The sequence below is a fragment of the Chryseobacterium sp. Bi04 genome (assembly GCF_918698085.1).
In the GTDB taxonomy this organism is placed as follows: Bacteria; Bacteroidota; Bacteroidia; order Flavobacteriales; family Weeksellaceae; genus Chryseobacterium.
In genome coordinates this window covers 865,073-921,954 of record NZ_CAKKLP010000001.1, presented here as the reverse complement: position 1 = coordinate 921,954, position 56,882 = coordinate 865,073, and the positions used below count along the sequence as shown (strand labels likewise).

63 protein-coding genes and 1 pseudogene (2 of these 64 running past the window's edge) are annotated in these 56,882 nt (G+C 36.7%); 19 read left to right on the top strand and 45 right to left on the bottom strand.

Annotation, left to right across the window (positions count from 1 at the left end; all coding sequences use genetic code 11):
• The 25 genes from rpsM to LQV47_RS03960 form a co-directional block, all read right to left on the bottom strand.
• On the bottom strand, window positions 1-95 hold the beginning of the coding sequence (gene rpsM / locus LQV47_RS04080; protein WP_047491452.1) for a 30S ribosomal protein S13. Its footprint begins 283 nt before the window's first position; only the first 95 of its 378 coding nucleotides appear in the window; the start codon lies at window positions 93-95; the stop codon falls past the left edge of the window.
• A 9-nt stretch (window positions 96-104) separates the two neighbouring features.
• Window positions 105-221: a 50S ribosomal protein L36 gene (gene rpmJ, locus LQV47_RS04075; protein WP_007839480.1), complete on the bottom strand. Its 117-nt coding sequence runs from the start codon at window positions 219-221 to the stop codon at window positions 105-107.
• A 63-nt stretch (window positions 222-284) separates the two neighbouring features.
• Entirely contained in the window at window positions 285-500 is a 216-nt protein-coding gene (gene infA / locus LQV47_RS04070) for a translation initiation factor IF-1 (RefSeq protein WP_034684855.1), read from the bottom strand.
• A 3-nt stretch (window positions 501-503) separates the two neighbouring features.
• Window positions 504-1,883 carry a preprotein translocase subunit SecY gene (gene secY, locus LQV47_RS04065; RefSeq protein ID WP_230034093.1) on the bottom strand — a complete coding sequence of 460 codons (1,380 nt, stop codon included), beginning with the start codon at window positions 1,881-1,883 and terminating at the stop codon, window positions 504-506.
• A gap of 9 nt (window positions 1,884-1,892) precedes the next feature.
• Entirely contained in the window at window positions 1,893-2,342 is a 450-nt protein-coding gene (gene rplO / locus LQV47_RS04060) for a 50S ribosomal protein L15 (protein WP_230034091.1), read from the bottom strand.
• A gap of 20 nt (window positions 2,343-2,362) precedes the next feature.
• Entirely contained in the window at window positions 2,363-2,539 is a 177-nt protein-coding gene (gene rpmD / locus LQV47_RS04055) for a 50S ribosomal protein L30 (protein ID WP_029297759.1), read from the bottom strand.
• A gap of 10 nt (window positions 2,540-2,549) precedes the next feature.
• On the bottom strand, window positions 2,550-3,071 hold the full coding sequence (gene rpsE, locus LQV47_RS04050) for a 30S ribosomal protein S5 (protein ID WP_042721505.1): 522 nt from the start codon (window positions 3,069-3,071) through the stop codon (window positions 2,550-2,552).
• A gap of 19 nt (window positions 3,072-3,090) precedes the next feature.
• Window positions 3,091-3,444, bottom strand: coding sequence for a 50S ribosomal protein L18 (gene rplR / locus LQV47_RS04045; protein WP_047491441.1), 354 nt, complete (start codon window positions 3,442-3,444; stop codon window positions 3,091-3,093).
• A 15-nt stretch (window positions 3,445-3,459) separates the two neighbouring features.
• Window positions 3,460-4,005 carry a 50S ribosomal protein L6 gene (gene rplF / locus LQV47_RS04040; protein ID WP_230034089.1) on the bottom strand — a complete coding sequence of 182 codons (546 nt, stop codon included), beginning with the start codon at window positions 4,003-4,005 and terminating at the stop codon, window positions 3,460-3,462.
• Between the two features lie 17 nt (window positions 4,006-4,022).
• Window positions 4,023-4,421: a 30S ribosomal protein S8 gene (rpsH, locus tag LQV47_RS04035; RefSeq protein ID WP_076353268.1), complete on the bottom strand. Its 399-nt coding sequence runs from the start codon at window positions 4,419-4,421 to the stop codon at window positions 4,023-4,025.
• Window positions 4,422-4,566: 145 nt separating this feature from the next.
• Complete coding sequence (gene rpsN / locus LQV47_RS04030; RefSeq protein ID WP_047376574.1) at window positions 4,567-4,836, bottom strand: 30S ribosomal protein S14; 270 nt, start codon at window positions 4,834-4,836, stop codon at window positions 4,567-4,569.
• Between the two features lie 3 nt (window positions 4,837-4,839).
• Window positions 4,840-5,391 (bottom strand): 50S ribosomal protein L5, encoded by a 552-nt coding sequence (rplE, locus tag LQV47_RS04025; protein ID WP_047491435.1) that lies wholly within the window; start codon window positions 5,389-5,391, stop codon window positions 4,840-4,842.
• 13 nt (window positions 5,392-5,404) lie between these two features.
• Window positions 5,405-5,731 carry a 50S ribosomal protein L24 gene (rplX, locus tag LQV47_RS04020; protein WP_047427597.1) on the bottom strand — a complete coding sequence of 109 codons (327 nt, stop codon included), beginning with the start codon at window positions 5,729-5,731 and terminating at the stop codon, window positions 5,405-5,407.
• A 22-nt stretch (window positions 5,732-5,753) separates the two neighbouring features.
• Complete coding sequence (rplN, locus tag LQV47_RS04015; RefSeq protein ID WP_002983226.1) at window positions 5,754-6,122, bottom strand: 50S ribosomal protein L14; 369 nt, start codon at window positions 6,120-6,122, stop codon at window positions 5,754-5,756.
• Between the two features lie 2 nt (window positions 6,123-6,124).
• A complete protein-coding gene (rpsQ, locus tag LQV47_RS04010; RefSeq protein WP_027371715.1) occupies window positions 6,125-6,379 on the bottom strand; it encodes a 30S ribosomal protein S17 in 255 nt (84 codons plus the stop codon).
• Window positions 6,380-6,391: 12 nt separating this feature from the next.
• Window positions 6,392-6,577: a 50S ribosomal protein L29 gene (gene rpmC / locus LQV47_RS04005; protein WP_027371716.1), complete on the bottom strand. Its 186-nt coding sequence runs from the start codon at window positions 6,575-6,577 to the stop codon at window positions 6,392-6,394.
• Window positions 6,578-6,589: 12 nt separating this feature from the next.
• Window positions 6,590-7,015, bottom strand: a complete 426-nt coding sequence (rplP, locus tag LQV47_RS04000) for a 50S ribosomal protein L16 (protein ID WP_047491432.1) — start codon at window positions 7,013-7,015, stop codon at window positions 6,590-6,592.
• A gap of 98 nt (window positions 7,016-7,113) precedes the next feature.
• The gene (gene rpsC / locus LQV47_RS03995) at window positions 7,114-7,866 is read right to left on the bottom strand and encodes a 30S ribosomal protein S3 (RefSeq protein WP_230034087.1); all 753 of its coding nucleotides are present in this window, start codon (window positions 7,864-7,866) and stop codon (window positions 7,114-7,116) included.
• 7 nt (window positions 7,867-7,873) lie between these two features.
• Window positions 7,874-8,272, bottom strand: a complete 399-nt coding sequence (gene rplV, locus LQV47_RS03990; RefSeq protein ID WP_047491422.1) for a 50S ribosomal protein L22 — start codon at window positions 8,270-8,272, stop codon at window positions 7,874-7,876.
• A 2-nt stretch (window positions 8,273-8,274) separates the two neighbouring features.
• Window positions 8,275-8,553 carry a 30S ribosomal protein S19 gene (gene rpsS / locus LQV47_RS03985; RefSeq protein ID WP_002983209.1) on the bottom strand — a complete coding sequence of 93 codons (279 nt, stop codon included), beginning with the start codon at window positions 8,551-8,553 and terminating at the stop codon, window positions 8,275-8,277.
• 2 nt (window positions 8,554-8,555) lie between these two features.
• On the bottom strand, window positions 8,556-9,377 hold the full coding sequence (gene rplB, locus LQV47_RS03980) for a 50S ribosomal protein L2 (protein WP_230034085.1): 822 nt from the start codon (window positions 9,375-9,377) through the stop codon (window positions 8,556-8,558).
• A 22-nt stretch (window positions 9,378-9,399) separates the two neighbouring features.
• Window positions 9,400-9,690 carry a 50S ribosomal protein L23 gene (gene rplW / locus LQV47_RS03975; RefSeq protein ID WP_047491415.1) on the bottom strand — a complete coding sequence of 97 codons (291 nt, stop codon included), beginning with the start codon at window positions 9,688-9,690 and terminating at the stop codon, window positions 9,400-9,402.
• Between the two features lie 3 nt (window positions 9,691-9,693).
• Window positions 9,694-10,323: a 50S ribosomal protein L4 gene (rplD, locus tag LQV47_RS03970; protein WP_047491412.1), complete on the bottom strand. Its 630-nt coding sequence runs from the start codon at window positions 10,321-10,323 to the stop codon at window positions 9,694-9,696.
• Entirely contained in the window at window positions 10,314-10,940 is a 627-nt protein-coding gene (rplC, locus tag LQV47_RS03965; RefSeq protein WP_027371722.1) for a 50S ribosomal protein L3, read from the bottom strand. Before rplC ends, rplD begins: the two co-directional genes overlap by 10 nt.
• Window positions 10,941-11,193: 253 nt before the next feature.
• Window positions 11,194-11,955 (bottom strand): DeoR/GlpR family DNA-binding transcription regulator, encoded by a 762-nt coding sequence (locus tag LQV47_RS03960; RefSeq protein WP_230034083.1) that lies wholly within the window; start codon window positions 11,953-11,955, stop codon window positions 11,194-11,196.
• A gap of 116 nt (window positions 11,956-12,071) precedes the next feature.
• On the opposite strand from LQV47_RS03960, the gene LQV47_RS03955 reads away from it, so the two are divergent.
• From LQV47_RS03955 to LQV47_RS03920, 8 genes are all read left to right on the top strand, one after another.
• Window positions 12,072-13,664, top strand: a complete 1,593-nt coding sequence (locus LQV47_RS03955) for a glycerol-3-phosphate dehydrogenase/oxidase (protein WP_230034081.1) — start codon at window positions 12,072-12,074, stop codon at window positions 13,662-13,664.
• Window positions 13,665-13,677: 13 nt separating this feature from the next.
• Window positions 13,678-15,174: a glycerol kinase GlpK gene (gene glpK / locus LQV47_RS03950; RefSeq protein ID WP_230034079.1), complete on the top strand. Its 1,497-nt coding sequence runs from the start codon at window positions 13,678-13,680 to the stop codon at window positions 15,172-15,174.
• A gap of 24 nt (window positions 15,175-15,198) precedes the next feature.
• The gene (locus tag LQV47_RS03945; RefSeq protein ID WP_230034077.1) at window positions 15,199-15,930 is read left to right on the top strand and encodes an MIP/aquaporin family protein; all 732 of its coding nucleotides are present in this window, start codon (window positions 15,199-15,201) and stop codon (window positions 15,928-15,930) included.
• Between the two features lie 7 nt (window positions 15,931-15,937).
• A complete protein-coding gene (locus LQV47_RS03940) occupies window positions 15,938-16,738 on the top strand; it encodes a hypothetical protein (RefSeq protein ID WP_230034075.1) in 801 nt (266 codons plus the stop codon).
• A 259-nt stretch (window positions 16,739-16,997) separates the two neighbouring features.
• The gene (locus LQV47_RS03935) at window positions 16,998-17,417 is read left to right on the top strand and encodes a hypothetical protein (protein ID WP_230034073.1); all 420 of its coding nucleotides are present in this window, start codon (window positions 16,998-17,000) and stop codon (window positions 17,415-17,417) included.
• 298 nt (window positions 17,418-17,715) lie between these two features.
• Window positions 17,716-18,687, top strand: a complete 972-nt coding sequence (locus LQV47_RS03930; RefSeq protein ID WP_230034071.1) for a hypothetical protein — start codon at window positions 17,716-17,718, stop codon at window positions 18,685-18,687.
• A 90-nt stretch (window positions 18,688-18,777) separates the two neighbouring features.
• Window positions 18,778-21,504, top strand: coding sequence for a hypothetical protein (locus tag LQV47_RS03925; protein ID WP_230034069.1), 2,727 nt, complete (start codon window positions 18,778-18,780; stop codon window positions 21,502-21,504).
• A gap of 201 nt (window positions 21,505-21,705) precedes the next feature.
• Window positions 21,706-22,716, top strand: coding sequence for a terpene synthase (locus tag LQV47_RS03920; RefSeq protein WP_230034067.1), 1,011 nt, complete (start codon window positions 21,706-21,708; stop codon window positions 22,714-22,716).
• A gap of 17 nt (window positions 22,717-22,733) precedes the next feature.
• Here the strand turns inward: LQV47_RS03920 and LQV47_RS03915 are convergent, their stop codons facing one another.
• The 9 genes from LQV47_RS03915 to LQV47_RS03875 form a co-directional block, all read right to left on the bottom strand.
• Window positions 22,734-23,234, bottom strand: a complete 501-nt coding sequence (locus tag LQV47_RS03915; RefSeq protein WP_230034065.1) for a low affinity iron permease family protein — start codon at window positions 23,232-23,234, stop codon at window positions 22,734-22,736.
• Between the two features lie 88 nt (window positions 23,235-23,322).
• Complete coding sequence (locus LQV47_RS03910) at window positions 23,323-24,519, bottom strand: PepSY-associated TM helix domain-containing protein (protein ID WP_230034063.1); 1,197 nt, start codon at window positions 24,517-24,519, stop codon at window positions 23,323-23,325.
• 211 nt (window positions 24,520-24,730) lie between these two features.
• On the bottom strand, window positions 24,731-25,351 hold the full coding sequence (locus tag LQV47_RS03905) for a hypothetical protein (protein ID WP_230034061.1): 621 nt from the start codon (window positions 25,349-25,351) through the stop codon (window positions 24,731-24,733).
• Between the two features lie 29 nt (window positions 25,352-25,380).
• Window positions 25,381-27,387, bottom strand: coding sequence for a TonB-dependent receptor (locus LQV47_RS03900; RefSeq protein WP_230034059.1), 2,007 nt, complete (start codon window positions 27,385-27,387; stop codon window positions 25,381-25,383).
• Window positions 27,388-27,708: 321 nt separating this feature from the next.
• Complete coding sequence (rpsJ, locus tag LQV47_RS03895) at window positions 27,709-28,014, bottom strand: 30S ribosomal protein S10 (protein ID WP_002661363.1); 306 nt, start codon at window positions 28,012-28,014, stop codon at window positions 27,709-27,711.
• Between the two features lie 16 nt (window positions 28,015-28,030).
• Window positions 28,031-30,148 (bottom strand): elongation factor G, encoded by a 2,118-nt coding sequence (gene fusA, locus LQV47_RS03890; protein ID WP_230034057.1) that lies wholly within the window; start codon window positions 30,146-30,148, stop codon window positions 28,031-28,033.
• A 6-nt stretch (window positions 30,149-30,154) separates the two neighbouring features.
• Window positions 30,155-30,631 carry a 30S ribosomal protein S7 gene (rpsG, locus tag LQV47_RS03885; protein ID WP_047491372.1) on the bottom strand — a complete coding sequence of 159 codons (477 nt, stop codon included), beginning with the start codon at window positions 30,629-30,631 and terminating at the stop codon, window positions 30,155-30,157.
• A gap of 23 nt (window positions 30,632-30,654) precedes the next feature.
• A complete protein-coding gene (gene rpsL, locus LQV47_RS03880) occupies window positions 30,655-31,068 on the bottom strand; it encodes a 30S ribosomal protein S12 (RefSeq protein WP_002983146.1) in 414 nt (137 codons plus the stop codon).
• 340 nt (window positions 31,069-31,408) lie between these two features.
• Window positions 31,409-32,995 (bottom strand): hypothetical protein, encoded by a 1,587-nt coding sequence (locus tag LQV47_RS03875; RefSeq protein WP_230034055.1) that lies wholly within the window; start codon window positions 32,993-32,995, stop codon window positions 31,409-31,411.
• 216 nt (window positions 32,996-33,211) lie between these two features.
• Here LQV47_RS03875 and LQV47_RS03870 point away from each other — a divergent pair.
• From LQV47_RS03870 to LQV47_RS03845, 6 genes and pseudogenes are all read left to right on the top strand, one after another.
• Window positions 33,212-33,688 (top strand): annotated as a pseudogene (locus LQV47_RS03870) (Dps family protein).
• Between the two features lie 95 nt (window positions 33,689-33,783).
• Entirely contained in the window at window positions 33,784-34,962 is a 1,179-nt protein-coding gene (gene pncB / locus LQV47_RS03865; RefSeq protein WP_230034054.1) for a nicotinate phosphoribosyltransferase, read from the top strand.
• A gap of 64 nt (window positions 34,963-35,026) precedes the next feature.
• Window positions 35,027-35,497 carry a YciI family protein gene (locus LQV47_RS03860; protein ID WP_230034052.1) on the top strand — a complete coding sequence of 157 codons (471 nt, stop codon included), beginning with the start codon at window positions 35,027-35,029 and terminating at the stop codon, window positions 35,495-35,497.
• Window positions 35,498-35,532: 35 nt separating this feature from the next.
• The gene (locus tag LQV47_RS03855; RefSeq protein ID WP_230034050.1) at window positions 35,533-36,099 is read left to right on the top strand and encodes a cysteine hydrolase family protein; all 567 of its coding nucleotides are present in this window, start codon (window positions 35,533-35,535) and stop codon (window positions 36,097-36,099) included.
• Between the two features lie 172 nt (window positions 36,100-36,271).
• Window positions 36,272-37,246, top strand: a complete 975-nt coding sequence (locus LQV47_RS03850) for a DUF6624 domain-containing protein (protein ID WP_230034048.1) — start codon at window positions 36,272-36,274, stop codon at window positions 37,244-37,246.
• Between the two features lie 235 nt (window positions 37,247-37,481).
• A complete protein-coding gene (locus LQV47_RS03845) occupies window positions 37,482-37,715 on the top strand; it encodes a hypothetical protein (RefSeq protein ID WP_230034046.1) in 234 nt (77 codons plus the stop codon).
• Between the two features lie 250 nt (window positions 37,716-37,965).
• Here LQV47_RS03845 and LQV47_RS03840 read toward each other — a convergent pair whose 3' ends face one another.
• The 5 genes from LQV47_RS03840 to LQV47_RS03820 form a co-directional block, all read right to left on the bottom strand.
• Window positions 37,966-41,064, bottom strand: a complete 3,099-nt coding sequence (locus tag LQV47_RS03840; RefSeq protein ID WP_230034044.1) for a CusA/CzcA family heavy metal efflux RND transporter — start codon at window positions 41,062-41,064, stop codon at window positions 37,966-37,968.
• Window positions 41,064-42,179, bottom strand: coding sequence for an efflux RND transporter periplasmic adaptor subunit (locus LQV47_RS03835; protein ID WP_230034042.1), 1,116 nt, complete (start codon window positions 42,177-42,179; stop codon window positions 41,064-41,066). The genes LQV47_RS03840 and LQV47_RS03835 overlap by 1 nt, the downstream gene beginning before the upstream one ends.
• Window positions 42,180-42,188: 9 nt before the next feature.
• The gene (locus tag LQV47_RS03830) at window positions 42,189-43,472 is read right to left on the bottom strand and encodes a TolC family protein (RefSeq protein ID WP_230034040.1); all 1,284 of its coding nucleotides are present in this window, start codon (window positions 43,470-43,472) and stop codon (window positions 42,189-42,191) included.
• Between the two features lie 137 nt (window positions 43,473-43,609).
• Entirely contained in the window at window positions 43,610-44,971 is a 1,362-nt protein-coding gene (locus LQV47_RS03825; RefSeq protein WP_230034038.1) for a HAMP domain-containing sensor histidine kinase, read from the bottom strand.
• A gap of 2 nt (window positions 44,972-44,973) precedes the next feature.
• On the bottom strand, window positions 44,974-45,648 hold the full coding sequence (locus LQV47_RS03820) for a response regulator transcription factor (RefSeq protein ID WP_230034238.1): 675 nt from the start codon (window positions 45,646-45,648) through the stop codon (window positions 44,974-44,976).
• A gap of 125 nt (window positions 45,649-45,773) precedes the next feature.
• Between LQV47_RS03820 and rmuC the strand changes: the two genes are divergently transcribed.
• Together rmuC and LQV47_RS03810 are read left to right on the top strand one after the other, a co-directional pair.
• Window positions 45,774-47,276 carry a DNA recombination protein RmuC gene (gene rmuC / locus LQV47_RS03815; RefSeq protein ID WP_230034036.1) on the top strand — a complete coding sequence of 501 codons (1,503 nt, stop codon included), beginning with the start codon at window positions 45,774-45,776 and terminating at the stop codon, window positions 47,274-47,276.
• A gap of 91 nt (window positions 47,277-47,367) precedes the next feature.
• Window positions 47,368-48,135: an RNA methyltransferase gene (locus tag LQV47_RS03810; protein WP_230034034.1), complete on the top strand. Its 768-nt coding sequence runs from the start codon at window positions 47,368-47,370 to the stop codon at window positions 48,133-48,135.
• 143 nt (window positions 48,136-48,278) lie between these two features.
• Here LQV47_RS03810 and LQV47_RS03805 read toward each other — a convergent pair whose 3' ends face one another.
• The gene (locus LQV47_RS03805) at window positions 48,279-48,605 is read right to left on the bottom strand and encodes a hypothetical protein (protein ID WP_230034033.1); all 327 of its coding nucleotides are present in this window, start codon (window positions 48,603-48,605) and stop codon (window positions 48,279-48,281) included.
• 183 nt (window positions 48,606-48,788) lie between these two features.
• Here LQV47_RS03805 and LQV47_RS03800 point away from each other — a divergent pair, with 183 nt between their 5' ends.
• Window positions 48,789-49,970: a hypothetical protein gene (locus LQV47_RS03800; protein WP_230034032.1), complete on the top strand. Its 1,182-nt coding sequence runs from the start codon at window positions 48,789-48,791 to the stop codon at window positions 49,968-49,970.
• On the top strand, window positions 49,954-50,535 hold the full coding sequence (locus tag LQV47_RS03795; protein ID WP_230034031.1) for a hypothetical protein: 582 nt from the start codon (window positions 49,954-49,956) through the stop codon (window positions 50,533-50,535). Before LQV47_RS03800 ends, LQV47_RS03795 begins: the two co-directional genes overlap by 17 nt.
• On the opposite strand, the gene LQV47_RS03790 is transcribed toward LQV47_RS03795, so the two are convergent.
• Both LQV47_RS03790 and LQV47_RS03785 read right to left on the bottom strand, forming a co-directional pair.
• Window positions 50,484-51,059, bottom strand: a complete 576-nt coding sequence (locus tag LQV47_RS03790; RefSeq protein WP_230034030.1) for a 5-formyltetrahydrofolate cyclo-ligase — start codon at window positions 51,057-51,059, stop codon at window positions 50,484-50,486. The two genes, LQV47_RS03795 and LQV47_RS03790, sit on opposite strands and share 52 nt — an antisense overlap.
• Before the next feature lie 5 nt (window positions 51,060-51,064).
• Window positions 51,065-52,435 (bottom strand): rhodanese-related sulfurtransferase, encoded by a 1,371-nt coding sequence (locus LQV47_RS03785; protein WP_230034029.1) that lies wholly within the window; start codon window positions 52,433-52,435, stop codon window positions 51,065-51,067.
• A 393-nt stretch (window positions 52,436-52,828) separates the two neighbouring features.
• Here LQV47_RS03785 and LQV47_RS03780 point away from each other — a divergent pair, with 393 nt between their 5' ends.
• The gene (locus LQV47_RS03780) at window positions 52,829-54,361 is read left to right on the top strand and encodes a trypsin-like peptidase domain-containing protein (RefSeq protein ID WP_230034028.1); all 1,533 of its coding nucleotides are present in this window, start codon (window positions 52,829-52,831) and stop codon (window positions 54,359-54,361) included.
• 69 nt (window positions 54,362-54,430) lie between these two features.
• On the opposite strand, the gene LQV47_RS03775 is transcribed toward LQV47_RS03780, so the two are convergent.
• From LQV47_RS03775 to LQV47_RS03765, 3 genes are all read right to left on the bottom strand, one after another.
• The gene (locus LQV47_RS03775) at window positions 54,431-54,886 is read right to left on the bottom strand and encodes a hypothetical protein (protein ID WP_230034026.1); all 456 of its coding nucleotides are present in this window, start codon (window positions 54,884-54,886) and stop codon (window positions 54,431-54,433) included.
• The gene (locus LQV47_RS03770) at window positions 54,886-55,266 is read right to left on the bottom strand and encodes a RidA family protein (protein ID WP_047491629.1); all 381 of its coding nucleotides are present in this window, start codon (window positions 55,264-55,266) and stop codon (window positions 54,886-54,888) included. Before LQV47_RS03770 ends, LQV47_RS03775 begins: the two co-directional genes overlap by 1 nt.
• Window positions 55,267-55,409: 143 nt before the next feature.
• Window positions 55,410-56,882, bottom strand: the 3' portion of a protein-coding gene (locus LQV47_RS03765) for a putative LPS assembly protein LptD (RefSeq protein WP_230034024.1). Its footprint extends 1,113 nt past the window's final position; 1,473 of the gene's 2,586 nt are visible here — the last part of the coding sequence; its start codon lies off the right edge, out of view; it ends in the stop codon at window positions 55,410-55,412.

Here is a 56,882-nt window from a genome sequence, read left to right as displayed (position 1 = left end):
TCAGAAGAAGTACTTCTTCCTACTCCATAGATGTAAGTTAAACCGATAACACCTCTTTTGTTTTTTGGTAAATCAATACCTGCAATTCTCGCCATAATTTAATGTTAGCCTTGTCTTTGTTTAAATTTTGGGTTCTTCTTGTTGATTACAAATAGGACACCTTTTCTGCGTACAATTTTGCAATCAGCGCTTCTTTTTTTAATTGATGCTCTTACTTTCATTTTGATAGTATTTATTTTTTAACAAATGCCAAATGGAATGTTTCTTCCATTTGGCTATTTTGTTTAATATCTAAATGTAATTCTCCCTTTCGTTAAATCATAGGGAGACATTTCTAGTTTTACCTTATCACCAGGTAAAAGTTTAATATAATGCATTCGCATTTTACCGGAAATATGAGCAATAAGTATATGCCCATTCTCAAGTTCTACACGGAACTGAGCGTTCGAAAGTGCTTCCGTTATAACGCCGTCTTGTTCAATATGTTTTTGTTTTGCCATAAATTAATATCCAGTCGTTCTAGACAGTTTAGACTGCATTAAACCATCATAGTGATGGTTCAGCAGATATGTATTAATCTGTTGAACAGTATCTAAAATTACTCCCACCATAATCAATAATGACGTTCCCCCGAAAAATAGGGCAAACGCATCTGTCTGAACAAAGCTTCCATGCACAATTGCTGGAAGGACTGCAAAGATAGATAAAAAAATTGCACCTGGCAAGGTAATTTTTGATAAAATATCATCTAAATAATCAGCTGTCTCTTTACCGGGTCTTACTTTCGGTACTAAACCTCCATTTCTCTTCAAATCATCAGCCATCTGGTTCACCGGAATTGTAATTGCAGTGTAGAAAAACGAGAAGATAATAATTAATAGCGCAAACAATACATTGTACTGCCAGCTAAAAACATTCTTGAAACCTGCAAGAAAAGTGTTAGACTCATCGAATTTTGTTAATAGTCCTGGTACGAACATCAATGCCTGGGCAAAGATAATCGGCATTACACCAGCAGCATTTACCTTCAATGGAATCCATTGTCTTGCTCCCTGCATAAGATTTCTGTTTACACCTCCTCTTGCTTGAGCTCTGCTTACATACTGAATTGGTATTTTTCTAACAGCTACAGATAGTATAACTGCTAAAAGAACCACCACCATCCAGAATAATACTTCAATAAGGATCATGATAGATCCCATTCCTCCTTTTCCGTTCTGCACGGCCATCTCCTGTACGAATGCTTCAGGTAATCTTGAAAGAATCCCTACCATAATAAGGATGGAAATACCATTTCCGATTCCTTTGTCGGTAATTTTTTCACCTAACCACATTGCGAATACTGAACCACCCACCAAGATTACAATACTTGGCAGCCAGAACATGATAGAATTTGGCTCTACAAAATATGCAGACTGGAATTGAGCATAGGGTAAGAATAATTGAGTAATAGAAGTTAAGTAAGAAGGTGCCTGTACCAGACAAACTCCGATTGTTAACCATCTTGTAATTTGGTTCAATGTATTTCTACCTGACTCTCCATCTTTCTGAAGCTTCTGAAGATAAGGAATAGCCATCCCCATCAACTGAACAATAATAGAAGCAGAAATATAAGGCATGATTCCCAACGCCATTACGGAAGCGTGGCTGAAAGCTCCCCCCGTAAACGACGAAAGCAAGCCAAGGAGACCTGCTCCTTGCTTGTTACCGCCTTGATTTTTATAATGCTCTAAGAGATCTCCCACCTCTGCAAGGTTAATTGCAGGAAGTGAAATATAAGATGCGAATCTATACACAAGGATAATACCTAAAGTGAAGATAATCTTATCTCTTAATTCCTTTAGGCTCCAAATATTTTTAAGTGTTTGTATAAATTCTTTCATTAGTAAGTATTATAAGGTAATTGCTTTTCCACCTGCTTTAGCAATAAGCTCTTCAGCAGATTTAGTGAACTTGTCAGCAGAGATTGAAACCGCAGATTTCAATTCTCCTCTACCCATAATTTTCACTAATTCGTTTTTAGAAACTACACCATTTTCTACTAAAACTTCTTTCGTGATATCTCCAGTGATGGATTTGTTCTCGATTAAAGTCTGGATAGTATCAAGGTTAACTCCTCTAAACTCTTTTCTATTTACGTTTTTGAATCCGAATTTAGGTAATCTTCTTTGTAAAGGCATCTGACCTCCTTCAAAACCGATCTTCTGAGAATAACCAGCTCTTGCTTTCTGTCCTTTATGTCCTTTTGTAGCAGTACCTCCTTTTCCACTACCTTGACCTCTACCAATTCTTTTTGAATTGAAAGTAGATCCTGCAGCAGGTTTTATGTTATTTAAATTCATTTTAATTTCTTTTTTAAAAATTATTTTTGAACTTCAAGTAAATGACTAACTGCAGCTATCATTCCTAAGATAGAAGGAGTAGCTTCATGTTCTACAACTTGGTGAAGTTTCTTTAATCCTAATGCTTCAAGCGTTCTCTTTTGGGTTTTTGTTCTACCAATAGCGCTTCTTACTTGCTTTACTTTAATTGTTGCCATTGTTCTAATATTAACCGTTAAACACTTTACTTAGAGAAACTCCTCTCATTCTAGCGATCTCTTCAGGTCTTCTGATATCTAATAACGCTTTAAAAGTAGCTTTCACTACGTTGTGAGGGTTAGAAGATCCTTTAGACTTTGAAAGGATATCGTGAATACCTGCAGATTCCAATACCGCTCTTACCGCACCACCGGCGATAAGTCCTGTACCGTGAGAAGCAGGTCTTAAGAAGATATCTGCTCCACCGTATCTAGCAGTAGTTTGGTGAGGAATAGTGTGGTTCATTACAGGAACTTTCACAAGGTTTTTCTTAGCATCTTCCACTGCCTTAGCAATTGCAGAAGCAACCTCTTTAGATTTTCCTAAACCAAAACCGATAACACCTTCTTCGTTCCCTACTACAACAATAGCAGAAAATCCGAAAGCTCTACCTCCTTTAGTTACTTTTGTTACTCTGTTAACAGCTACGAGACGATCTTTTAATTCTAATCCTCCCGGTTTTACTCTTTCTATATTATCTAGTCCTAACATATTTTCCGAAATTTAATGATTAGAATTTAAGTCCTCCTTCTCTCGCACCATCAGCTAGAGCTTTCACTCTTCCATGGTATACGAAACCGTTTCTGTCAAATACAATACTTTCGATTCCTGCAGCAACCGCTTTAGCAGCGATAGCTTTACCTACAGCAGCAGAAATTTCAGTCTTAGTACCTTTAGCGTCTACACCTTTTTCTCTAGAAGAAGCTGATGCTAAAGTTTTACCATTTTTATCGTCGATTAACTGAGCGTAAATTTCCTTATTACTTTTGTATACAGATAATCTTGGCAATTCAGAAGATCCAGAGATTTTCCCTCTTACTCTTCTTTTGATTCTTATTCTTTTTTCTAATTTACTTAATGCCATAATACTTATAATTTATTAAGCAGATTTACCAGCTTTACGTCTAACAATTTCTCCTACGAATCTTACACCTTTTCCTTTGTATGGCTCAGGCTTTCTGAAAGAACGGATCTTTGCAGTAACCATTCCTAGAAGTTGCTTGTCGTGAGACGCTAAAGTAATAATTGGGTTTTTACCTTTTTCAGTCAATGTATCAACTTTTACTTCACCTGGAAGTTCTAATACGATACCGTGAGAGAATCCTAAAGCTAACTCAAGTTTTTGACCTGAGTGAGAAGCTCTGTATCCTACCCCTACTAGTTCTAGTTTCTTTTCGAAACCTTCTGATACCCCAACGATCATGTTGGCGATCAACGCTCTGTATAAACCGTGAAGCGCTTTGTGTTGCTTAGAATCAGATGGTCTGTTTACGTTAAGCTCACCATCTTTTTGTTCTAAAGTAATTCCTGCTGTAAGCTCTTGAGAAAGTTCTCCTTTTGCTCCTTTTACAGTTACTACACCGTTATTTTCAGTGACTGTAACTCCAGCTGGAATTGTTATAATTGCTTTACCAATTCTTGACATTTTCCTCTGATTAAAAATTAATAAACATAGCAGATTACTTCACCGCCTACTTTCTCTTCTCTAGCTTTCTTGTCAGTCATTACTCCTTTAGAAGTAGAGATGATAGAAATACCCAAACCGTTTAGTACTCTTGGAAGTTCAGTAGAACCTTTGTACTGTCTCAAACCTGGTCTAGAAGCTCTTTGAATAGACTTAATAGCAGGTTTGCTAGTTTGCTTATCGTACTTTAAAGCGATTTTGATCACTCCTTGAACAGCGTTATCTTCAAACTTGTAGTTTAAGATATACCCTTGATCAAATAGGATCTTAGTAATCTCCTTTTTGATTTTCGATGCAGGAATTTCCACCACTTTGTGGCCTGCGCTTTGTGCGTTCCTTACTCTTGTTAGGAAATCTGAAATTGGATCTGTTACCATTTTTCTTTTATAAATTATTGGTTAAAGACAATCAGTATTGAAAAGACTTGAAGAGGAAAATATCAGACTTCAGAAAACTTCAGTCTGATATTTATATTCTTTAGTATCTAGACAACTTAATTGTCCCGATTTTAATTAGTAATTATTACCAACTGGCTTTTCTTACACCTGGGATAAGACCGTTGTTTGCCATTTCTCTGAAAGTTACTCTGGAAATACCAAACGTTCTCATGTATCCTCTTGGTCTACCTGTTAGTTTACATCTGTTGTGTAATCTTACAGGAGAAGCATTTTTAGGTAACTTTTGAAGTCCTTCGTAATCACCTGCTTCTTTTAAAGCTTTTCTTTTGTCAGCGTATTTAGCAACAAGTGCTTCTCTTTTGCGCTCACGCGCTTTCATTGATTCTTTAGCCATTTCTTAGTTCTTTTTAAATGGTAAACCGAAGTGAGTTAATAATGCTTTAGCTTCTTTATCTGTCTTCGCAGTAGTAACGAAAGTGATGTCCATCCCTTGGATTTTTTTCACTTTGTCAATTACGATTTCAGGGAAGATAATTTGCTCAGTAATACCTAAGTTGTAGTTACCTCTACCATCGAAACCATCTGCCTTGATACCAGAGAAATCTCTGATACGTGGTAAAGCAGAAGAAGTAAGTCTGTCTAAGAACTCATACATTCTGTGAGCTCTCAAAGTTACTCTAGCACCTACAGGCATTCCTTTTCTTAGTTTGAAAGCCGCTTCGTCTTTTTTAGAGATCGTACCTACTGCTTTCTGACCTGTGATGTTTGTCAATTCTTCTACAGCATAATCAATGATTTTCTTATCTGCAGTAGCATCTCCTAAACCTTGTGATACAACGATTTTCTCTAATCTAGGTACTTGCATGATTGACTTGTACCCAAATTCTTCCATCATTGCAGGAACAATTTGCTCTTTGTATGCTTTTTTGGGTCTTGCTATAAATTCCATGTGTTAATTCAAATTATAAAGTTTCCCCCGTTTTTTTGTTAATTCTTACTTTCTTATCTCCTTCGATTTTGTAACCGATTTTGATAGCTTTTCCGTCTTTACCAACTAAAGCTACGTTAGAGATATGAATAGAAGCTTCCTTCTCAGTAATTCCTCCTTGAGGATTAGAAGCTGAAGGCTTAACGTGTTTTTTAACGATATTAAGTCCTGCAACGATTACTCTAGGGTCTCTTCCTTCTTTCTTGATCACTTCAATAACTTCACCAGTTTTACCTTTGATATCTTTCTTACCAGTAGTAATGATTACGTTATCTCCTCTTTTTATTTTTAACTTTGACATTTTCTTTTAAAAATTTTAAAAATTAAAGTACTTCAGGAGCTAATGAAATGATTTTCATATATTCTTTATCTCTCAACTCACGAGCAACTGGTCCGAAAACACGTGTTCCTCTCATTTCTCCTGCTGCGTTTAGCAATACACAAGCATTGTCGTCGAATTTGATGTATGAACCATCTTTTCTTCTAACTGCTTTTTTAGTTCTTACTACTACAGCTTTAGATACCTGACCTTTCTTAGCGTTTCCTGATGGTGTAGAATCCTTGATAGTAACAACGATTTTATCACCAACTGAAGCATATCTTCTTCTGGTTCCTCCCAGAACTCTGATAACCAATACTTCTTTAGCACCTGTGTTATCAGCAACTTTTAATCTTGATTCTGTTTGTAACATTATTACTTAGCTTTTTCAATGATTCTTACTAATCTCCATCTCTTGCTCTTGCTCAAAGGTCTAGTTTCCTGGATCAGAACTGTATCACCTTCTGTGCATTCGTTGTTCTCGTCGTGTGCAGTATATTTTTTCGTTTTCAAAACGAATTTACCGTACATCGGGTGCTTTACTCTTGTAGTTTCACTAACAACAATAGTTTTTTCCATTTTATTACTGGAAACCACTCCGATTCTTTCTTTTCTTAAATTTCTATCCATTGTAAAATGAAATTATTGTTTGTTAGTTAACTCAGTGTTTAGTCTTGCGATTGTTCTTCTCAAATCTTTGATTTGAATCGGGTTTTCAATTGGGCTGATTGCATGAGCCAATTTCAATTTAGAATATTGAGCTTTTGCTTCAGTTAATTGAGCTTGAATATCACCCGCGCTTAAATTTTTAATATCAGCATTTTTCATTGTATTCAAAGATTATAGAGGTTTAACAAAATCGTTAGCAACGATGAATTTAGTAACTACTGGTAATTTCTGCGCCGCAAGTCTAAGAGCTTCTTTCGCTACTTCGTAAGGAACACCTCCTACTTCGAACATGATTTTACCTGGTTTTACTACAGCCACCCAATATTCAACAGCACCCTTACCTTTACCCATCCTTACTTCGGCTGGTTTCTTAGTAATTGGCTTATCTGGGAAGATTTTGATCCATAGCTGACCTTCTCTCTTCATATATCTAGTTGCAGCAATACGTGCAGCCTCAATTTGTCTAGCTGTGATCCAAGCTCCTTCCGTAGCTTTAATCCCGAAAGTTCCGTAAGCAAGTTGATTACCTCTTTGAGCAATCCCCTTCATCTTCATTTTATGAACTCTACGGAATTTGGTTCTTTTTGGTTGTAACATAATTTCTAAATTTTAGATTTTAGATTTTAGATTTTAGATTTTTTTTATTTTAAAAAAGTAACGGTAATTTAAAATTCAAAATGTCTAATCTAAAATTTTTAATTATTATTGTTATTATTGTTATTATTTTTTCTAGGTCTTCTGTTGTCTCTGTCTCCTCCTCTGTTTCTATCTCCTGACTGACCTCCTTTTTTCTGTTGTCCTACTAATGGGGAAAGTTCTCTTTTACCATAAACTTCACCTTTCATAATCCAAACTTTTACACCTAGTCTACCATAAGTAGTGTGAGCTTCAGCCCAGTGATAATCGATATCAGCTCTGAAAGTAGACAAAGGAATTCTTCCGTCTTTGAAAGATTCGCTTCTTGCCATTTCAGCACCGTTCAATCTTCCAGAGATTTGAACTTTGATACCTTCAGCACCCATTCTCATAGTACTAGCCATTGCCATTTTAACAGCTCTTCTGTAAGAGATTCTGTTTTCAATTTGCTTAGAAATACTATCAGCAACTAAAACTGCATCTAGTTCAGGTCTTTTGATTTCAAAGATGTTGATTTGAATATCCTTACCTGTAAGTTTCTTCAATTCTTCTTTCAATTTATCAACTTCCTGACCTCCTTTACCGATGATAAGTCCCGGTCTAGCAGTAGTAATTGTAACTGTTACTAATTTTAATGTTCTTTCAATATAAATTTTTGAAATACCACCTTTAGATAATCTAGCCTCAAGGTATCTTCTGATTTTGTAGTCTTCAGCGATTCTGTCTCCATAATCTTTACCACCAAACCAGTTAGAATCCCATCCTCTGATGATACCTAATCTATTACCAATTGGATTTGTCTTCTGTCCCATACCTTGATTAATTTTCTTTATTACCTAAGATTAATGTAACGTGGTTAGATCTTTTTCTGATTCTATACCCTCTACCTTGTGGAGCTGGTCTTAGTCTCTTTAATTGTCTTGCACTATCCACGAAGATTTCTTTAACGATAAGGTTTGCTTCTTCAATATCAGCACCTTCGTTTTTCGTCTGCCAGTTTGCCATAGCAGAAAGAAGTAATTTCTCTAATTTGTTAGAGGCTTCTTTTTTAGAATATTTTAGGATATAAAGAGCTTTATCTACCTGCTCTCCTCTAATGATATCAGCAACTAATCTCATTTTTCTTGGAGATGATGGGCAGTCATTTAATGAAGCTTTTACAACGTCTTTGTTAGCTTCTTTTCTTGCGATTGCGCTATCTTGTTTTCTTGATCCCATGATTATCTGCTTCCTTTGTTTTTGTTACCACCATGACCTCTGAAAGATCTTGTTGGAGAAAATTCGCCTAACTTGTGACCTACCATGTTTTCTGTAACATATACAGGGATAAAAGATTTCCCGTTGTGTACAGCGATAGTTTGTCCTACGAAGTCCGGAGAGATCATCGATGCTCTAGACCAAGTTTTGATAACTGTCTTCTTACCAGACTCTATATTTGCCTGAACCTTCTTATCTAAAGTATGATGAATGAACGGTCCTTTCTTAAGTGATCTTGCCATAATTATTTTCTTTTAGATACGATGTAACGGTTAGACACTTTGTTTTTCTTTCTAGTTTTGTAACCTTTAGCCGGCATACCGTTTCTAGATCTTGGGTGACCTCCAGAAGAACGTCCTTCACCACCTCCCATTGGGTGATCTACAGGGTTCATTACTACCGGTCTAGTTCTTGGTCTTCTACCTAACCATCTGCTTCTACCAGCCTTACCTGATACAGTTAATTGGTGATCAGAGTTGGAAACTGAACCAATCATTGCCATACATTCAGTAAGGATCATTCTAGATTCTCCTGAAGGCAATTTAATGATGGCGTATTTTCCGTCTCTTGAAGTTAATTGAGCTGAAGAACCAGCACTTCTTGCTAAAATAGCACCTTGACCAGGCTTCATTTCAACACAAGAAATTACAGTACCCAATGGAATATTTCTCAATTTCATTGCGTTACCTACGTTTGGTTCAACGCTTTCTCCTGACACTACTTTCTGATCTACTTTGATACCGTTTGGAGCGATGATATATCTCTTCTCTCCGTCAGCATACTCTAATAAAGCGATAAATGCAGTTCTGTTTGGATCGTATTCTACAGATTTTACAGTTGCTTCAACGTTTGCTTTGTTTCTTTTGAAGTCAATAATTCTGTATTTCTTTTTGTGTCCACCTCCGGTGTAACGCATGGTCATTTTACCTGTTTGGTTACGTCCACCTGACTTTTTAATACCAACGGTTAGAGACTTCTCTGGTTTGTTGGTAGTAATTTCCTCAAAATTGTTTACAACTCTGAATCTCTGTCCCGGGGTGATAGGTTTTAATTTTCTAACAGACATTACTATTATTTATAATTAATAATTAATTTACAGCAAAAATATCGATAACCTCACCTTCAACAAGCTTGATTACCGCTTTTTTCAATTTGTTTGTCTTTCCTACTTGAAGACCTTTTTTAGTGTATTTCGAAGAAACCTTCGGAGCATAAATCATTGTGTTAACGTCTGCTACTTTTACACCGTAAGCCGCTTCTACAGCTTTTTTAATCTGGATTTTATTCGCCTTAGGATTAACTAAGAAAGAATAAGAACCTCTTAAATCTGTAAGGTAATTAGCCTTTTCTGAGATAACTGGTTTAATAATAATAGACATGACTTATTTCTTTAGATTTTCCTGGAATTTTTCAACTGCACCTTCGAAGAATACAACTTCACCTGCATTTACTAAATCGTAAGAACTTACTTCATTGAAGTTCATTACTTTAGCTTTAGGTAAGTTTCTTGAAGATAAATACACATTCTTGTTAGCTTCAGGAAGGATGAATAAAGCTTTCTTATCGTTTAATGCCAAAGCATTCAATACAGTAATGAAATCTTTAGTTCTAGGAGCGCTTAAGCTCATATCTTCCAAAACTCTGATGCTGTTGTCTCTCATTTTCTGAGATAAAACAGATTTCTTAGCTAATCTCTTAAGAGCTTTGTTCAATTTGAATCTATAGTCTCTTGGTTTTGGTCCGAATACTCTACCTCCACCTCTGAAAGTTGGAGATTTGATATCCCCGTATCTAGCAGATCCTGATCCTTTTTGCTTCTTAAGCTTTTTAGTAGAAGCCGTAATTTCGCTTCTTTCTTTCGATTTATGAGTCCCTTGTCTTTGTGCAGCAAGGTACTGTTTAACTTCTAAGTAAACCGCGTGCTGATTTGGCTCAATTCCGAATACTGTTTCGTCTAGAGTTACTTTTCTTCCGGTCTCTTTTCCTGATGTATTTAATACTACTAGTTCCATTTTCTGATAATTACATAAGAATTTTTAGCTCCCGGAACAGCACCTTTTACTACTAAAAGATTTTGTTCTTGATCAACTTTTAACACCTGAAGGTTTTGAACAGTTACCTGCTCACCTCCCATTCTTCCAGCCATTCTCATCCCTTTGAATACTCTTGAAGGGTCTGAACCAGCACCGATAGAACCTGGAGCTCTAAGTCTGTTGTGCTGACCATGAGTTGCCTGCATTACACCTCCAAATCCGTGTCTTTTAACAACACCCTGGAAGCCTTTACCTTTTGAAGTACCTGTTACGTCAACATACTCACCTTCAGTGAATAGATCAACTTTTACTTCTTCTCCTACTTTTACTTCATCAACGAATTCTCTGTAGAATTCAACTAATTTAGCTTTAGGAGCAGAACCAGCCTTTTTAAAATGACCAGCTAACGCTTTACCAACGTTCTTCTCACTCTTGTCATCGAAACCTAATTGAACAGCTTTATAACCGTCTTTTTCTAAGGTTCTGACCTGTAAAACCGAGCATGGACCAGCTTGGATAACTGTACAAGGAATGTTTTTTCCTTCTTCGTTAAACAAAGATGTCATACCGATTTTCTTACCAATAATACCTGACATTGTTTATATTATAATAAAATTTATCTTTCTCTTTATCACCATTTTCAGGAGGACTAAAGTAATTTCTACTTCTGATATAGGCATACTACGCCCCTAAAATGAGTGTGCAAATGTATGAATAATTTTATTACTGACAAATTTTTCAAGTAAAATATTTTGATTTTTAATCAATTAGAACTTTTTAAGAAAATCCGGAACAAATTTTCCAATGGATTATTTTGATTTTAAAAAAGAATTTAGAAAGAGGATCTGTTTATATGATCACATTTACGCCTGCTTCTTCCAATCCTGCCTCATCTTCAGCAGAAATACCTGCATCTGTAATCAGGTAGTCTATTTTATCTAATGAAGCGATTTTACCAAAGCCTTTTTTATTGAGCTTTGAAGAATCTGCAAGAATCACCGTTTGATCAGCACAGTCGATCATCATCTGATTAAGATGGGCTTCTGCGGCATTAGAGGTACTGATTCCAAATTCAAGGTCAATACCATCTACTCCCAGAAAAAGCTTATTACAGGAAAACTGTCTGAGAATTCCTTCGGAAATAGATCCTACTATAGAAGTAGAACTCTTACGAACTTCTCCCCCTAACTGAATAATATTAATATTAGGATTATTGCAAAGCTCAATAGCCACCCTCAAAGAAGAGGTAAGTACCGTAAGCGGACCAAAATTCACCAGCATCCGGGCAAGATAATGCATGGTAGTTCCGGAAGCTAATATAATACAATCATTCTCCTGAATCAGCGCTAATGCCGCTTTTGCTATCGCCTGTTTTGCTTCCACATTAATATTCTCCTTCTCCCCTACATTTTTTTCATACGCATATCTTACCTGCTTACTTGCTCCCCCATGATTACGAAAAAGAAGCCCTAAACTTTCAAGATAGTTCAAATCCTTTCGGATCGTAACCGAAGAAACATTCAGTTTTTCACATAAATCCTGTACAAGAACATGGCCTTTTTCATCCAGCTCTTTTAATATTTCATCATGCCTTGGTATTAGCTTCTCCATTTTATTCGTTTCATCAAAATTAGCGTTTTTTTTTCATACTCTAAAATTTCATTTATTTTCTTTTTGCTTTCATTTTTAATTTATATATTTGAAAACGAAACATAAACGAAACATTTATGAAACGAAACGAAGAACTCAGTACATTAACCAATGTAAAGGAATGGGACTTTATAGTCATAGGAGGAGGAGCCAGTGGTTTAGGTTCGGCACTAGATGCAGTAAGCAGAGGATTTAAAACCTTATTGCTTGAATCTCATGATTTTGCAAAAGCAACATCCAGCAGAAGTACAAAATTAGTACATGGTGGAGTAAGATATCTTGCACAGGGAGATGTAGGATTGGTAAAAGAAGCGCTAAAAGAAAGAGGCCTTCTTGCTAAAAATGCAGCCCATATTGTAAAAAATCAATCTTTTATTATTCCCAACTATACCTGGTGGGGAGGAATCTATTATAAAATAGGTTTATCTGTTTATGATTTCCTTGCAGGGAAACTGAGCCTGGGAAAAACGAGATACATCAGCAAAGCAAAGACCGTAGAAAAACTCCCTACTATTGAACAAAATCATTTGATGAGTGGTGTTGTTTACCAGGACGGGCAGTTCGATGACGCCAGACTTGCTGTGAATTTAACTCAAACCATTATTGAAAAGGGAGGAACCGCAATCAATTATGTAAAGGTGATCAATCTTCTGAAAGATGGTGCTGATAAAGTAATTGGTGTTGTTGCAGAAGATCAACTGTCCAAGCAGCAATATCAGATTCACGCTAAGGTAGTCATTAATGCAACAGGGGTATTTACCAATGACATCCTTAATATGAATAACCCTAAGCATGGTAAACTTGTTGTTCCAAGCCAGGGAATCCATTTGGTACTTGATAAATCATTCCTGAAAAGTGATGATGCGATCATGATTCCAAAAACATCAGACGGCAGGGTTTTATTTGTTGTTCCCTGGCACGACAGAGCTTTGGTAGGAACTACAGATACGCTTTTAAAGGATGAAAGTTTTGAGCCCCGTGCTTTGGAAGAAGAGATCAGCTTTGTTTTAAATACAGCAAGACAGTATTTAGCCAAGAAGCCAACCCGTGAAGATGTAAAATCTGTATTCGCTGGATTACGTCCTCTGGCAGCTCCTAAAGACGGAAGCAAAAGCACAAAAGAGGTTTCCAGAAGCCATAAAGTTATTGCTTCTGAAACAGGGCTTATTTCCATTATCGGTGGAAAATGGACAACTTACCGTAAAATGGCGGAAGATACTATAGATGAAGCAATGAAAGTTCACAGATTAGGAAACACTACATCTAAAACAGAGCACCTTTCCATTCATGGTAATGTAAAACCGGAACAGGTAGACCGAAGTAACCATCTTTATGTTTACGGTTCTGATATTCCGGCTATAAAAACTTTACAGGAAAGCAACCCGCGTTATTCTCAGAAAATACATCCGGAACACCCTTTTACCGTTGCAGAAATTGTATGGGCTATAAGAAACGAGATGGCAGAAACCATTGAGGATATATTATCAAGAAGGGTCCGTTTATTATTCTTAGATGCCAGAGCCGCTATAGACAGTGCTCACACTGTTGCAAAAATAATTGCTGAGGAAAAAGGATATTCTGAAGAATGGACGCAACAACACGAAAATGAATTTATTGATTTAGCAAGAGGATATTTATTAACGCCTTATTCACCTAAAGTTCAATCTTAACTAGTACACTTTTATGAATGAAAAATTAATTCTCGCTTTAGACCAGGGGACAACTTCCTCCAGAGCGATCTTATTCAACCACAGTGGAGAAATTAAATTTGTAGCACAGAAAGATTTCAGACAAATATTCCCGACACCAGGTTGGGTAGAACATGATCCGAATGAAATCTGGTCATCACAAATCTCCGTAGCAGCAGAAACGATAGCGAAAGCAGGTATCTCCGGACTGGAAGTTGCCGCTATCGGTATTACCAATCAACGTGAAACCACTGTTGTATGGGACAAAGAAACCGGCGAACCTATCTATAATGCCATTGTATGGCAGGACCGAAGAACTTCTAAATATTGTGACGAACTAAAAGAAAAGGGTCACGCTGAAGTTATTAAAGAAAAAACAGGTCTTGTATTAGATGCTTACTTTTCTGCAACAAAACTAAAATGGATCCTTGATAACGTAGAGGGCGCAAGGGCCAAAGCAGAAGCAGGAAAACTATGTTTTGGAACTGTAGACACATGGCTTGTATGGAAACTTACCCGTGGTAAAATGTTTATCACTGATGTATCCAATGCCAGCAGAACAATGCTTCTGAATATTCATACCTTAGAATGGGATAATGATTTGCTGGAATTATTCAATATTCCCAGAGCTGTTCTTCCCGAAGTAAAACAGAGCAGCGAAATATACGGAGAAACCGCCACAACTTTATTTTCTACCAAAATTCCTATTGCAGGTATTGCAGGTGATCAGCAGGCAGCTTTATTCGGGCAAATGTGCATCACTCCGGGAATGGTAAAAAACACATACGGAACCGGCTGCTTTTTGTTAATGAATACAGGAAAAGAAGCTGTTTCTTCTAAAAACAACCTGCTAACAACCGTAGCCTGGAAAATCAATGGAGAAGTAAATTATGCATTGGAGGGCAGTGTATTTGTAGGAGGTGCAGCCATCCAATGGTTGAGAGACGGTCTTAAAATTATTCGTTCCTCTGAAGAAGTGAATGAGCTGGCGGCATCTGTTCAGGACAATGGCGGTGTATATTTTGTTCCTGCCCTTACCGGATTAGGAGCACCACATTGGGATCAGTACGCACGTGGAACTATTGCAGGCCTCACACGCGGAACAACGGACGGACATATTGCCAGAGCAACACTGGAAGGTATTGCTTTCCAGGTTTATGATATTGTAAAATCTATGGAAGCAGATTCCGGAAGAGCAAGTCTTGAACTAAGAGTAGACGGAGGAGCTTCGGCAAGTGACCTTTTGATGCAGATACAGTCTGATCTGTTTGGTTTTAAAATCACCAGACCTCAGACGCTTGAAACCACTGCATTGGGAGCCGCTTATCTGGCTGGCCTTGCTGTAGGATATTGGAAAGATATTGATGAAATACAGTCCCAATGGATCGTGGACAAAGATTTCCATCCCCAGTTGGATAAAGAAAGCGTTGATAAAATGATCCACTTGTGGAAGAAAGCCGTATCACGTTCTCAAAACTGGATAGAAGATTAACCCGCTGACCTTAAAAATACACATATGACACCATTTATCGCAGAATTAATAGGAACAATGCTTCTTATACTCTTGGGCAACGGCGTTGTCGCCAATGTTGTCTTAAAAGGAACCAAAGGAAATAATTCCGGTTGGATTGTAATTACAACAGCATGGGCATTAGCTGTCTTTATCGGCGTCACTGTAGCCGGACCTGTAAGCGGCGCCCATCTGAACCCGGCAGTCACCATTGGTCTTGCCACTGCAGGAAAATTCTCCTGGGATCTGGTTCCTTCTTATATAGCCGCTCAAATGATCGGAGGAATGCTTGGAGCCTTCTTGGTTTGGCTGTTCCATAAGGATCATTTTGCTATAACAGAAGATGAACCGGGAATGCTTGCCTGTTTCAGTACAGGACCAGCTATCAGAAAGACTTCTTCCAATCTTATCAGTGAGATCATAGGAACGTTTGTACTGGTATTTGTCATCTTTCATTTTTCGGATCCCAGTATTTCTATTGCTACTGATCCTACGGCAAAAGTAGGCTTAGGTACTGTAGGAGCTCTTCCTGTTACATTCCTTGTCTGGGCAATAGGTTTGTCTCTGGGCGGAACTACAGGATATGCGATTAACCCGGCAAGGGATCTTGCCCCAAGAATTATGCATGCTATTCTGCCTGTAAAGGGAAGCAGTGATTGGGGATATGCATGGATACCTGTAGCAGGACCTGTAATAGGAGCTGTGCTTGCCGCTGTTTTATATGGACTCTTAACTTAAAAAACAGATGATGAAAATTTTAAAAGGAATCTTCCTCCTCGCGTTAGCCTCCGGAAGATTATTTTCTCAGGAAAACACTGAGGCCAAGGAAAGCAGACTTGATTTCACTGCCAACATTCAGAACAACCATTTATGGAGAGGTTTAATCATTACTGATAAGCCTGTTGTAATGGGGAATCTCTCCTATGCCCTGGATGCAGAAAAAAAATGGAAAATAGGAATCTGGGGAGCATCCGCTTTAGCAGATGATAAAGACAATACCCATTATAAAGAGATCAATTATTATGTTCAATATTCTGACGGACGTTTTTATATTGGGCTTTGGGATCTTTATAACTCCAGAAACATCAATACCGCAGTGGCTGCAGACGACATCTTCAGCTATTCACAAAGGAGAACGGCACATATTATCGATTTAAGAACCAACTATACGTTCGGGCCTTCATTCCCTATTAATATTGAAGCAGATATTATGCTTTATGGGGGCGCCAATGCAGGAGAGGTTGTTCTTGAGCCGGACGGAAGTTATAAAAAGAATAAATATTCTACCTATGTTCAGGCAAGTTACCCGGTAATAAAGGGTCAGAAAGTGAATCTGGACGCCTTTGTAGGGGCTGGCTTTGCTCTTAATGATAAAAACTTTCTGTATGGAAATGGTAAAAACAGTTTCGACATTGTTAACATAGGTGTAAAAGCCGGTAAAGTTGTTAAAATTACTGACCATTACAGCCTTCCTGTTTATATGATGGCCATGTGGAATCCTTCTAATAAGTTTGCAAGGATTCAGCTTGCTGCTACTGTTTTTTAACAGGATAGCTGCCACAAGACTATAGAATCACTCCTTATGGGGTGATTTTTTGTTATGGATGACAATGACTATCCTGCCAAATTAAACCACCCCGTCAAATCTTTGATTTGCCGCCCCACCAGTGGAGGGGAATAGTTATAAGAATATTATACATAGTAGAAGCATAAGCCTGAGATTAATAATAGCTTTACCTCCAATCACCGGGATTTTACGGTTTATCATTTAAGTAAATATTTTTACTTTTGAAGAAAAAAGAACTATGAAAAAACTTTTCAGTATTATGATTTTGTGTATCAGCATCTTGTCTTTTGCACAGGTAAAAGTTCCTTTTACGGGACATAGAAGTTTTGATATTATGCAGGGCTACAGTGGCACCGGCACGCCTCACTATTATCTGGATGTGAAAAAAAACGGTGATGTCTTTTTTGGGTATGTTCAGGTGAACCAGGCTAACGGAAAGGAAACTACTGAAGAAATAAATGCAGGTAAATATGGGACAAACAAAGTCATGAAAGTACATTTCAAAAAATTTAATGAGACCTTCTTTGTGAAATTTGATAAAAATAAAATCTTTATGACCGATGAAAAGGGGAATATTCAGAATCTTGAGGGTTGCTGCTCTTCCAGTGAGAGTATGGATAAGGAAACCTGTACCTGTGAAAGTGAGCTGTATGAATAATGAGATCATATAGTGCCACTCCTTTGCATTGTTTTTTTTAATGGAATGAAAAAGGCCACCCCGTCAAAAATTCTTTGCATTTTCGCCCCTTATCCAGTGGAGGAGAATGGCTATAAGAATTGTTAGGATTTGTTGCGAAGGAAATTTGAGATTATGGCATTTGTCAGGAATAAGGAATCACCGGGATTTTACGGCTTATTTATTGGTTAAATATCTTTAATTTTGAAAAAATTAACGAATGCTGTCTGGATTGCAGAATGGCTGAGTTGAATTGTGACTATGAAGGTATTTTACATCAATGAAAGTTTTAAAAATCTTATTTATATTTTTTCTTCTTGTTTCATGTAGCAAGAAGGAGCACCATCCTTATACGTTCTATTATTGGAAAACCAATTTGAAACTGAATCAGGAAGAGAAAAAAGTCTTGGAACATACTTCTGTTCCTTATTTATATACCCGTTTTTTTGATGTTGATAAAATAGGAGGAAAGTTTCAACCTGTGGCTGTCATCACCAAAGACCAGAGTTTTGAAACCGATAAGCAGATTGTACCTACTATTTTTCTCACGAATCAGACTTTACTGAATATTTCTCCGGAGGAGATAAAATTCCTGGCGGAAAGTATTCATCATTTAGTACAGAGGAAAGCAGAAGAATATCATTTAAAAATCAACAATGAGATTCAGATCGACTGCGACTGGACAGCCGGCACACGTAATGATTACTTTACATTTCTAAAAGAGCTGAAAAGGGTTTCCGGAAAGAATATCACCTGTACTCTGCGTCTTCATCAGGTTAAAGATAAAAAGAAAACCGGAATTCCGCCGGTAGAAAAAGTATATCTGATGTGCTACTCCACTTCTTCCCCATTAGAAAAATCTGATAAAAACTCGATTCTGGATGTGGCTGTATTAAAAAGTTATCTTTCCCGAATGGAAGATTATCCCATCAAAACTATTGAAGTAGCGCTCCCTATTTATTCATGGGGAATTGTTACCAATCATCTGGAAAAGCATAAGTTGATTAATGCACTATCGAAAAAGGATCTGCAAAATGAACATTTTAAAAAGATCTCTGAAAATGAAGCTGAAGTTTTAAAGGACGGTTTTTACTTTGGAAGCTACCTGAATAAAGGTTTTAAAATAAAGGTAGAGGAAATTTCAAGTGAGCAGCTGGAAGATGTCATCCATTTTCTTGAGAAAAAAATACCCCATTTTAATATTATTTATTATCAATTAGATAGTAAATTTGTGATAGATCGAAAATTTTAAATCATCATCACCGATGAAGGCATTGCATGAGTGTCTGCAAGACTTTAAATTATTAATCATTATAAAAAAATTAAAAACACCACTCTACATATGAAAAAGTATATTCTTTCGCTTGCAGTGGCCTCTCTTTTCTATACGAAATCTGATGCCTGTGCCTGGTCAGATCCTGACTATGAATACTTCAATCTTTTTACCCAGAGTATTATTAAAGATAAATCTTATCTTCCTTTTCTGCACAACTATTCCAGCAGATTTTATACGGGCTATAAAACCTCATTGATTCCTGATGACAATCTGGAAACATGGAAGAAGTATTTTGGCAACCAGCTTAATCATGCTGAAGCTTATGACCTGGTTTATAAGATCAGTATGAATGACCTCAATGGTCTTAAAAATGGTAATCCTTCTAATCCTCTTCTCCAAAAGCTGGGTTCAGGATTTTACCAGAAGTACCGTGAGGGAATAGATTATTTAATTGAGGCCAAATATCTGGAGCCTTATATGAGCATCAATTATATTGAAAGTGAAAACTCATTTTACTATGACAGAAATGCCGACAGAAAGAATGCAACCGCTCTTGATTACAACAAAACCATTGCTGCTTTAACTTCTTTATACAATGCTGCCAGAAATCCGGAGATTAAACAGCGCTACGGATATCAGCTGGTACGTCTCAATCATTACACAAGAAATTATGATGCTTCACTGCAGGCATTCAAAACCTATATAGAGCCGATCAAGCTCAAAGGCGCTGTTTATTTTATGGCACTGGATCAAATGGCGGGTGCTCAAAGGGGACTTGAGATGAACAGTGATGCCAACTGGAACTTCTTCCAGGTATTCATGAACACTAAAGACCGTAAGGAATCTTCTTTTGTATCCATGAAGCTTTCGGATACGGCTTCTTTCAGCAATATTATGAAAAGGGCCAATACCAATGAGGAAAAAAACATGGCTTATTTTCTTTTAGGGTATGAGGATTTCAACAACCCTATTCCGGTTATGGAAAAAATGTATGATATTAATCCTGATTCTGAAATTCTGAAAGTAATGGCCGTAAGAAGTATCAATGAGCTGGAAAGAAGTTATCTTCCCACTTATTATTATACCGACGCTGCTTCCGGAAGAGTTTCTGTACAAAGAGGAAAAACGGATACCAAAGCTTCAAATGACAATACAGCAGGTACCACTACCACAGAGGTAAAAGAGGAAAAGCTTTCTTTCTGGCAAAAGATTGTAAGATTCTTTAAAAACCTTTTCGGAGGTTCTAAGTCTGGGAAAACCGGTGACGAAGCTAAAGCTGGTCAAAGTGATGATGAGCTCTTCAGTAATCCGGACAGGATCCCTTTCTATACCCGGACAGGCTATTATTATGATCAGAAAACACAGGACTTCCTTGATAACCTGGAAAAATTCACGGATAAAACAAGGGAGAAATCTAAGGATGAATACTGGCAGATTGCCAATGCTTACCTTAAGTTTTTGAAAAAAGACTATAAAGCAAGTTCTGAAATTCTTAATGACATCAAAACCACCAATCCCGAGTATCAGGAGGAGATCAAGAGAATGAAAGTTCTGAATGATATTGTTTCCCAGCCCAAAATAGATGCAGCATATGAGGATCATTTAATGAAAGATTATCCTGAATACTTTGTGGAAAAACCAGTGAAGAAAGATACTGCCACCACGGATAATTTCGATTATTATGGGGAAGGACCATCTACTGCTGATTTCCTTAAAGACGTTCTGGCTAACCGCTACTTTCTTCAGGGTGAGGATGGAAAATCATTCCTAATGAATAATAAGCTTTCTGATCTTCAGTACAACCCGAACTCAACTTTGGTAAAAAGTGTGGAAGACTTTTACAGAAAGTCAGATAAAACACAGTTTGAGCAGCAGGTTATTGCCAAAAACATGGACAGTGTAGGTAATATTGATGCATTTTTCAATACCATCTATGGAGACAGAGCCATGAGGCTTGCCGATTTTGAAAAGGCTAAATCCTATTACGAAAAAGCACAGAAATTTGCCGGAATCCCAAGAGTCAATTACGACTGGTCAGAAAAAAGCGGTCAAACCATCACTGCCAAACAATATACACCTACTGAATATGACGGTTTTGATAATATTTCAAATCTTGTATTTGGCCACAATGTTTGGGAAAGTTTCCAAAGTTCTGATACTGAAAGCATGAAAGCTGAAAACTATACTGATTTCTCTTTCATCAAAACCAGTATGAATAAACTTGAACTTGCTGATGTACTGATTCAGCTTAAAAAGATCGGAAATGGTGCCGATGAAAAAGCTGCCAAAGCCAACCAGCTTATTGGAAATCTACTCTACAACACTTCTATTTTAGGATATTATAGAGAACTCTTCGTCATGGATATCGATAATAGTAACGGCGGAAAGTATAATTTCTGGAATACCGACAGAAAGAACCCTTATAAATATTATTACAAAAACTTTCTGGACACTTCTTATATTGAGCCTGACAATTTTGACCTGGCGATTAATTATTATCAAAAAGCACTGAAGCTTTCCAATAATAAAGAAGAAAAAGCAAGAGTTCTTTTCCAGATGGCTAGTGCTGAGCAAGGGAAATACTATCAATATGAAGCAAAAAACCAGATGGATTATGATTATTCTGATCCTAAGTGGTCTGAAAAATCTGATGCCCACCAAAAAGAACTGGACAATCTGAGAAATCAGAAATACAGAACCTATTTTGCACAATTGAAAACACAGTACTCAGATACTGAAACCTCAAAAGCGCTGATGGGAAGCTGTTCTTATTTCAGTTACTTTATGAGATAATATCACTGCATAAAAAAACCTCTGAATCATCAGAGGTTTTTATTTTATATCGTACGTTTATATATTCCAGTTTTTAGGCCTTACATATTAAAAATCTCTAAAAATTCACAACATACAATTACTTTATACTCATTTTTATTGTTATTTTCACAATATCATTACTAATAATGATTTATTAAACTAAAACCATTAATAAAAACCATGAAAGCAACAATTTCAGATAATGAATTTTACGCAGGATTACAACAATTACCCAAGCCCAAGTATCCTTTCCCCGATTCTATACATCCTGATTTTCAACTTCAGCGAGAAGAATATTATGATTGGATTGACAAGGAGTATATTTTTCACAGTAAAGAAGCCCGTGAAAAACACAAGCAACACAACCTGACTGACATTGCAGCACGTGGTTGTCCTTTTTTAAAGAACCTGGCGGAATTGAGGCCATTAGCCAGTTATGCTGCTGATGGGGCCATGATGGACGATTATTTTGATCGCTGCTCCCATGATGAAATGACAGAAATAGCGACTCGTATTATGGCTTTACTCACTGGTGATGATCCTAATGAACCAACTAACAATGGTATATTTCATCAATTCTGGATATTAAGACAGAACGTCATTGCATGTGAAATGCCGGAACGGCACTATAAAAAATTTCTAAAGTCACTGCACGAAGTGCTTATCGGATATGCGGACGAAAGAGTATACTACAGATCAAATACCATCCCTCCTCTGCCTGTTTATTTATTAATTCGCGAAGCGACAAGCGGAGTACAGCCTTTTTGTAAGTATGTAGCTATGCAAAAAGATTATCGTCAGCTCCCTGACAGCGTATTGGAGCATTTACACATTCAACGCCTTCATACAATTTGTTCTCTGATGATCGGAATACATAATGATATTATTTCTTTACCAAAAGAACTGCATAGAGAAGAGGATACGATGAATCTGGTGAAAGTATTGCAGCAAGAGCATAAAACGTCAATAAAAGAGGCCTATATGATGGCTCTGGAAGTACATGATAATTATTTAAAGGAATTTTTGATATTGCAGGAACATTTGCCTTCTTTTGGCCAATGGCAGGATATGGTCCGAAATTACGTAGAGGATCTTGGCATTATGGTAGCCGGTGTATATGCCTGGCATACAAATGACACCTCCCGTTATATAAATGGAGGGTATGTAGAAGGTGAATATACCAGCAAATAATATTATTAAAAAAGGGATCATTCTGATTCCTTTTTTTGCTCTTTCTTCTTCAGCCATTCTTCATGTTTATTTTTGAAAAATTCATGCTTGTAATTCTGATTTCTCTGTGCTGCATCAATAGAATGTGAAGTATGAATATCCGCATCCTTTTTTGCAAACTGAGCCAGATTTTCGTAATAATGGTGGAGCTGGTCCAGATCCACTTCCGTAAGGTCTTCGATATCTACAATTCTGTTACTGGCCTTTTCGTGGGCAGCTATCAGCTCGTTCAGCTTTATCTGTATGGCTTTAGAATCTTTATTCTGGGCTTTTTGAATAAGGAATACCATTAAGAATGTAATGATAGTAGTTCCTGTGTTGATCACAAGCTGCCAGGTTTCCGAATAGTCGAAAAACGGACCTGTTACCGCCCAGACAATCACCAGGAGCATAGCACCGATAAATGCAACAGGGCTTCCCGTAAATTTTACTGCCCCGTTTGAAAACTTTTCAAAAAAATTATTATTCTTGTGACTCATGATAGAAGTTATTTTACATAATAAATGTATAAAATTAACATGAACCGGGATTAACAAAGTTGAGTTTTCAAATGAGAAGTGGTATCTTTTATTTTGTTTTCTTCAGCCTGTGCCACCAGATCAGAAATCCTGTAACCGGCAAAGAACATCCAATAAGAGATACTACAAAATATAGAATGATACTGGGCAACCCCATGATTTCTCCCGTATGTAAAGGTTTGGCAAGTGCCGTAAACTGTTTATTGAGAGGCTTGGCAGAGAATAATTCCCTGGTTTTAAAAACTCCGGTTTTATCAAATGTCACTTCATCCTGAAGCATCATTCCCAGCAGATTCTGCCTGTTTGTTTTTATGATCACATATCGGGGGTTATCCTTATTAGGCAACTCTACGCTTGTAACGGCAGTATAAGGAAGATACCGGTCCGAAAGCTGTAAAATTGTATCGATGGAGGCTGAAGCTGCATTTTTAAAATTTTTCTTTTCATCCTGCTTTTGAAGCATATCTTCCATAAGCCCGCTGAACGGATCATCCCCATCTTCGTTATTATCTGAAATATGATCAATTGAAGATCCTCCGAGACTCACAATAAGACCATTTTTCACCCATGGATAGGTGATATACAATCCTGTAACAGCAATAAAGAAAAGCATCAGGAAGCTGTAAAATCCCAGGGTATTATGCAGGTCGTAATTCAGTCGCTGAAACTTTGCTTTCAACATGACAGTCAGGCCTTGCTTTAAAAACTTCAGCTTTTTGGGAAGCCAGAGGATGAATCCTGAAATCAGCAGCACACAAAATATAAGAGCCGAAGCTCCTACCACCTGGCGTCCGGCATTTCCCATCATAAGGTTTCTGTGAATATCAAGTACCACTTCAAAGAAATAGCTCGCTCCTATATCTGCCGACCCAAGAATTTCTCCTGTATACTGATTGTAGTAGGTACTTTTATCTAATTGATTCTCCCGATATCCAATAACATAGCTTCTTCCTTTATCATCCGGAATCAGAAGAGAAGTCAGTTCTTTGTTCTGCTGTAATAACTCTGACCGGATCAGATCAGGGCTTTTAATTTTTCCGGAAGCTGAGCTGATATATACTTTTTCTCTGTTCGTAAATTCTATAATCTGGTTTTTGAATGCATACAGACAACCGGTAAGACACATCACAAAAACGATGATACAAGATAAAAGTCCCAACCAAAGATGAATAAGCCACATCAGATATTTAGTGACCGATTCATTCTTTCTTTTTTTCCGGTAAAGGCTTTTAAACAATAACTTCATTTGGACTCATAACAAAAACATTAAGATGGTTGGGTCACCTTAATGTTTTTTTAAATTAAAATTGATATGAATGATTGATAATTTTAAAGGGTGACCTGCAAATTAATGTAGCTCAATAACCAGCTATGATAACCTGTATAAGTCTTACAAAAAAGTTCTGTGATACGGGTAGAACTTAGTTTCCCCTTCTCCGGACGGGATCCGGATCAAATTATTTTCTTCCTTTAAACTGAACCTCTTTTACGATCTCTTCGAATTTCGTATAATGTTCAGGAGTAAGTGTTTTTTGAATTGCTGCTTTTCTCTGTGCATCAAATTTTTCCCAGTATTCTTTAGCTAAATCATTGTTGCCATGATAGACATCGTGGGCATCGTTGAATGCTTTTTCAAATGCATCATTCGCTGCATTGACTACTTTAAATTCGTCTTCGGAAAGCTGTGCTTCTGTTTTTATTCTTTCTAAAAGGGCGTTGTCATATCTTGGTCTTTTTCTGGAGTTTTCATCAACGAATTTGTTGAACTGTTCCATTTGCGGGCCATCTAAAACTTTAGCCATCTCAAGAGACTGCTGTGCTCTCAGCTCTTCATTTTTTATTCCTAAAGCTACACGGTCCATATTTCCTCCCTGAGCTTTTGCAGCCTGGAAGTTCTGCTCCTGAAGATCCTGGTATTTTTTAGTGATCTCGTCAAAGCTTTTCGTCTGATCCGGTGTAAGCTGTATTTCAGTTTTAAACTGGTTGTAATCGATTCCTTTCTTTTTGTCTCCGGAACATGAAACAACCAATAATGTTGTTACTGCTACTACAATAGTTTTGATATACGTATTATTCATTATATTTTATTTTATGGTTTTGTCAATGATTAGAAGAGGTAATTAGCGCCAAACTGATATCTGATTCCATCAATCCTGAAACCGAAATTACTAGCCGGATCAGAGGCATCATTACGAATATTTTTATCCAGAATATTGTACACTCCAAAGGTGAAACGCACATTTTTATTCAATCTGTACACGGTTCCTAAATCCCATAAGAAGTATGAGGGTATAGGATACTCCTGGGCCTTACCTCTGTTTACTCCAGGCTGGCTTTCGCTTCTATAATTACCTCTTGACCAAAACTCAAAGCTATCGTTTGCTTTCCATGAAAGATTTACATTAGCCATGTGCTTAGGAATTCTTGCGTATGGTTTATTGTAAAGTGCAGGAATCTCATCGGATTTAATCTTAGTATCTGTATATGTATAATTCGTTTTTAACACGATACTTTTCGTCACATTTACACCTAGGTTAGCTTCTATTCCCATGCTATTAGCCTTCCCTAAATTTTCTCTTGTTGAAATAAAATCATACACATGATTGTATATGTTTTCAAACTGTTTACACTCTTCAGTGTTATTACATTTTCTTACTTCTACCAGTTTGTTTTTAAAGTCTGTATTAAAACCTGTCACGCTTAAATTAATCACTTTCTTATTATCTTCAAACATAACAGTCACTTCCTGGTTAAAGCTTTTTTCCGGCTTAAGATCTTTGTTTCCGATAATCACACCATCTGAAGTTCCTCCACCTGTTACCTGTCCCCATCCTGGGTTTACGGCTCTCAGTCCCGGAGCTTTATATCCCCAGGAGGTACCTCCTTTTAGAGTAAAGTTATTGGTAACATTCCATACCAAATATCCTCTTGGTGTAAAATTGGAACCATAGTTTTGATCATTATCCAAACGTGCACCTGTCACTAAGTGAAGTTTATCAAACAAGCTCCAGTTTCCTTCTGCAAAAGCAGACCAATTCCAACGGGTCAGCTCGTTGATGATTTCTCCTTCCGATTTAATTTTATTTCCGAAATCAATCAGTTTTTCATATCTATATTCGCCACCAAAACTGATAACATGCTTTTTAATATTGAAATTATTAAGGCTATAGGCAACGAAAGTCTGATACCTCATATCCCTGTTAGGGTTATTGGTATTATCATATTGCAGATAAGAATTCGTATGAAAGTTGGAATAATCACCTTTATGACTTAATGAAAGAACATTTCTTTCATAATTATTACGTGAGCTTTTTGCATTGGGAGCTAAAGAATATCCCGGGGTCTGGTTCCGTTCCTGACGGTTAAAGTCATAGTTTAACTTGAAAACATTTTTCTGATCAGGGGTAAGGCTCAATTCTGTTCCAAAAGCTTTAATCACTCTTTCTGTAAATCCACCCACAAATGTATCTTCATTTCTGTCGGAATAGCTTCCCGTAATTTTCATTTGAAGAAGATCTTTTACTATAGAACCGGCAGCGTAGCCGTCAATCTGGTAGGTATTACCGGATTCTTTATGAACCTGCTGAATAAGGCTTGTTCCTACAGATCCTTTCCATCTGTCTGTAAGTTTCTTAGTGATGATATTGATAACTCCTCCCATAGCATCAGAACCATATAATGAAGACATCGGTCCTTTCACCACTTCTATTCTTTCGATGGTTTCCAATGGAGGCATCCACCCCTGTTCAATCCCAGGTCCATCAGAATTGGGTCTTGTTTCTCTGGTATTAATTCTTTTACCATCTATTAATACCAGAGTCTGGCCGGATTCCGCTCCTCTTATTGAAAAATCGCTGGTACTTCCTCCACCTGTAATAAATACTCCGGGGATATCCTGTAAAGCATCTGTAATATCTCTGTAAGCTCTCTTTTTAATATCAGCCTGGCTTATTACAGAAATAGTTGCCGGAGCATCTTTAACTTTCTGTGCATATCCTGCTCCTGTTATTACGACTTCATCAATATTGCTACTTTTTAAAGTATCCTTTATTTTCTGGGCATTTACAAAAGTTGCTCCTAAAACAAGTAGAGAAAAAGACACGATTTTTTTCATCAATAATTTTTTTTGCAAATTTATTGTTTTTATTGATTCTAAATAAAATGAATCACACTGACATATGTCACCTGCAAAAGACTAATCAATACCGGATCAACAACCAACGCAACAGTCTGCTTACAATATGCCAACAGATACATAGCATCATTAGTAGTATCATGTCAAAGCCGGCATATGGTTATAAAAAGTAAAACCTGAAAAAAGATAAATTTTTTTGTTCAAAAATGGAGGTCGTAGTATGGAGAGGTTGATAGCAAAAAAAAAAAATCCGTTCCTAAAAAGGAACGGATTGTATAATCATTGCAAAGTATGCAGTTATCACACTTTAATTTCAACGTCTACACCTGAAGGAAGTTCTAATTTCATTAGAGCATCAACAGTTTTAGAAGAAGAAGAGTAGATATCCATCAGTCTCTTGTGAGCTGACAATTGGAACTGCTCTCTTGCTTTCTTGTTTACGTGCGGAGATCTCAACACAGTGAAGATTCTCTTATTCGTTGGCAATGGAATTGGACCGTTTACAACAGCACCAGTAGCCTTTACCGTTTTTACGATTTTCTCAGCAGACTTGTCTACCAAGTTGTAATCGTAAGATTTTAGTTTTATTCTGATTCTTTGTGACATTTCTTTAATTTAAAAATTAACCTTTTGCTTTAGCAATGATTTCTTCAGCAACGTTTTGTGGAGTTGCTTGGTACTTCTCTAATTCCATAGAAGAAGTAGCTCTTCCTGATGAAAGTGTTCTTAGAGTCGTTACATATCCAAACATTTCAGAAAGTGGAACTGAACCTTTGATTACAACAGCACCGTTCTTTTCTTCCTGACCACTGATCGTACCTCTCCTTTTGTTAAGGTCACCAATGATGTTACCCATATATTCTTCTGGAGTTACAACTTCCAGTTTCATAATAGGCTCCATGATTACTGGCTTAGCAGCACGTCCCGCTTCTTTAAATCCTAATTTAGCAGCCATTTCAAAAGAAAGAGCATCAGAATCCACTGCGTGGAAAGATCCGTCTTTAAGAATAACTTTAATACCTTCAACTTCGAAACCAGCCAAAGGACCGTTCTTCATTGCAGCTTTAAAGCCTTTTTCAATTGCAGGAACAAATTCTCTAGGAACGTTACCACCCTTGATCTCATTGATGAATTCTAAACCAATTTTACCTTCGTCTGCAGGTCCTAATTCAAATACGATATCAGCAAATTTACCTTTACCTCCAGATTGTTTTTTGTAAACCTCTCTGTGCTGGGCAACTTTTGTTAAGTTTTCTTTGTATTCTACCTGTGGTTGACCCTGGTTTACTTCAACTTTGAATTCTCTTCTCATACGATCAACAATGATATCCAGGTGAAGCTCACCCATACCAGAGATAATCGTTTGTCCTGAAGCCTCATCAGTTCTAACCGTAAACGTAGGATCTTCTTCAGCTAATTTAGCTAATGCGTTACCCATTTTATCCTGGTCAGCCTTAGTTTTAGGCTCAACAGCGATACCAATTACCGGATCAGGGAAAACCATCGATTCAAGAACGATTGGATTTTTCTCGTCACACATTGTATCACCAGTTTTGATAGATTTGAATCCTACCGCAGCACCAATATCACCAGCTTCAATATATTCTACCGGGTTTTGTTTGTTAGCGTGCATCTGATAGATTCTTGAGATTCTTTCTTTATCTCCTGAACGGGTGTTCAAGATATAAGAACCTGCATCTAGTCTTCCAGAGTATGCTCTGAAGAATGCTAATCTTCCCACGAACGGGTCAGTAGCAATCTTAAATGCTAAAGCCGAGAAAGGCTCGTTTACGTCTGGTTTTCTTGTAATTTCAGCGTCAGTTCTAGGGTCAGTACCTTTGATATCATCTTTATCTAATGGAGAAGGCAAATATTTACATACTGCATCCAACATAAACTGTACTCCTTTATTCTTAAATGAAGAACCACAAGTCATTGGGATAATAGATAAATCGATAGTAGCTTTTCTTAGAGCTTCGTTGATTTCCTCTTCAGAGATTGAATCCGGATCTTCGAAGAATTTCTCCATCAAAGTATCATCGTAGTCAGCAACAGCTTCTACTAATTTCTCTCTATATTCAAGAACTTCATCTTTCATATCTTCAGGAATTGGCACTACTTCGAAAGTAGCTCCTTGTCCTGCTTCATCCCAGATGATCGCTCTGTTTTTAATTAAGTCTACAACCCCTTTGAAATCTTCTTCAGCACCGATTGGTAAAACGATAGGAACTGCGTTTGATCCTAACATAGTCTTAACCTGGTTTACCACGTTAAGGAAGTCAGCACCTTGTCTGTCCATTTTGTTTACGAATCCCATTCTAGCTACTTTGTAGTTGTCAGCAAGTCTCCAGTTTGTTTCAGACTGAGGCTCTACTCCATCTACTGCAGAGAATAAGAATACCAAACCATCCAATACTCTTAAAGATCTGTTTACTTCTACTGTGAAGTCAACGTGTCCCGGTGTATCGATGATGTTGAAGTGATAAGGTTTAGTTTCAGGTAAAGCTTTTCCTTGATCAGTTGGAAAGTTCCAAGAACAAGTAGTAGCAGCAGAAGTAATTGTGATACCTCTTTCAGCTTCCTGCTCCATCCAGTCCATTGTAGAAGCACCATCGTGAACCTCTCCAATTTTGTGGTTTACCCCTGTATAGAATAAAATCCTTTCTGTAGTGGTAGTTTTACCGGCATCAATATGCGCAGCAATACCAATATTTCTTGTAAATTTAAGATCTCTTCCCATTTCAGATTAGAATTTAAAGTGTGAAAACGCTTTGTTAGCTTCCGCCATTTTGTGAGTATCACTCTTTTTCTTGTAAGCAGCACCTTCTTCTCTTGAAGCAGCTACCACTTCGTTAGCTAATTTCAAAGCCATAGACTTATCATTTCTAGCTTTAGAATATTTGATTAACCATTTCATTGCCATAGAAATTTTTCTGTCAGCTCTGATTGGCATAGGGATTTGGAAGTTAGCTCCACCTACTCTTCTAGAACGTACTTCTACGTGAGGCATTACATTTGTAAGTGCATCTTTCCAGATTTCAAGTGCAGTTTTTTCGTTATCTCCTTTTTTAGTTTCTACGATCTCTAATGCATCATAGAAAATTTTGAATGCGATTGACTTCTTACCGTCAAGCATTAAGTTGTTTACGAATCTAGTTACCAATTGATCATTAAATTTCGGATCTGGTAACAACGGTCTTTTTTTCGCTTTTGTCTTTCTCATTGCTTCTGTACCTTATTTAATGATTATTTTTTCTTTCCTTTTGCAGGAGCCGCAGCTGCTTGTCCTGGTTTAGGTCTCTTAGCTCCGTACTTAGATCTTCTCTGAGTTCTTCCATTTACACCAGCTGTGTCTAATGCACCTCTTACGATGTGGTAACGTACTCCCGGTAGGTCTTTCACCCTTCCGCCTCTAACCAATACTATCGAGTGCTCTTGAAGATTATGTCCTTCGCCCGGGATATAGGCATTCACTTCTTTACCGTTAGAAAGTCTTACCCTTGCTACTTTTCTAAGTGCAGAGTTAGGTTTCTTCGGTGTAGTAGTATATACTCTCGTACATACACCACGTCTTTGTGGACAAGAATCAAGGGCAGCCGATTTGCTCTTCTTGGCAAGCGTGGCTCTTCCTTTTCTTACTAATTGTTGAATAGTAGGCATTTAATTGCTTTTTATTTTAGGGTGCAAAAATACTAATATTTTTTTAATTGACAAGTAGTTATATATTTTTATTTGTTTAAAAAAACTTTTTATTTGTTTTTTATACCCTACGGCAACCCTATTGGTTTTCATGTTATTGCCTCATTATTGAACCTTCAGGATTCACTCAAAAAAATAAAATTTTATTTAAAAGCAACCTTTATTGCTTTTCCTTTTAAAAGATCAGTCCCAAGACCTGCCATATCAGTTTTGGGGATAAAGCTAAAAAAAACAATCTGTCAGTCCGGTTAACAAACTATTATCTATTCATTAAGATAATTACAGCAATAGCTTGCTTTAATTATTCAATGATTGTAACCTTAACATTCTTATTCCAGTTAAAGTTTCTAATATTTTGTTTTAAAGAATTATGAATTTCAGGGTTAATGGAATATATGAACAAGTGTTTTTCACCCAGTACGACATTCTTTCCTCCTACCTCCAGACGGGCAACTTTGTTCCAGTTCTTTGGGGTATGCCCATCCAGCCATTCTTCATAAGCGATAGCCAGCTGATACTGATTTTCAACAGCACTTCGTGTCAAAAAGCTTTCAAATGAATCATCAGGCCTTTTATCTTTCGTTCTGAAAGGGAGCATTTCTTTAGACCCTAATCCCATGAAGTCAAGTAAATGGATATCCGTAAAGTAGCATATCGCACCAATATCATTAGCCACCACCTTAGAGGTATTATAGTATTTTTTCAAAAACCTTGCAGACTGAATCTGTTGTTCATATATATTGGCACTTCCATTGGTTATCAAAATATGAGCATGACCAGACTTATATACCAGCAATAATACATTCGCCAGTATACTTATTCCTATGATTCTTTCTTTTCTAAAAAACTGTAATGGCTGGGCGAAAAAAGATTTCAACTTTGGAATGAGAACCATTGCAAAAGCAACCAAAAGATAAGCTTCATACCTGAATTGCCCTTTTATTTCCCCAAATAGACTATGCAGGATAAAAGTAAAATTCCAGGTTATAATGAGAAAGTTGTTTGCAATGATTTTTTGAAAGCTTACTTTTTTTTGATAATCCCTATACAATAAAACAATACTGATGAATAACGGAAATAATCCAAGCTTATAAAAACTGATATTGAAAATCACTTTTTTCAGTATGAGATCAATGATCTGTATCGGTATATTCCCCGAGAAATCTATCAGTGATCCTTTGGCAACAACTGAATTGGGAAAAAAATATCCACTTTTAGGATAATTGAAGTATCCGAAGAGAAAAATAGGAATAAAGCCACAAACCAGCACAAGTGCTGAATACTTCCATTTCCTGATCAGCATAAAGACAAAAGCAAGGGAGACAAAATAAAACATGCTTTCAAATCTTATCAGGCCTAATGACAGGAGCGTAAAATAGAAACCATATTGAGAGGTCCTATCCTTACCATCATTATCGAACCATTTTTTAAAGCAGTAAATATTGATGGCAATCATCAATGTCTGTAAAATATGCTCCATCCCTGTTACAATCTGAACATGCAGCACCGCAAAGAAAAGACTAAACAAGCAAGCCCAAACTATAGATCTGTTCTGATTGAAAAACAGGGAGTAGTATTTGTTAAGGATAACAATAAGCAATCCGGCTGAAACCAGATTAAAAATCAACGGAATTAAAGCATGATCTCCAAAGAGAGAAATCAATGCACTTAAAATAAGGGTAAAAACCGGGGATGAAGAGGAAGAGGAAAAAACATACCTGGTTATTCCCCAAATACCATGAACTGCAAAGTTTTTAGCAATTGCCATGTGAATATAGGCATCATCCAACAGATAAGTAAAATAATTCCCGGTAGTAGAAAGCATAATCAGGATATAAATAAAACATATCCCAAAAAATACTGCTGCTGTGATCAGAAAACTTTTCATCTCTGCAATAATACTACTTCCAAACTATTTTTTTAAAATTTTCTTATAGTTATCATCTATTAATAAAGAGGACATTCCGGCACAATATTTCGTAAATTTGATAGATTCAAATAGATAACTTATGAAACTGCCATTATAAACATCTCCTGGCCAAAACCGCAGTGAGGAAGACAGTTCCATATGATCTCATAACAATTAAATATAAAATATATACATATGAAAAACGCCAGTATTATCGGTCTTAAAGAAGCCGACTGTAAAAAAATTTCAGAAAAATTAAATACACTTTTAGCCAACTATTCCATATTCTATCAAAACACCAGAGGGGCTCACTGGAATATTAAGGGAGATCAGTTTTTTACCCTTCACCCTAAATTTGAAGAGCTATACAATAGCCTGGTTTTAAAAATTGATTAGATTGCAGAAAGAATTTTGACTTTGGGAGCTACCCCGGCTCACAATTACTCCGACTATTTGAAAGTAGCTACCATTAAAGAGACAAAAGAAGTGACAGATGGTACAAAAAGTGTTGAATTGATTTTAAGCTCTTTCAAGGTGGTTATTGATCTTCAGAGAGACTTATTAGACATTACGGATAAAGCAGGTGATGAAGGTACAAACTCTCAAATGAGCGACTATATCACAGAACAGGAGAAAGAAGTTTGGATGTACAATTCTTACCTTGGAAAATAGCGCAATAGCAAGCATTGAAATATTTCAAAAAAATCGCCTTACATTTAGGCGATTTTATTTTTTATTTCTATATTTGCGTTAAAATTACACATATTATGAACGACGTAAGACTCAACTCAATTCTCGATAATGATTTTTATAAAATAACCATGCAGAATGCAGTGGTAAAACTTTTCCCAGGTTCTATTGTAAAATACGAATTTATCAATAGAGGAAAACACCACTTTCCGCCAGGCTTTGATGCTGCGTTAAGGGAGGCTGTTAATAAGATGGCAGAACTTAAGCTTACCAAAGATGAGAAGAAATTCATGGCAAGAACCTGTCCTTATATTGATCTTCCTTACCTGGATTTTTTAGAAGGCTATCATTATGATCCTACTGAAGTAAAAATCCATCAGGAAGGAGGTGATCTTTCTGTAATAGTGGAAGGACTTTGGTACAGAACGATTCTTTGGGAGGTTCCTTTACTGGCACTGATCAGTGAACTTCACTACGAAATGAATCATATGGAAAGGGATTCCAATGAAATAGTAATGAGTAAAACGCTGGAGAAGGCAGATTCATTGGGAGAACTTGGAGTAACATTTGCAGAGTTCGGGACCAGAAGAAGACATTCTTATAAAGTACAGAACCTGGTAATGGAAGCTTTAACACAGAAAAAAGATTCTACTTTTATCGGAAGTTCTAATGTTCATTTCGCCATGAAGTATGGTGTAAAGCCAATTGGAACCCATGCTCACGAATGGTTTATGTTCCACGCTGCTGAATATGGTTTCAAAATGGCCAATGAACTCGCTTTGGAACATTGGGTAGATGTATACAGAGGGGACCTTGGAGTTGCTCTTTCAGATACGTATACCACAGATGTTTTCTTCCAGCAGTTTGATAAAAAATTCGCCAAGCTTTTTGATGGGGTACGTCATGATAGCGGTGACGCCCTTGAATTTGCCGATAAAACCATTGCGCATTATCAGAATAACGGCATCAATCCAATGTTTAAGTATATTATTTTCTCTGATGCCCTGAATCTTGAAAAGGTAGGGGAAATTACCAGCTACTGCAGAGGAAAAATAGGCATCTCTTTTGGAATAGGAACCAACCTTACCAATGATGTAGGGGTAAAACCAATGAATATTGTTATGAAACTTATTGGTGTACAGGCTCCTAACAAAGAATGGATCCCAACAGTAAAACTTTCTGATGAGCATGGAAAATATACGGGTGATCCTAAAATGATAGAGCTTGCCAAGGAATTTTTAAGAATAAAAGATTAGGGTTTAGACAGATTTCAGATAGAGATGTCAGATCTGAGATATCCACATTATAATTAAAACATCTATGAAATTAAAAATTTTTATACCTTTTACTGTTTTGCTGACCACTTTATCCTTCGCCCAGGAGAATAAAAAGGAAAAAGTAAAATTCAATCAGGAACTGGCTACCTCACTTGGTGCAGATCAATACGGGATGAAGGCCTACACCATTGTCATGCTTACTTCCGGAAGCACAAAAATAGATGACAAAGCCAAAATGGGAGAAGTCATGAAAGGTCATATGGCCAATATCGGGAAACTGGCTGATGAAGGAAAAATTATTGTAGCAGGACCCTTTCTGGAAAAAAATAAAGAAAACTACCGCGGTATGTTCATCTTTAATACAAAATCTAAAGAAGAAGCAGAGCAGTGGGTAAAGACAGATCCCGCTGTACAAGCCGGAGTCTTTAGTTATGAAATTTTCCCATGGTATGGATCGGCGGCATTGCCTCTATATCTTAAACATCACGAAGAAATTTCGAAGGAAAATCCTTAACCATTATTAAAAAACACCTATATAATTCTGAATACATGAAACTTAGAGATAAAAAACCAGCTTTAGTATTAATTGATATTCAAAAGGGATTTCTTGATGAAGACTATTGGGGAGGAAATAGAAATAACAAAACAGCAGAGCAAGTCAGTGGACAATTATTAGAGAAATGGAGAGCGCTACATCTCCCTATCTTTCACATCAGACACAGCTCATCCAACATCAATTCAAAATTACATGAAACCCATACCGGATTCGAATTTAATGATTATGTATTGCCCAAAAACGATGAGCCTGTCATTACAAAAACTGTAAACAGTGCTTTTATAGGAACCAATTTAAAGGAGCAACTTGACCATCAAAATATAACGACTTTGGTTATTGTTGGAATAACTACAAATCATTGTGTTTCCACTACGACAAGAATGGCTGGAAATTATGGTTATGAAACCTACTTAATTTCTGATGCAACTGCAGCATTCGACAGACTTGGAATAAACGGAGAAAAATATGATTCAGAATTAATACACCTCACTACTCTTGCTAATTTAAATGATGAATTTGCTGTTGTATGGGATTCAGAAAAATTATTAAATGAATTATAAAAAAGATTAATAGAATATACTTTGTTAATCATTATAAGGAAAAGGGATTTTCTAACATTATAAAAAAAATAAAAACAAATCACTATATGACGATATAGTGATTTGTTTTTTTACTATATTAGAAACTCATTTTCAATACCATACAAATTAAAATCTACAAAAAATTAATTCCATGAAAATAAGACTATTCGTTTTGCTTTTTTTAGTATCAACAAAACTGCTCTTCGGACAAACTGTTTCCAAAGAATACACTGATAAAGTAAAAACGGCTGAATCACTTTACCGTGCCAAGGATTTCAAGAACTCTGCCACCCACTATTCAGAAGCATTTAAATCTAACGGCTGGAAAGCGTCTCTAAATGATAGGTATAACGCAGCATGCTCTTGGGCAATGGCATCAGTGCCAGACAGTGCATTTTCCCAACTTGACAGGATTGCAGTAAAATTCAGTAATTATAACCATATAACAACGGATACAGACCTTAGCTCTTTACATAGTGATAAACGATGGAAGTCTCTAATGGAAAAAATAAAACAGAATCAGGAGAAAGCAGAAGCAAATTTGAATAAACCCTTAGCCGCAAAGCTTGGTGACATTTATAATGAAGACCAAAAGTACAGAAAACAAATCGATGATATTGAAAAAAAATACGGTAGGGAATCAAAAGAAATGAATGAGCACTGGCAGCTTATCAATAAAAAAGATTCACTAAATCTTATTGAGGTAAAAGCCATTCTTGATAAATATGGCTGGGTGGGTCCTGATATTGTGGGCGGACAGGGAAGTGCTACATTATTTCTTGTTATCCAACATGCAGATCAGGCAACACAGGAAAAATATTTACCCATGATGAGAGATGCTGTAAAAAATGGTAAAGCACAAAGCAGCAGTCTGGCCCTTCTCGAAGACAGGGTGGCCCTGAGACAAGGTAAAAGACAAATTTACGGCAGCCAGATCGGACGTGATCCTGAAACACAAATATATTATGTATCCCCATTAGAAGATCCTGATAATGTAGATAAAAGACGCACAGATGTTGGACTTCCTCCATTGGCAGAGTATGTAAAGAATTGGCAAATTAAATGGGATGCTGAACAATATAAAAAAGACTTGCCTAAACTGGAGGCAAAAACAAAGCACAAATAAACAGAAATCACATCACTATACTATTCATAGTTAGATTTCAAATCTAATTGACATTCTTCTATTTTAAACTTATTTGGCATTTTTAAAAAATCTAACCTTTATTTTAACATTTATCATAAATTAATTCAATTATCATAGAATAATTTACTATTTTAGTTCAATATTTTTAAGCTTACTTAATTAATTATAAGAGTGTTAAGAATAAATTAATTTACTAAACAAAAAAAATTAAACCATGAAAATGAACGTATCAAAACTTTCAAGAACAGATTTGAAAGATGTCTTTGGAGGAACTTTGTATCCTGCACAATGTCCCGGAGGATGCCATGGTGAAGCCATGATCAGATGTCCTGACGGCTCCACCACTATGACTAATTTTATATGCATGGGGGGAACCTGCCAACCGGCCGCAATGTGCAAACCATTGGTTCTTGAACCTTTTCCAGATCCCATTATAATTACTCCATAATCTAATGAACAACAAATAAAGTGGGCTTCCGGCTCACTTTTTTATTATTGAAAAGATCATTCTATTCATTTTCAAAGAAATATACCGTTGATCATAGGTTTTTATTACCTTTAAATAACCAAAACCGATATGAAAATGATGTGGCAAAAAATATTGAAATATCAGAGTTTGCAAAAAGCACTTAACGGAATAAAAAACCGGGATCTCCCTCAAGAATCCCGGTTAACATAATGAACAAAAATGAAAGAAACTATATGGCCTCTTTGTACTTTTTACGATAGGCATAATAGAATATAATCGGCAGTATGGTAAACGACAGAAGCATACAGATAATCAGTCCTCCTACAATCATAATTGCTAACGGTTTTTGGATTTCAGACCCCATTCCATTGGACATTGCTGCCGGTAAAAGTCCCATAGATCCCATTAAGGCAATCATTACTACCGGACGGATTCTGCTTTGCACCCCCTGAGCAATCGCATTTTTAAGAGGTATCCTGTTTTGTAAGTTCTCCTTCATCACTCCAATCAGAACGATACCGTCAATAGTTGCTACTCCAAAAAGGATAATAAAACCGATCCCTGCGGAGATTCCGAAAATGGTTCCTGTAAACCAGAGAGACAAAAACCCTCCGATAAATGCAAACGCCAATGTAATGGAAGAGATCAGTGTATCTTTTACATTCCCAAAATTGAAATACAGCAGCATCAGAATAAGAACTAAAGAAATGGGCACTACCATTGCCAGCTGTTTTGCCGCTCTTTCTTTACTTTCAAACTCTCCGGCCCAGGTCATTTTATGACTCTTGGGAAGTTTTACTTCTTTTTCAACTTTGGCTTTGGCTTCTTTGATTGTACTTCCCAAATCACGGCCTTCAATATTGAATCCTACTCCAATATACCTGCTGTTTCCTTCACGGTAAATAAAAGACGGACCGGTATGATAATCAATCGTTGCAATTTCTTTCAGCGGTACTTTTTTATTATCCTGAGTAGGAATCAGGATATCCCCCATTTTTTCAGGGGTATCACGATATTGTTTTTCAAATCTCAGCATAACATCAAACATTCTTTCCTCTTCATAAAATTTGGTGGCTGCCTGTCCTCCAATAGTCATTTCAATAACGGCTTGTGCATCTGCTGTAGAAACACCGTATTTTGCCATTTTTGAGTCATGAAGCTGTATTCTAAGCTCAGGAAGTCCTATATTTTTAAAGACATTTACGTCTGAAATTCCAGGAACCGTTCTAATGGAATTGGCTACTTGATTGGCATAGTTTTCAAGTTCAAACAGATCATTTCCGAAAATTTTGATCACCAATGGGGCTTTTACTCCTGCCACATATTCTTCCACATTATCCTGAATCGGCTGGCTGAATCCGAAGTTAATACCCGGATATTTTTCAAGAGAGCCTCTCATTTCTTCCAGAAGTTCTTCTTTGGATATTTTTTTCTTCCATTCATTTTCCGGCTTCAGCTGAATATTAAATTCAATATTAAAAAATCCGGTAGGGTCTGTTCCATCGTTTGGACGGCCTGTCTGGGTCATCACAAATTTCACTTCATCATACTTCATTAGAATCCCTTTCATTTCTTTCGTCAGACGTACGGATTCATCAAGGTTTACACTATTAGGAAGTGTTGCACGTACATAGATTGCTCCTTCATTCAGCTTAGGTAAAAATTCAGATCCGTAATTGGAGAATCTCCAGCCACAAATCGCTAATAAAGTAATAAACCCGATCATAAATCCTTTTTTATGACGGTCACTGAATTCATAAATTCTATAGATATTCACCCTGAAGAATCTTGATATAAAGTTCTCCTTTTCTTCTATATTTTTAGTCAGCAACAGTTTACACATTGCAGGCACATAGGTCAAACTCAAGATTAATGATCCTAACAAAGCATATCCCAAGGTAAATGCTAAAGGAGAGAACATTTTTCCTTCTACTTTCTGGAAAGAGAAAATAGGCAGCAATGCCACAATAAGAATCAGCAATGCAAAGAAAATATAGCTTGCCACACTTCCGGCACTTCTTTTTATGATCCCAAGTTTTGAAATCTTATTGAACCTTCGGAGCCCTATTTTCCTGGCTTTAAGCTCAAGAGCCACAAATACATGTTCTACAATAACCAATGTTCCCTCCAGTAGCAATCCGAAATCCAATGCTCCCATAGAAATCAGATTAGCAGGAAGCCCCTGAATCCTCAGCATTATAATAGCAAAAAGAAAAGCCAGAGGAATCACCGAAGCCACTATGAATGTCGTTCTCCAGTTATACAGAAATATAAATACTATAATAGAAACCAGGATCACCCCTTCAATCAGGTTTTTGGAAACGGTATGAACGGTTGTATTCACCAGCTCCGTACGGTCAATAATAGGGACAATCTGAATATCACCCGGAAGTTCTCCTCCGTTCAGCTGCTCTATCCTATCCTTCAGTTTCGCAATAACCTCACTTGGGTTTTCACCACGAAGCATGATCACAATTCCTTCTACTACATCATTCTCTTTATTGTATCCTACCTGTCCCAATCTTGGTTTTGCCGAGATTTTTACTTCTGCCACATGTTTTACCAAAATAGGCGTAGAACCTTTTACTTCAATCTGGATGTTTTCAATATCCTCCTTTTTTTCCAAAAGACCGATCCCCCGCACTACATAAGCCTGATCTCCCTTGGCCACTACATCTCCTCCTACATTGATATTACTCTTCGAAACTGCTTCATACACATCCAGGGGGGAAAGGTCATAATTGTGTAATTCCGTAGGATTAATTTTTATTTCATATGTTTTTTCTTCACCACCAAAACTGACCACGTCAGCTACTCCCGGAACTGCCAACAGCTCCCTTTCAATGACCCAATCCTGAATCGCTGTGACTTCTTTGATCGGCAGCTTACTTTTGATAATATACCGATAAATTTCACCGGTAGCCCCGGAAGGAGGCTCGATACTGTATTCTGCACCGTTGGGGAGCTCCACATTTCCCAGCTTATTAGAGGCATACTGCTGGGCATAAAAGTCATCTACATGATCATCAAAAATTACCGTAACTACCGATAATCCAAACAATGAAATAGACCGAACCGATGTTTTATTCGGGATCGCATTCATTTCTTTCGAAATCGGCAGGGTAACAAATTTTTCTATTTCTTCGGCACTTCTTCCCGGCCATTGGGTAATCACCCTTACTCTGGTATTGGTAACATCCGGAAATGCTTCAATGGGAGTGTGCATATAGGAATAGATTCCTCCAGCCAACAAAAGGAAAGTTCCCAGAAGAACAATCAATGAGTTTTTTAAAGAGAAGGAAACTATATTCTGTACAAATTTTCGCATTACTTGGTGGAGTTATTTAATTGGTTTTTCAGGTTTTCATAGATCAGCAGCCCATTGGAAGCAATAACACTTTCACCAGGTTTTAAGTTTCCTTCCACATAAATATATTGGCTGTTAGAAGTGATTTCCGTTACCGGCCTGATCTCCAGTTCACAGTCTTTTTTGTACACCACTACATAACTCTGATTATTATCAAAGATCATAGCCTTAGCAGGAATTGCCAGTGCAGTTCTGTTTTGTGAATTGACCGGAAGAACAATATCTGCTGACATTCCAGGTCTTAGTTTCATGCCATTATTATCCATAATGATTTTCGCCTTGAGGACTCTTTCATTCTCGTTAAAAACCTGTGAAATATTGTTGATTTTCCCTGAAAAACTATCATCAGGATACGCCAGGGTTTTCACCACTACCGGCTGATCTACATACACATGTCTCATATTGGTAGCATATACATTAGCCATTACCCAAACCTTATCCAGATTGGAAACGGTAAATAGCTCATCACCTCCAGCTGTAACCGGCATTCCTTTGGAAATATTTTTGGAAACAACATATCCGTCTGCGGGAGCTTTAATCTGAATCATGCTCCCTCCTGCTGAATACAGCTGCATATTTTTTTGGGTCTTGGAAATATTAGACTGCAATATCGCCACTTCGGATCTGGCTTCCTGCAAGTCTTTCTGAGAGGCAATATCATCTTTATACATCGCTTCTACAGAAGACAGCTTTCTTTTGGCCACTGCCAGCTGAGCCTGCAACGTCTGGGTATCATCCTGCATTTCATTGACAGCCGTACTTTTTACACTTGCTAAAACCTGCCCTTTTTTCACATAGTCTCCCAAAGAGAAGTACGTTTCTGTAACCACTCCATCTACAAGACTTACAAAAGGAACTGTTTTGTCTGAATTGCTTTCCACTTCTCCGGTAAGTGTAATACTTTCTTCAATAGGGCGCATTTCTGCCTGAACAAGTTTAATATCCTTCTTAAGTTCTTTACTGATGCAATAGGGTTTCTGAACTTCGTTATCCTGCTTTTGGTTTTTACAGCCAGTAAGGGAAACCAATGCAGAAAGATAAATTGCGGCAATGTATCTGGTAATATTCATTTTCATATCTAAGTATTATAAATCCTGTCCTACAACATATTGCAGGTTTTCGTAGTATTGATTAAGCTCTTTTTTAGTATCCAGGATGATCATTTTATTACCAATATAGGTATCCAGAAAGTCCATGTATTCCAGCATACTGATATTTCTCAACCTGAAATTTTTCTCGTGGCTCACCAACAGGCCATCCAAAGTAGACTCATACGTATCATCTATTTCTTCTGAAATCTGCTGTGTCCGGATATAATTTCTGAAAACAGAAACAATTTCATTTTCAGACTTCAGCATATTCTTTCGGGTTTCAATTTTCATTTTCTGAACTTCCAGCCGGGCCTCCTGAATATTCCCTTTATTTCGGTCGAAAATGGGAAGATCAAAGGATAATCCCAATCCTATAAAATCCTTCATAATATTTCCACCGCGGTCATAGCCTATCGAAACGGCAATATCCGGAGTCTTCATGGCATTCTGTATTTCCAGATTTTTATCAGCCTGTTTCTCTTTATTTCTGGAAATCAAAATGTCCGGACGGTTTTCTTTTGCCTTTTCTATCCATTGTACCATTTCCACTTCGGAAAGCTGCTTTTCCGGCATTATAAAAGAATCTGAAATAATAAGATAAGACTGAGAGGGAATCATCAGTAAAGCTTTCAGTTCCACCTGCTGGTCTCCAATTTCCTGCTTCAATGAAATCAGCTTTTTCTTGAATTCAATTTCCTGTGCTTTTAAGCGGACATATTCTGCTTTACTGATATTTCCAAGGTTCAATTGGTTGTTGTAAGATTTTGTCAGTTTCTCAATAGAAGAGATCTGCCCCTGATAGATTTTCTGCTGTTCCTGGTTATAGAGAATTTCAGTGATCGTATTTCTCAGTGTCTTTTTAAGCTCACGGAATACTTCCTGCAGCTCATACTTTTCTCCTTCTACTTCAATCTTTTGTAATTCTATATTTTTCCTCCTCTTACCGGCTGTCTGAATCACCTGCTCTATTTCAGCAGAAATCTGGGTATTCTTTCCCCAATTTCCGATAAGTGCAGGCTGCTCTTCAATGTCATAAGTTCTCCATAGATTGACCTCACTGATGCTTAATGTAGGATTAGGCCAGTATTTTGCCTGAAGAGCACGGGCTTCTGCCTGGGAAATCTCCAGTTTCTGGGCGATAAGATCAAGATTTTTAGCAAGAAAAACTGTTTCAGCTTCTTTTCTGCCGATCTTCACGGTATCGGAAATCTGTGCAGAAAAGAAACTAAAACAGTGAATATAAAATAGGGTAAAAATAATCTTTTTCAAAGGTCTCATATTTAAGACCACAAAGCTATCCCTCTAGTATTAGACCCAATTTCGAATCAAATTAAAATTCAATTAGCCTAACATTAGAGTTTGATTAGAACTTTTTTAAAACACGAAAAACACGAATATTTTCACGAATAGCACAATTATGAATGGGACGGAAATTTAAGAAGAACGCTTGTTCCGATATTAATGACAGAATCAATTTTCATCACAATATGATGATGATCAAAAATACTTTTGGAAAGTGATAAACCAATTCCGCTTCCTTTCACAGTATCTACATTTTTACCTCTGTAAAATGTTTCCGTAATTTTTGCAAGATCCTCTGCCGGAATTCCTTTTCCCTGATCACTGACTTCAATATTCAGGCAGCTATCTTTTTCTGATAATGTAATACTGACAGGAGTATCATGAGAATATTTAACAGCATTTTCTACAATATTATATAAGGCCAGATAAAGCAAAGTTTCATTTCCCGGAATCTCCAATAAGGCAGGTTTTATCACCTGAAGCTTTATTTTAATAGATGAGTGTTTTTCTTTTGCTTTCGGCTCAAGCTTCTCATAAATCTTCCAGATCAGTTCGTCTACCCTCACCTGTTTATGGGACGTTTCAAGCTTCGTCATTCCAGACATCAGTAAAAGATTGTTGAGAATATTTTCAATTTCATATACATTATTTAAAGATTCCCGGACCACTGCTTTGTATTCTTCCGGAGTTCTGTCTTTTTGTGCAAATACCTCCAGATTTCCGGAGATCGCTGCTAAAGGTGTTTTAAATTCATGAGAAACATAATTGATGAAATTCTGCTGAAGCAGCATACTCTCAGAAATCCTTCCGAATAATTTATTATAAGATTTAATAAGGTCTTCAATTTCATCATTGGTATTGGTAGAGGTAATTGCTGTGGAAATATTATTGTAATCCACATTATTAATGCGCTCTACCACATTGGAAATCGGCTTGTACACCACTTTTGAAAGATAGCGGCTGAGGAAATAAATAGCCAGCAAACCAAGCACAAGAACAGCAAGCATAATAACCGAAAGCCTGATCATCTGCGACTGGAATGAATCGTTAGGTGATTTTACAAAAACAACAAAATCTCCCTGGTTATCAGGATAAAAAATCCCGTAATAAAAACTGTTATCCGACATAAACTGCACCCCTTTGTTATTTCTTGCCGTCTGGATATGTTGCAGCTTAATATTAGTATCATCCAGGTTTTGACCGAATGTAACTTCATTATTTTGATTGTAAACAGCCACCCGGTTATTCTGGATAAGGTGATTGTACTCTTGCTTAATCTGGGCATGTCTGTCTTTCGGAAGTTCATCTTTTTCAAGATAATAGATCGCAGAAATAAGAGCCGTATTTCTAAGCTTTTCAAAATAAAAGATCTTGGTACTGTCGTAATAAGCAAAGAATATCACCACAAATGTGACAATAGAAACAATGCCGAATGAAAGGCTTGAAATAAGAGTAAACCTGTTTCTGAGTGTCATCTTCAGTCTTTAATTAAATAACCTGTTCCTTTTACCGTATGAATAATTTTTTGATCGGTTTCATCAATCTTATTACGGACATAGGAAATATAAACATCCACCACATTTGTTGTATTGTCAAAATCAATACCCCACACATTATGTAAAATCTGGGTTCTGCTGACTACTTTATTCTTATTTTCCATCATGAAAGTAAAAAGTTTATATTCAGTAGGAGAAAACTCAATTTCCTTATCGCCCTGGGACACTTTATGAAGATCTGTATCTATCACAATATTACCACAGGACAGGAGTTGATTTTCTTTTTGGTAACTCAGTTTATTTCGCCTGGTCAATGCTTTAATCCTTGAAATAAGCTCTTCAAAATGGAAAGGTTTGGATAAATAATCATCGGCCCCGAGATCCAGCATTTTTATTTTATCATCAGGACTGTTTAATGCACTTAGAATAATAATCGGGGTATAATTTCCTTTAAACCTTATCAACTGGGTAAGCTGCGTTCCGTCTAAACCGGGAAGCATAATATCCATTAAAATAATATCAAAATTATACGTGGTAAAAAGCTCCCGGGCTTTTTCACCGGAATCAGCAAGTGTCATACTGTAGCCTGCTTCGGTAAGCCCTTTTATAAGAAAGTTACTGATTCTCTGATCATCTTCTACCAACAAAATATTCATATAGCCCTGAAATTTCCTATAAATATAAGTATTCTTTAGGAAAAAGGCTGAAGATTGAAAGAGCAGCGCTTCCGGGAATTCATTATCCGGTAGTAACTTCCAGCCTTTTTTCATAATTTTGAAAAATGGAGATGATCTATTTAATTATTGGGTTTATTATAGGTGGTTTATTAGGAGCCGTAGTTTTATATTTTGCTTTGAAATCGTCAATGGTTTCAAGGAGCTCTTATGATGAATTGAATAATTTATATATTAAAAATAATTCCGACCTTTCCAACAGTGGACTGAAAATTCAGGAACTGGGCAAAGAGGTGGAAAAAGAAAAAGAACAAAACCTTCTGCACCAGGATCTCCTGAATGATCTGAAAAATGAATTCGCAAAAGTCTCTGCCGAGTATTCGTCGCTGAGTATGCAATATCAGGAATTGAAGCAGCTTAGCATTAAACAGACTTCTTATATCGAGACACTGGTTTTGGAAAAGCAGGATATTTTTGCTAAAAATGCTGAGCTTTCCGCAAAGAATGAGGGGCTTCAAAAATCATTGGATACCCAGAAAGAAGAAATTACAAAAATTCAGGAAGAGTCAAAATTACAGTTTGAAAACCTCGCTAATAAAATTTTAGAGGAAAAGACAGAAAAATTCACCACACTGAATCAAAATAACTTAAAAAATATCCTTGATCCTTTCCAGGAAAAAATTGCTGAGCTTAAAAATAAGGTCAATGAAGCCTATGAAAAGGAAAATAAAGAACGTTTCTCACTGGCCGAAAAAGTAAAAGAACTTGCCGAGCTTAATCAGCAGATTTCTGAGGATGCTAAAAAATTGACCAGGGCTCTGAAAGGGGAAAGTAAAACCCAGGGAAATTGGGGTGAAATGATTTTGGAAAGTATCCTTGAAAAATCAGGACTTGTAAAAGGAAGGGAATATTTTCTTGAACATGAACTTCGCGATGAAGATAACAATGCTCTGTTTTCCGAATTTTCAGGTAAGAAAATGCGTCCTGATGCCGTTATAAAATATCCTGATGAAAGAAATGTAATTATTGATTCTAAAGTTTCACTCACAGCTTTTACAGATCTGGTAGACGAAACCGATCAGGATGTATACGCCATAAAACTAAGCCAGCATCTGGGATCCATCAAAAACCATATTACACAGCTTAGTCAGAAAGCCTATGATGATTATGGAAAATCGTTAGACTTTGTAATGATGTTTATCCCGAGCGAACCCGCCTATATTGCAGCGATGCAGGCAGACCAGCACCTTTGGAATTACGCTTACGAAAGGAGAATTCTGTTACTGAATCCAAGTAATCTGATCACCTCTCTGAAGCTTATTGCTGATCTTTGGAAACGTGAATATCAAAACAGAAATTCCTTGGAAATTGCTGAACGGGGTGCTAAACTTTATGACAAGTTTGTAGGTTTTGTGGAGAATCTCGAGAAAGTAGGAAGGAATCTTGACCAGGCCAAAAATGTGTATAATGATGCCTACAAACAGCTTCACACGGGTAACGACAATCTTATCATTCAGACTCAAAAGCTTAAATCTCTGGGCATCAAAAACAAAAAAGATCTTCCACCAAGTCTTATTGATAACAGCAATATTTTAGACCCTGAAAATTAATTGCTATGAAAAACACAGCTATATCATCCGAAAAAAACCTTTTTACATAAAGCACAGAAGCTCAATCATAAATTTTGCATAATTTTGCACTATGTTGATAGAAAGTTTTCAGAACGATAAAGTAAAAAACGTCACTAAGCTCCTTACTGACAATAGATTCCGTAAAAAATCCAACGTATTTGTTGTAGAGGGACAGCAGGAAAATAAAAGAGCTGTACACTATCATTTCGAGCCTTTAGAATATTTTATTTGTGAAAATATCTTTAAAGGAAAAACACCTGATGGAAAAATCCATTACGTTAGTGAGAAAGTATATGAAAAAATAGCATACAGAGGAAGCTCTGAAGGGATTATCGGTATTTATCAGGCTAAAGAAACACTTTTATCATCATTTGTTCCGAAAGAAAACGCTACGGTTATTATTGTTGAAGGTGTAGAAAAACCTGGAAACCTGGGAGCAATTTTAAGAAGCTGTGAGGCATTTGGAATTGATGCCCTTATTGTAGCAGACGGAAAAACAGATTTCTATAACCCCAATGTCATCAGATCCAGTGTAGGCTGCCTTTTTGGTATGGAAGTCTATCAGGCTGAAAATGAAGAAACACTGAAATTTCTTCAGCAAAACAAATTCAACATCTATACTACTCTGATGGATGAAAGTGCGGAAGATCTTTATAAAAAAGATTTCAAACAGCGATCCGCGGTATTGTTTGGTACTGAACATTCAGGATTGAGTGATTTCTGGATGGGAAAAGGACAGAACACCCTGATTCCAATGGCTGGAAGTATTGATTCTTTAAACCTGAGCAATGCGGTAGCCATCACCTGTTATGAATCATTGAAACAGAAAAAAGGATAAAAGATTTACGCTATAAGTAATTCCGTATATTTTATATTCTGAAGTTGCTTTACCTTTGGGTTTACAATGACAGATTAAAACAAGACATAAAAAACCGTTTCACTGGGTGAAACGGTTCTTTTATTGTTAAGCTTATGCTAGAATTATTTCTTAGCAGCATCTTTAGCAGCATCAGCAGCTCCTTTAGCAGCATCAGCAGCTCCTTTAGCAGCGTCAGCAGCTCCTTTAGCAGCATCTTTAGCAACTTCAGCACCAGCAGCAGTAGTAGCAGCAGCAGCATCTTTAGTAGCATCTACAGCAGTAGTAGCAGCAGAATCAACAACTTTAGCAGCAGAATCAACTACAACAGCAGCAGAATCAGCAGTTACAGCAGCTGAATCAGTAGTACCTTCAGTAGCAGTAGCTTCAGTTTTTTTACAAGCAACTAGAGAGATTGCAGCGATAGCAGCTACGAATAATGACTTTTTCATAATAAATTAAATTTAATTTTGTTAATATTGTTTTATAAAATTTTCTTCTGTTCTGTTATTTGAACAAGACAAAGGTATAGCAGATAGAAAACTTGTTTATGAAAAATAATTGTAATAACTTTGTAAAATAGTTTTACAAAAAAACATAACTGATAATCAACAATTTAATTATTATTTTAAAAATTGGCAGATTTAGATTTATTACACTTTGAACAGTTAAAAAAGGATGTTCAGGGTCAATACTTAAAAGAATATACCCCTTCGCATGATGATATTTCAAAATGGAAGGGTATAGACATTATATATTTCCAGGAAGACCTGCGGAAAAAAGCCAAAGGCAACATCAGTGAAAAGTCATTTTACACTTACTTTAAAACTTCACCGGTTACAAAATTACCCAGAATTGACATGCTCAATTTGCTGAGCATTTATGCGGGTTACGACTCTTGGTATGAATTCAAAAAGCAACATCTTTTTGCTGGAGAATTACTGCAGGAAATTGAAAATCTGGAGGACGAAGAACTTAAAGAATTGGAAAAAACTGTTCAAATAGCTCCGGAACTCCCAAAAACTGAAATTCCTGTCCAAAAAACAGAAATTAAGACACCTGAAACTACTGATTTACAAAAAACAAATACTGACAATCAATCAGTTAATAAAATAACAACTATTTCTCAGGAACAGGTTCAATCACCAGATGTTCCCAAGAAAAATTTCTTCAAAAAAAATGCATGGGCACTTATCACTTCAGTATTGATAACAATAACGGGGGTGCTAGGCTTCAAGGATGTACTTTTTTCAAAAACTTATAAATATTGTTTTATTGACAAGGACCGCAGTGTGAATGTCATCAATACATTAGACATTATGGTGATTAAAGAAAATGAGTCTCCAATTATGTATAAAATAAAACCTGGCGACTGTTTTTTATATTCAACAAAGGATAAGAACCTGAAAATGCGGATCAGTGCTCCATTCTATGAACCTCTGGATGTTAACAGAAATCTTGAAAATGCACCTGAAGAAGAAAAAATAGAGCTAAAGCCCGATGATTATAAAATGGCTGCTTATTATTTTTCCATTAAAGATATTAAAGGCGGAAACCCCGAAGAGCAGGTAGCACTCATTAAGCAAAAAAGAAATCAGTTAGAAAACCTGATCAGCAGTAATGCGGTGATATATCAGGTATACGACAACGATACTTATGGTATAGAAAGACTGGACAAACAAAAATACATTACCCTGGTGACCACTCCCACTACTTCATTGAAAAACCTGAATGTTATAGAAATGAAAAAGGACAACAACGGTAAGATTATATCTATTAAATTTAAAATCGCATCCACAGATGAAAAAAATAAATAATTTTTTAATTTTTGCAGTGCTTTTTTTAGCAGTTACAGCCTGTAACAATAAAAAAACAGAAGTAAGCGATCTCGATAAGCTTCGAAACAGCAACAATGCCAAAAGTTATCCTGCCGTACAGATGGACAGCATGCAGGCTATCAATTCAATCACAAAACAAAAAGTTCAGGAGCTAATGGATCTGTCTACTCTCTATTTGTCAGGAAACAGAAATACGGAAATAGACACGGTGATCTATTCCCAGATGCAAAGTTATTTCCACAAGCCGGATTCTTTAACTTTTAAGAGGTTATTCAGGGAACTGGACAGCATGAAGGTAAGATCAATTAAAGTGAATAACCTCAGTGTTTATAAAGAATTTTATAAAAAGGATACCCTGGATTATGCCAAATTCAATGTAGAATACTTCGACAGTAAGAATAAATCTTTAGGGAATTTTGAAAAGAATGCACAGTATATCCTGCTATCAACACCTAAGCTAAAAAAAGAGTTTAAATTTTATTTCCTGGATTTTTATTCTAAACCGCTTAAGAAAGACAGCACCTCTGTAGGAGTTACCAAATAGTCTAAGGGAATATCATTTTCCCATACGTCATCAATATATTCATCGGGGTCAAAGTAATTGACTCCGATTTTTTTTAATTCTTTGCATGCACTTTCAAAAAAAGCATCATAGAATCCTTTGCCATAGCCTACTCTATTCCCCTTTTTATCACAATACAGTAAGGGAGTAATAACATAATCAAAACAGATTTCTCCGGAATCTTCATTGGAAGCCGGCTCAGCAATCCCCCAGGCACTGGTTTCAAAAGCAGTATCTTTAAAAATTTCGACACTGATCAATTGATCACCTACTACTTTAGGCACATAAACATGTATATTCTGCTCTAAAAAATACTGGATGAAGATTTGGGTATCTATCTCATTAAACTTCTCAATGGGAATGAAAACATGTACTTTCTGGCCTTCATAAGGCGTAAAGAAGTTTAAAAACTGAGCCAGTATTTTTTCGGATAACAAGAAAGCCTCATCACGGGACAAGGCTTTTCTTTTTTGCATATATTTTTTTCTAAGATCTGCTTTCAGCATAATGATTATGCATTTTCAGAAGGTTGTACTATTTTATATAATTTGTCAGACAAACGAACTCTAAATGGAATTTCAAAAGTGATCTGATCTCCTTTTTTAGCCGTTTCACAAGGACCTCCATTGGCATAAATTTCTGTAATGGTAAGTTCCTGCTCTCCCGTGGTAGGTCCCGAAATTAATATTCTATCGCCTACGGAAAGTTCTTTATTCTCTATTAAAAACTGTCCGATTTTTGATTTTGAATAATAATGCTCTGCTTTTCCAACCTGTACTTTTTTTACCGTAATTTTCTGACGGATATTTTTTGTTTCCGCTTTTGCTAAAGGTTTATGGGGCAGATCACCTGATTTTTTAAACTTCAGGGCATCAGATTTTCCTTTTCTGAAAACCTTATTTCCTACCTGTAACCCTTTTCGTAACTTCACTTGCTCTTCCAAAGGTAGATGTATGGTTTCCAAGCATTCTGTAGAGCAACAATTTTCCATAGCAGCTTTACAGTCGTCACATTGAATAAACAATAAATGACAGGCATCATTAGAGCAGTTCGTATGGTTATCACAAGGCTTACCACACTGGTGACACTGCGAAATAATATCGTCTGTAATACGTTCTCCTAAACGGTGGTCAAATACAAAGTTTTTACCAATGAATTTACTTTTTATCCCTTCTTCTTTAATCTGGCGGGTATATTCAATGATTCCTCCTTCTAATTGGAAAACATTTTTAAAACCCTGATGCTTGAAGTAAGCACTGGCTTTTTCGCAACGGATTCCACCGGTACAGTACATCAACAGTTTTTTATCTTCTTTAAAATCCTGTAACTGTTCGTTGATAATGGGCAAACTTTCTCTGAAATTTTCTACGTCCGGAGTAATTGCCCCTTCAAAGTGCCCAACTTCACTTTCGTAATGATTTCTGAAATCCACTACAATAGTGTCGGGATCTTCAAGCAGATCATTGAATTCCTGTGCTTTCAGGTGAATTCCTTTATTGGTAACATCAAAAGTAGCATCATTCAAACCATCAGCTACAATTTTATGTCTGACTTTTATGGTTAATTTTAAAAAAGAATGGTTATCCTGATCTACTGCTACATTTAATCGAATTCCCCTCATGAAATCATAGACTTCCAGCGTGTCCCGAAAAGCCTCAAATTGATCCGCGGGAACGCTCATCTGAGCATTAATTCCTTCATGGGCAACATAAATACGGCCAAGGGCATCAAGGGCATTCCAGGCTATAAACAGTTCGTCGCGAAATTTTTTGGGATCTTCAATGTTGGCATACGCATAGAAAGACAGTGTAAGACGATCCTTACAAGCTTCATCAATAAGTTGAGCTCTTTCTTCTGCGCTTAAGGTGTTATACAGTTGCATGCTATAAACGTTTTAAGTGAGAAAAATATTTTTGCAAAGATAATCATTTTTCAATAAAGTGTATGACCAGTGAGAACCAGACCTCTAAATGCTGAATAAGAAATTTCAGACAAATGGATACTGAAGATCTTTTTTAAATAAAAATATTGTATCTTAAACAGGCATTATTTTTTCCGGACAGGTTACAAAATGTCACATTTTTTCTTTAATAATTTTTTAAGTTTTGTTAATAGAACGCCGAAGATTATGACATAATATATAAAATGACATAATACCCGTTAAATTTTAGTTAAAATTGAAACATAGCATACTAATTGCTTACTTATTTAACATTAAATTTGTTTACTCAAAAACAAAAAAAGGAAATTAATTAATAAACAAGAAAGATATACAATGAAGAGTACTTTAAAAAAACTATTACCATTTGCAGTAGTAGGAGTTGTCTCCGGTGCTACTACCGTTGGAGCAATACAATATTTTGGACATAACTCCAACAACGGAGATCAATCTTATTTCACTACATCAGCCCCTAACACTACATTTGCAGGGATGAACACTGGCGCAGTGGGAGATGACTTCGTAAAAGCAGCTAAAACAACTGTTCCAGCTGTAGTCACTATTAAAAATTATCAAAGCAGAACTTCCAGCAGAGCTTCAGAGCAGGATCTGTTTGACTTTTTCTTTGGAGATCCATTCGGAGGCGGAGGAAGAGGCCAGCAAAGACAGAAGCAGCAGGTTCCGGACAATATGCCTTCAGGAATGGGATCCGGTGTGATCATTTCTCCGGACGGTTATATTATTTCAAACAATCACGTAGTGGCAGGTGCTAACAAACTTGAAGTGGTATTAAGCAACAAGAAATCATATATAGCCACTTTAATAGGAACCGATCCCAATACAGATATTTCTTTATTAAAGATCGAAGAGAAAGGACTTCCTTACTTAAACTTTGCCAATTCAGATAATATAGATGTAGGACAATGGGTGCTTGCTGTAGGAAATCCACTGGGATTAAACTCTACCGTAACAGCAGGTATTGTTTCTGCTAAAGGAAGAGGAATCGGTATTTTAGGAAGCCAGGGTAAAGCAGCCAATCCTATTGAAAGTTTTATTCAGACCGATGCTGCCATTAACCCTGGGAACTCCGGAGGAGCGTTGGTCAATACCAATGGAGAACTGATTGGTATTAACTCAGCAATTCAGTCTACAACAGGATATTATCAGGGATACGGATTTGCTGTACCGGCTAATCTTGCCAGAAAAATTGTTGAGGACATCAAAAAATTCGGAATTGTTCAGAGAGGATTCTTAGGGGTTCAGTCTTTAGACCTTTCCAATGACCAGCAGGTTTTATTGTATAATAAGCAAAACAAAACGGATCTGAAGGCAGGTGCCGGAGTGTATGTTACAGGATTTGGAGATAACAGCGGCGCAGAGAATGCAGGGCTGAAAAAGGGTGACATTATTACTAAAATAGATAATTATGCCATTACAGATTTTGCTGATCTTTCTATGTCTATTGGAAGCAAACGTCCTGGTGATAAAGTTCAGGTAACCTACATAAGAAATGGTAAAGAAAACACCAGTATGGTAACCCTTAGAGATCAAAAAGGAGGAACATCAACGAGAACCAAGGCAGATCTTAGTGTAACTGAAAAAATAGGTGCTGAATTCCAAAGCATTGATGAAAGAACGAAAGCATATTATGGCTTAAATAGTGGAGTGATTGCTAAAAATGTTTTAGAAGGAAGCGAGATGGCTAAAGCAGGAATTGTAGACGGTTATATCGTTACAGAAATCAATGGTAAGCCTGTAAATTCACAGAAAGATGTGGAAAGTTTACTGAATAAGTTCTCAGGAACTATACAGATAAAATATATGGACGACTACGGAAGAAATTACCAAAGAGGATTCAAAATGCCATAATGGAAAAAAGACAATAGTCTTTCCATATTAACAAAAAACGCTGCAGAAATCTGCAGCGTTTTTTTTATTTTATTTGGGTTTATTCATTTTCTCAGCAATCTTTTTTTTCTTGTTCCGTTCATAAATTACTTCTACAATCTTACCGCCAATCCAGGAAAACGGAAAAAAAGTAAGAAAGATAGAAATCTTATAAAAGGTAGGATGATAAGGGAATATAATAATATCCAACATCGCTATAAACAGCATAATAAAGCCTATAAGGATAGCATAAGCTACTTTGGCATATTTAACAATGATTGCTGTTGCAACACCGCCTATGGTAGTTCCCAATCCGGAAACAAACAACAGGAATCCAAAGAAAGCCTTATCATCTTTCATGCTGAAAAGGAATCTTTGCCAATGCTCAAACGGAGCAAAAGCTTCAAAAGTAACCCATTGCGGAAAAGCTCTTATACCAAGAGTAATAATAAGCCCGGTTATCCCCAGACCTACCAACACCGCAATTGTATTTCTTATAAAATTCATTAATCCTGATGTGCAATCATAGAAATTTCAATATCCACATTTTTAGGCAGACAAGAAACCTGTACCGTTTCACGTGCCGGGAAGCTTTCTGCATCTAAATAAGAAGCATAAATATCATTCATTACAGCAAAATCATCCATATTCTTAAGGAAGATTGTAGCCTTTACAACATTTTTGAAAGTCATTCCTGCTTCAGTAAGAATAGCTTCCAGGTTCTTCATTACCTGATGAGTTTCTTTTTCAATTCCCTCTACCAATTTACCAGTTGCAGGATCTACAGGAATCTGTCCGGAGATATATAATACTCCGTTTGCCATATTGGCTTGTGAATAAGGTCCGATTGCTGCAGGTGCATTAACTGTGTTTATTATTTGTTTCATAAGTGGATATTTATTTTTTTTAGATCATATTGCAATCACCATCTGCTGTATGTACTTGATTGAAAATTCTGTCAACAGCGATTTCATTAGAATATATTTTGGTTGCAAATATAAAATTTATATTCTCAAATGCCAATCTGATATTAGAAAGGTGCATTGGGCTGAGTAAAACTTCTGTCTTTATACTTCAGAGCATCGCTTAAGATATTGGCTTTTATCCCAATAAAGAAGTCGTATACCTTATACTGTCCGAAAGGAACCCAGTTAAAGTTAATGGTAAAACTTCGCTGATCCCTTGAGAATCCTATTCTCGTATACGCCAGTTCTTTAGTGACCATATCATAATGCGTGCTTCCATTGATATTCCAGTAAGGTGTCAGCTTAATACTACCGTCCAATCCTATGGATGCAATTTTACTTCCAAACCTGCTGAGACCTTTTGAATAAGCATAGTTTGCATTGACATTCAAAGTCCATGCCTGATCGAAATGAGCATAATTATCGTCATCAAAATAATAGTTTTCATTTCGGACTTCTCCTTTCGAGGAATATTTTTTACCATAATCAGTTTTCTCACCAAAAATTTCACTGCTTAGAGGATAAGACAATTGGATATTGAAGCCCTGTACACTAAAATGTCCGAATTCTTCTGTTCTGATCCCTGTGTCCTGCCCCGGAATAAATGCAATTCTATACGGATCAAGGGTAAGGCTTGTATTGACGGTAAGTTTACTGTTGAAGAAAGAAGACTGCCCGTTGATTGAAAGGATGGACCATGGGTGATCTTTAGCAGCAAAATTATAGCTTCCTGAAAGATTTAAGGATTCAAAAATCTTAAGTTTTTTTACTCCTGTGGAATCTTTCTTAGACTTTACTTTCATCTCAATATTGTTCCCCACATTAAATCCTAAAGCTCCTACCAATCCGCTGGACGGGCTTCCTACAATTCCTTTTTCAAAGATAGAATAAGGAGTAATGGCCCCGGTTGCGTTATAATAGTTTTTGTAATATCCAAAGTTTGGACTTGAGAAATCCGGAGAATAGGTAAACCCGATACTTGGGGTCATCATATGCCTGATGGCTTCAACAGAAGATCCTTTTTTAAACTTAAGCATTCCGTACAGTGTTGTCTGAAGACTCGCAGTAGTAGAGAATGTAGAATATCCTGCAAGATTTTTGTCAATCTCATCTACTGTAACATTTTTTACAGGATCATAGTATCTGTTCAATGTTTTTGTTGTCAATGCATTGTCAATATTTGCACTTAAGCTGAATGTAAAATATTTTGCCAAAGTGGTATTTGTTGCCAGTGCGATATTGTTTTTAAGTCCTGTCTGCATTTTGTCCCACATTTCCTTCTTAAAGAGCTCATTCTCCTGTGTGTTCACAAAGTTTGTAAGGTTAAACCCTGTGTTTACCGTAATGTTTTCAAGAAGTCCCTGTCTTACTCCTGTTTTAGATTTAAATAAGTAAAACTGGTTTATGGCAACGTTCATCTGCGGAAGACGGAGATCTGCCAGCCCTGTCGCAAAGTTTTGGGAATAAGATGCCGTTCCGGTGATGGTTACCGGAAGTTTCAGAAATCTCTTGGTAAGTGTTACCGTGGAGTTCTGCTG

Bases quoted from the DNA above. Each gene is read 5' to 3' on its own strand.
- LQV47_RS03855 (WP_230034050.1), top strand. From the start codon at position 35,533: ATGAAACTTAGAGATAAAAAACCAGCTTTAGTATTAATTGATATTCAA.
- rpmC (WP_027371716.1), bottom strand. From the start codon at position 6,577: ATGAAAAATGCTGATATTAAAAATTTAAGCGCGGGTGATATTCAAGCT.
- LQV47_RS03945 (WP_230034077.1), top strand. From the start codon at position 15,199: ATGACACCATTTATCGCAGAATTAATAGGAACAATGCTTCTTATACTC.
- LQV47_RS03770 (WP_047491629.1), bottom strand. From the start codon at position 55,266: ATGAAACAAATAATAAACACAGTTAATGCACCTGCAGCAATCGGACCT.
- pncB (WP_230034054.1), top strand. From the start codon at position 33,784: ATGAACGACGTAAGACTCAACTCAATTCTCGATAATGATTTTTATAAA.
- fusA (WP_230034057.1), bottom strand. From the start codon at position 30,148: ATGGGAAGAGATCTTAAATTTACAAGAAATATTGGTATTGCTGCGCAT.
- rpsC (WP_230034087.1), bottom strand. From the start codon at position 7,866: ATGGGACAGAAGACAAATCCAATTGGTAATAGATTAGGTATCATCAGA.
- rplX (WP_047427597.1), bottom strand. From the start codon at position 5,731: ATGTCAAAGTTAAAAATAAAAAGAGGAGATAACGTAATCATTACTACT.
- LQV47_RS03805 (WP_230034033.1), bottom strand. From the start codon at position 48,605: ATGAAAAAGTCATTATTCGTAGCTGCTATCGCTGCAATCTCTCTAGTT.
- LQV47_RS03930 (WP_230034071.1), top strand. From the start codon at position 17,716: ATGAAAGTTTTAAAAATCTTATTTATATTTTTTCTTCTTGTTTCATGT.
- LQV47_RS03775 (WP_230034026.1), bottom strand. From the start codon at position 54,886: ATGAATTTTATAAGAAATACAATTGCGGTGTTGGTAGGTCTGGGGATA.
- LQV47_RS03795 (WP_230034031.1), top strand. From the start codon at position 49,954: ATGAAAAAAATAAATAATTTTTTAATTTTTGCAGTGCTTTTTTTAGCA.
- rplO (WP_230034091.1), bottom strand. From the start codon at position 2,342: ATGAATTTAAATAACATAAAACCTGCTGCAGGATCTACTTTCAATTCA.
- LQV47_RS03850 (WP_230034048.1), top strand. From the start codon at position 36,272: ATGAAAATAAGACTATTCGTTTTGCTTTTTTTAGTATCAACAAAACTG.
- LQV47_RS03955 (WP_230034081.1), top strand. From the start codon at position 12,072: ATGAAACGAAACGAAGAACTCAGTACATTAACCAATGTAAAGGAATGG.
- LQV47_RS03835 (WP_230034042.1), bottom strand. From the start codon at position 42,179: ATGAAAATGAATATTACCAGATACATTGCCGCAATTTATCTTTCTGCA.
- rpsH (WP_076353268.1), bottom strand. From the start codon at position 4,421: ATGGTAACAGATCCAATTTCAGATTTCCTAACAAGAGTAAGGAACGCA.
- LQV47_RS03940 (WP_230034075.1), top strand. From the start codon at position 15,938: ATGATGAAAATTTTAAAAGGAATCTTCCTCCTCGCGTTAGCCTCCGGA.
- infA (WP_034684855.1), bottom strand. From the start codon at position 500: ATGGCAAAACAAAAACATATTGAACAAGACGGCGTTATAACGGAAGCA.
- LQV47_RS03825 (WP_230034038.1), bottom strand. From the start codon at position 44,971: ATGACACTCAGAAACAGGTTTACTCTTATTTCAAGCCTTTCATTCGGC.
- LQV47_RS03910 (WP_230034063.1), bottom strand. From the start codon at position 24,519: ATGAAGTTATTGTTTAAAAGCCTTTACCGGAAAAAAAGAAAGAATGAA.
- rpsE (WP_042721505.1), bottom strand. From the start codon at position 3,071: ATGTTAGGACTAGATAATATAGAAAGAGTAAAACCGGGAGGATTAGAA.
- rpsJ (WP_002661363.1), bottom strand. From the start codon at position 28,014: ATGTCACAAAGAATCAGAATAAAACTAAAATCTTACGATTACAACTTG.
- LQV47_RS03925 (WP_230034069.1), top strand. From the start codon at position 18,778: ATGAAAAAGTATATTCTTTCGCTTGCAGTGGCCTCTCTTTTCTATACG.
- LQV47_RS03830 (WP_230034040.1), bottom strand. From the start codon at position 43,472: ATGAGACCTTTGAAAAAGATTATTTTTACCCTATTTTATATTCACTGT.
- rplR (WP_047491441.1), bottom strand. From the start codon at position 3,444: ATGGCATTAAGTAAATTAGAAAAAAGAATAAGAATCAAAAGAAGAGTA.
- LQV47_RS03920 (WP_230034067.1), top strand. From the start codon at position 21,706: ATGAAAGCAACAATTTCAGATAATGAATTTTACGCAGGATTACAACAA.
- rplF (WP_230034089.1), bottom strand. From the start codon at position 4,005: ATGTCAAGAATTGGTAAAGCAATTATAACAATTCCAGCTGGAGTTACA.
- rplB (WP_230034085.1), bottom strand. From the start codon at position 9,377: ATGTCTGTTAGAAAATTAAAACCTATCACCCCGGGACAGAGATTCAGA.
- LQV47_RS03840 (WP_230034044.1), bottom strand. From the start codon at position 41,064: ATGCGAAAATTTGTACAGAATATAGTTTCCTTCTCTTTAAAAAACTCA.
- rplE (WP_047491435.1), bottom strand. From the start codon at position 5,391: ATGGAATTTATAGCAAGACCCAAAAAAGCATACAAAGAGCAAATTGTT.
- rplN (WP_002983226.1), bottom strand. From the start codon at position 6,122: ATGTTACAAACAGAATCAAGATTAAAAGTTGCTGATAACACAGGTGCT.
- LQV47_RS03905 (WP_230034061.1), bottom strand. From the start codon at position 25,351: ATGAATAATACGTATATCAAAACTATTGTAGTAGCAGTAACAACATTA.
- rmuC (WP_230034036.1), top strand. From the start codon at position 45,774: ATGGAGATGATCTATTTAATTATTGGGTTTATTATAGGTGGTTTATTA.
- rplW (WP_047491415.1), bottom strand. From the start codon at position 9,690: ATGTCTATTATTATTAAACCAGTTATCTCAGAAAAGGCTAATTACCTT.
- LQV47_RS03820 (WP_230034238.1), bottom strand. From the start codon at position 45,648: ATGAATATTTTGTTGGTAGAAGATGATCAGAGAATCAGTAACTTTCTT.
- LQV47_RS03915 (WP_230034065.1), bottom strand. From the start codon at position 23,234: ATGAGTCACAAGAATAATAATTTTTTTGAAAAGTTTTCAAACGGGGCA.
- rplC (WP_027371722.1), bottom strand. From the start codon at position 10,940: ATGTCAGGTATTATTGGTAAGAAAATCGGTATGACATCTTTGTTTAAC.
- LQV47_RS03900 (WP_230034059.1), bottom strand. From the start codon at position 27,387: ATGAAAAAAATCGTGTCTTTTTCTCTACTTGTTTTAGGAGCAACTTTT.
- rpsQ (WP_027371715.1), bottom strand. From the start codon at position 6,379: ATGGATAGAAATTTAAGAAAAGAAAGAATCGGAGTGGTTTCCAGTAAT.
- LQV47_RS03780 (WP_230034028.1), top strand. From the start codon at position 52,829: ATGAAGAGTACTTTAAAAAAACTATTACCATTTGCAGTAGTAGGAGTT.
- glpK (WP_230034079.1), top strand. From the start codon at position 13,678: ATGAATGAAAAATTAATTCTCGCTTTAGACCAGGGGACAACTTCCTCC.
- rpmD (WP_029297759.1), bottom strand. From the start codon at position 2,539: ATGGCAACAATTAAAGTAAAGCAAGTAAGAAGCGCTATTGGTAGAACA.
- LQV47_RS03845 (WP_230034046.1), top strand. From the start codon at position 37,482: ATGAAAATGAACGTATCAAAACTTTCAAGAACAGATTTGAAAGATGTC.
- rpsS (WP_002983209.1), bottom strand. From the start codon at position 8,553: ATGGCAAGATCACTTAAGAAAGGACCGTTCATTCATCATACTTTAGAT.
- LQV47_RS03810 (WP_230034034.1), top strand. From the start codon at position 47,368: ATGTTGATAGAAAGTTTTCAGAACGATAAAGTAAAAAACGTCACTAAG.
- LQV47_RS03935 (WP_230034073.1), top strand. From the start codon at position 16,998: ATGAAAAAACTTTTCAGTATTATGATTTTGTGTATCAGCATCTTGTCT.
- rpsG (WP_047491372.1), bottom strand. From the start codon at position 30,631: ATGAGAAAGACAAAAGCGAAAAAAAGACCGTTGTTACCAGATCCGAAA.
- LQV47_RS03785 (WP_230034029.1), bottom strand. From the start codon at position 52,435: ATGCAACTGTATAACACCTTAAGCGCAGAAGAAAGAGCTCAACTTATT.
- LQV47_RS03875 (WP_230034055.1), bottom strand. From the start codon at position 32,995: ATGAAAAGTTTTCTGATCACAGCAGCAGTATTTTTTGGGATATGTTTT.
- rplV (WP_047491422.1), bottom strand. From the start codon at position 8,272: ATGGGATCAAGAAAACAAGATAGCGCAATCGCAAGAAAAGAAGCTAAC.
- secY (WP_230034093.1), bottom strand. From the start codon at position 1,883: ATGAAAGAATTTATACAAACACTTAAAAATATTTGGAGCCTAAAGGAA.
- rplD (WP_047491412.1), bottom strand. From the start codon at position 10,323: ATGGAACTAGTAGTATTAAATACATCAGGAAAAGAGACCGGAAGAAAA.
- rpsL (WP_002983146.1), bottom strand. From the start codon at position 31,068: ATGCCTACTATTCAACAATTAGTAAGAAAAGGAAGAGCCACGCTTGCC.
- LQV47_RS03790 (WP_230034030.1), bottom strand. From the start codon at position 51,059: ATGCTGAAAGCAGATCTTAGAAAAAAATATATGCAAAAAAGAAAAGCC.
- LQV47_RS03860 (WP_230034052.1), top strand. From the start codon at position 35,027: ATGAAATTAAAAATTTTTATACCTTTTACTGTTTTGCTGACCACTTTA.
- rpsN (WP_047376574.1), bottom strand. From the start codon at position 4,836: ATGGCTAAAGAATCAATGAAAGCGCGTGAGCGCAAAAGAGAAGCACTT.
- LQV47_RS03960 (WP_230034083.1), bottom strand. From the start codon at position 11,955: ATGGAGAAGCTAATACCAAGGCATGATGAAATATTAAAAGAGCTGGAT.
- rplP (WP_047491432.1), bottom strand. From the start codon at position 7,015: ATGTTACAACCAAAAAGAACCAAATTCCGTAGAGTTCATAAAATGAAG.
- rpmJ (WP_007839480.1), bottom strand. From the start codon at position 221: ATGAAAGTAAGAGCATCAATTAAAAAAAGAAGCGCTGATTGCAAAATT.